We start from the raw sequence: 55,356 nt of genomic DNA on the forward strand, positions 1-55,356 counted from the left end.
CGCCACGGGTGATCACCGCCTCGGCGCCGATGTCACGCACGGCCTGTTCCTTGCCCTTGCCGGCAACCGCATAGGGAATGGCGCCGCGCGCCCGCGCCAGCTGCACGATGCCCGAGCCGACGCCGCCCGAGGCGCCGGTGACCAGCACGCGCTCGCCGGCTTTCAATGCGGCGCGTTCCAGCATCTGCTCGCCGGTGAGATAGGCGCAGCAGAAAGTGGCAAGTTCGACGTCGCTCAGATCGGTGCTGACGACATGGGCGTTCTCGGCAGGCACTGTCTGGTATTCGGCATAGCCGCCGTCGCGGCCGTGGCCCATATAGTCGATGTCGGCGAGTGAATCGTCGTCGCGATTGTAGATGGAGAAATCGACCATCACCCGCTCGCCGATGCGGGCCGGCGACACGCCGTCGCCGACGGCAACGATGTTGCCGACCGTGTCGGTGCCCTGGATGCGTGGGAAGGTCAGTGTGTTGCCTTGCCGCCGCCATGTCGAGACGGCGGCTGCATCCTCCTCAGTGCCATAGGCGCCCTGGCGCACCCAGACATCGGTGTTGTTCATGCCGCAAGCGGTGACCTTGACCAGCACCTCGCCCGGAGCGGGCAAGGGCACTTTGACGTCGGTGCGGTAGACGAGCTTTTCCGGTCCGCCGTGCCCGATCAGCTGCACGGCGGCCATGGTGGCGGGGAGGGTTTTGGTCATGGCATTCATGTCGGTTCTTCAGATGTTGGCAAACACGCTCTTCACCGCGTCGGCCGTCTTGGAGACGACGATGTCGGCCTCTTGCCGTGTCAGGCAGAGCGGCGGCGCGAAACCGAGAATGTCGCCCTGCGGCATGGCGCGGCCGATGACGCCGCTTGCCGCAAGGGTGGTCGCGACCTGCGGTCCGATCTTTTGCGAGGCGTCGAAGAACACGCGGTCGTCCCGGTCGGCGACGAACTCGATTGCCGCCAGCATGCCGTCGCCGCGCACCTCGCCGATGTTTTTGTGGCCGCCGACGGCTTTCGTCAGCTCGGCGCGGAAATAGGCGCCGGTCTCGCCGGCGTTCCGCACCAGGTCCATCTCGTCGATCAGTTCCAGGTTGGCGACGCCGGCGGCCACGCAGATCGGATGCGCCGAATAGGTCCAGCCATGGCCGAGCGAGCCGAGCTTGTCGGAGCCTTGGACGAGCACCTGCCACACCTTGTCGGAGACGATGACGCCAGAGAGCGGCGCATAGGCCGAGGTCAGGCCCTTGGCGATGGTGATCAGGTCGGGCTTGATGCCGTAATGGTCGGAGCCGAACATGGTGCCAAGCCGGCCGAAGCCGGTGACTACCTCATCGGCGATCAAAAGCACGTCGTATTTCTTCAGCACCGCCTGGATCTTTTCCCAATAGCCGGCCGGCGGCGGCACGATGCCGCCGGTGCCGAGGATCGGCTCGCCGATGAAGGCGGCGACCGTTTCCGGCCCTTCGGCGAGGATCATCTCCTCGAGCTTGTCGGCGCAGTATTGCGAAAACTGCTCTTCACTCAGCGAGCGGTCGGCGCGGCGGAAATAGTAGGGCGCCTCGGTGTGCAGGACCGGCGCACGCGGCAGGTCGAAGGCGTTGTGGAACAGGTCGAGGCCGGTCAGCGATCCGGTCATGATGCCGGAGCCGTGATAACCGCGCCAGCGCGAGATGATCTTCTTCTTCTCGGACCGGCCGAGCACGTTGTTGTAGTACCAGATCAGCTTGATGTTGGTTTCATTGGCGTCTGAACCGGAGAGCCCGAAATAGACCCTCGACATGCCTTGCGGCGCGCGGTCGATGATCATCTTGGACAGCGTGATCGACGCCTCGGTGCCGTGCCCGACATAGGCATGGTAATAAGCGAGATTCTTGGCCTGCGCGGCGATGGCGTCGGCGATCTTCTGGCGGCCATAACCGACATTGACGCAGTAGAGTCCGGCGAAGGCATCGATGCTCTTGCGCCCGTTGTTGTCCCAGATGGTGACGCCTTCGCCGCCGGCGATCACGCGGGTCGGGCTCTCGCCACGCGCGTGGGTGCCCATATGGGTCGAGGGATGGAAGAAGTGATCGCGGTCCCAGGCGGCGAGTTCGTTTGACCGGTCGAGCATTTTTTACTCCTGAAGGAAATTGTCGGGGCGGCTCACGCCACGTCGAGGCAGAGATATTTGAGATCGGTAAAGGCTTCGAGCCCATGACGCGAGCCCTCGCGGCCGATGCCGGACTGCTTGACGCCACCGAAAGGGATCGGCGCGCCCGTGATCTTGACGCGGTTGATGGCGACCATGCCATAGTCGAGCGCGCGGCCAATGCGCAATTGCCTACCGCCGTTTTCGGTGACGACATAGGCGACGAGGCCGTATTCGGTGGCATTGGCGCGGGCGACGACTTCCTCTTCGCTGTCGAAGGGCGTCACGGCGGCGACCGGACCGAAGGTCTCCTCGCGCATGATCAAAGCGTCGTCTCCCACGTCGGCAAGCAGGGTCGGCTGGTAGAACAGCGGCCCGGCGGAATGGCGCTTGCCACCGGTCAGGCAGCGCGCGCCTTTGGCGAGCGCATCGGCCACCTGCTCCTCGACCTTCTTGACAGCGCGTTCGTGCATCAAGGGCCCGATTTCGGTGTCGTCAGCCAGGCCATTGCCGGTCCGCAATGCCTCGACGCGTTTGGCGAAAGCAGCGCAGAACCGATCGTAGAGCGGACGCTGGACATAGATGCGGTTGGCGGCGAGGCAGTCCTGGCCGGAGGTCGCGAATTTGGCGTCGACCGCAATGGCGACAGCCTTGTCGAGATCGGCGTCGGCGAAGACGATCAGCGGCGCATGACCGCCGAGTTCCATCACCAGACGCTTCATCGTCGGCGCAGTCTGTGCGGCGATCAGCCTGCCGATCTCGGTCGAGCCGGTGAAGCTCATGGCGCGAACGCGCGGGTCTTCGCACATCCGCCCAACGATAGTCGAAGCCCTGCCGGTGAGGACGTTGAACACGCCGGCCGGCAGGCCAGCGCGTTCGCCAAGCTCGGCCAGCGCCAGTGCCGACAGCGGCGTTTCCGAGGAAGGATGCGCGACGATGGTGCAACCGGCGGCAAGGGCGGCAGCCGCCTTGCGGGTCAGCATGGCCGCTGGAAAATTCCACGGCGTGACGACGCCGACGACGCCGAGCGGCTCGCGCCGCACCATCATCTCGGTATCAGGCAGATGGCTGGTGACGCTTTCGGCGTTGAGACGTTTGGCCTCCTCGGCATACCATTCGACAAAAGAGGCGGCATAGTCGATCTCGCCGAGCGATTCCTTCAGCGGCTTGCCTTGTTCGAGCGTCATCAGCAGAGCCAGGTCATTCTTGGCGGCGACGATCAGATCGAACCATTTTCGCAAGATTTTCGACCTTTCCTGCGGCAGCAATGCGCGCCAAGCAGGAAAGGCGCGCGATGCCGCATCGATCGCCAATGTCGTCTGCCGGGCATCGAGCGCGGCAACAAAAGCGACGGTCGATCCGGTGGCCGGATCGGTCACCTCGAAACTCTCCGCGGTCTCGCTCGCCGTCCAGTGGCCAGCGACATAGGCGAGTTCGCGCAGCAGCCGTCGGTCGGCGAGGCGATCGAGTGCTTCATGGCGGTGCGAGCGGGCAAAATGTGCAGACATCATCGGGCTCCCGGTTCGGGTAATGCCGCAAGACTATCTCTGCCGCGCAAACAGAGAGGCTGTTTGCGTGCCTGCACGTAGAGAGATTGTCTCTATTGCCCTGCCCCGCCAGACGATCTCTCCGGCATCAGGAAGATGCCGGCAACAGATCCGCCACTGGCAGCACACTCTCCTCCTTCACCGTCTTGGTGACGATGTAGGTGAAATAGCGGTCGATGCCGATCTCGCGTTCGAGCAGGGCGTCGACCAGCCGCTGATAGGCGTCGATGTCGCGCGCCATCACCTTCAGCAGGTAATCGACGCCGCCGCCGACAGACCAGCAGGCGACGATCTCGGGGATGTCGCGGATGACGCGCTCGAAACGGTCGAAATCGGCCTGGCGGTGGCTTGCCAGCGTCACCTCCATCAGCACGGTAGCGACCGGCGAGATGGCGCGCATGGCGATCCTGGCATGGTAGCCCGAGACGATGCCGGCCTTTTCCAGCTTGCGCAGCCGCATCCAGCACGGCGTCGGCGACAGGCCGACTTTCTCGGCCAGCGCCAGCTTGGTGATGCGCCCGTCGCGCTGGATGGCGTCGAGGATTTTGAGATCGATCGGATCGAGTTTCGCTGCAGCCATGACCGCCCACTTCCAGTGCCCGACACCATGACGGCGCATTATTTCGATTGTCAATTGCACTGATTTCGATCTCTAATAAGTCATGACATTTTGGCGACCAGATCCCGCTCTTATCCGGCGGCCGGCGTATCAATCGCTCGCCGACCAGTTCGCGCGGGCCATCCATGACGGGCGTCTGGCCACTGGGGCGCGCCTACCGACGCACCGGCAACTGGCCGACGATCTGAAACTTTCCGTGCAGACGGTCAGCCGCGCCTACGAGGAGTTGATCCGCCGCGGGCTGGTTTCCGGCGAGGTCGGCCGCGGCAGCTTCGTGCAGACGCAGCGCCGCGAGCCGGAGCCGCCCTATCTGCCGGAGCGGCTGGGCGAGGTCATCGACCTCTCCATCCTGAAGCCGGTCTGCGAACCGATGCATCTGGAGCGGCTGAGGCAGGCACTGGGCTGGCTCGCCGAAAACCTGCCGTCGAGCTCGGCGCTGTCGTTCAGGCCGAACATGGTGTTCCCGCGCCACCGCGCGGTGGGCGTCGAGTGGCTGCGGCTCTGCGGCCTCGACGCGTCGCCGCAGAACATCAGCCTGACCAACGGCGCCACCGCCGGGATGACGGTAGCGCTGATGAGCGTGGCGCCGCCCGGTTCGACCGTCGCCACGGAAGCGATCGGCCATCACACGCTGATCCCGCTGGCGCGCTATCTCGGCTTCAATCTCGAGGGTCTGCCGATCGACGGCAATGGGCTGATCCCGGAAGCGCTCGACGAGGCCTGCCGGCTGTCCGACATCCGCGCCGTGTTCGTGCAGCCCTCGGTGATCAACCCGACGGCAACGCTGATGGATGCCGCCCGGCGCGAGCGGATCGCGGCGGTGGCGCGCAGGCACGACATCGCCATCATCGAGAACGATGTGCTCGGCCCGCTGGTCGAGGACCGGCCGCCGCCGGTCGCGGCGTTTGCCCCCGAGCGCACGCTCTATGTCACCTCCTTCACCAAGATCGTGGTGCCCGGCCTGCGCATCGGCTATCTCGCAGCACCCGATCGTTATGTCGCCGCGGTTGCCAACCGCCACCTGGTCTCGAACTGGATGGCGACTCCGATGGTGGCCGAGATCGCCAGCAAATGGGTGACCGACGGCACCGCGATGGAACTCGTTCGATGGCAGCGCCTGGCCTTGCGGCGGCGTCTGGACATCGCCGCCGAGGTGCTTGCCGGGGTGGATTATCGCGCTCATCGCGACGGGCTTCACGTCTGGCTGCGGCTGCCCGAGGATCGCGGCGAGGAAAGCTTTGTGTCCCAGGCGCGCCTGCAGGGCGTGGCGATTGCGCCCGGCACGTCGTTTCGCATTTCGCAAATGCCTTGGCATCCAGCTGTCCGGATTTCGCTGGGCTCGACCACGGAGGGGGAACTGCGTGCCGGTCTCGGCGTTGTCACAAAGCTTCTGCTCGGCGATCCCGAGCATCTCCTGCTTGCCATCTAGGCAACAAATGGCGGGGAATTGTGCGGAATTCGAAATATTGTCATGATATTATTTTCTTGATTGACATGATTTGCCGCGATCCGCATCGTTAAAGGCATAGCTTCTCCAGCACGGGAAATTCATTGTCGGCGCCCATCATCAAGATCGACGGCATTTCGAAAAGCTTCGGCACCTTCAAGGTGCTGGACGGCCTCTCGATGCAAGTCATGCCGGGCGAGAAGCTGGCGCTGATCGGCCCATCGGGCTCGGGCAAGACGACGATCCTGCGTATCCTGATGACGCTTGAGCGCATCGACAGCGGCCACATCCAGGTCGACGGCGAACAGCTGTACCACATGGAGCGTAACGGCCGGCTGCTAACGGCCGATGAACGGCATTTGGCAAAGATGCGCCAGAAGATCGGCATGGTCTTCCAACTGTTCAATCTGTTTCCGCACAAATGCGTCATCGACAATGTGACGCTGGCACCGATGCTGACCAAAGGCGTGCCGCGGGCCGCCGCCGAAAAGCGGGCGATGGAACTGCTCGACATGGTCGGCATGGTCGACAAGGCCAAAGCGATGCCGGCGCAGCTTTCCGGCGGACAGAAGCAGCGCGTCGCGATTGCCCGGGCGCTGGCGCTGTCGCCGAAGATTATGCTGTTCGACGAGGTCACCTCGGCGCTCGACCCGGAGCTCGTCGACGAGGTCCTCAACGTCATGCGCAAGCTCGCCGCCGAGACCGACATGACCATGCTGCTGGTCACCCACGAGATGGGTTTCGCCCATGACTTCGCCGACCGGGTGCTGTTCTTCGATCGCGGCAGAATAGTCGAGGAAGGCAAGCCCGACGAGATTTTCCGCCATCCCAAACAGGAGCGTACGCAAGGTTTCCTGAAGAAGATCATTGCGGCCGGACATCGGGTCTGACTGCCATGCGAGGCGGCGACGCCTCAAGCAAGCCAAGAAGACAGACAAACAAGGAGTTGGGAACAATGAAGAAATTTGCCATTTTGGCCGGCGTCGCCGGTATTGCGCTGGCGGCGGTGCTGGCCGCCTCGACGTCCGGCTCGGCCGATGACAGCAAGCTCGAAGAGCTCAAGGCGCAAGGCTTTGCCCGCGTCGCTATCGCCAACGAGCCGCCCTATACGGCGGTCGCTGCCGACGGCAAGGTTTCGGGTGCGGCGCCTGACGTTGCCCGTGAAATCTTCAAACGTCTTGGCGTCAACGATATCGTCGCCTCGATCTCGGAATATGGCGCCATGATCCCCGGCTTGCAGGCCGGCCGTTTCGACGTCGTCACCGCCGGCCTGTTCATGAAGCCGGAACGTTGCGCTGCGGTCGCCTATTCGGAACCGGTGCTGTGCGACGCCGAGGCGATGCTGGTGAAGAAGGGCAACCCGAAGGGCTTCAAGAGCTACGAGGACGTCGCCAAGGACACCAGCGCGACGATCGGCGCACCGGGTGGCGGCACCGAGGAAAAGCTGGCGCTCACCGCAGGTGTGCCGCGCGAGCGCGTCATCGTCGTGCCGGACGGCCAGAGCGGCCTGAAGATGCTGCAGGACGGCCGCATCGATGCTTATTCACTGCCCGTGCTGTCGATCAACGACCTGGTCAAGAAAGCCAATGATCCGAACCTCGAAGTCATCGCGCCGGTGGTCGGTGCGCCGGTCTATTGCGACGGCGCAGCCTTCAAGAAGGGCGACGAAGCGCTGCGCGACGCCTATGATGTCGAGCTGGCGAAACTGAAGAAGTCCGGCGAGTTCGCCAAGATCATCGAGCCTTACGGCTTCTCGGCGGCGGCGGCAATGTCGACGAGCCGCGACAAGCTCTGCTCGGCGAAATAGGCGGGTCTTCCTTCTCCCCGTTCACGGAGAGAAGGAGGCCCGAAGGGCCGGATGAGGGGCAGCACAAAGTTCTGCCAAGCTGGCTCTGCCCCTCATCTGCCTGCCGGCATCTTTTTCCCGTGAACGGGGAGAAGGAGGCTGAAGCCAACGTCTCGCTGGACATTCAATGCGGAAACTCTCGACCCAATGACCCAATGGTCCGGTTATTTCGGCCTGATATTGCAAGGAGCACTCGTCACCATCGAGTTGACGCTGATGGGGTCGGTGCTGGCCTTGGTCATGGCCTTTCTTGCCGGGCTGGGGCGGCTGTCGCGGTTTTTCGTGCTGCGCGCGCTGGCCACCGCCTATATCGAGTTCTTCCGCGGCACCTCGATCTTCGTGCAGCTGTTCTGGGCCTATTTCGTGCTGCCTTTCGCCGGCATTTCGCTGACGCCGCTGCAGGCCGGCGTGCTGGCGCTGGGCCTCAATGTCGGCGCTTATGCGGCGGAAGTCGTGCGCGGCGCCATCAAGTCGATCGGCCGCGAACAATATGAGGCCTGCACCGCGCTCAATCTCGGCCGCTGGCAAGCCATGCGCCATATCATCCTGCCGCAAGCGCTTTTGGTGATGCTGCCGACCTTCGGCAACAACGCCATCGAGCTGCTCAAGGCCACCGCCGTCGTTTCGCTGATCTCGCTTGCAGACCTGACCTTCCAGGCGCAGGTGGTTCGCTCGCAGACCGGCAATACACTGGTGCCGTTCAGCACCATCCTCGTCATCTATTTCGTCCTGGCGCTGCTCATCTCCTGGGGCGTGCGGTCGCTGGAACGCCGCATGGCTCGTGGCCTCGACGGGGTGCGCGTATGATTGATCGGGCCTGCTAATGGAATGGGATTGGGATTTTGTCCGGCAAATCCTGCCGACGCTGATCGAGGGGGTGAAGATCACCATCCTGGCGACGCTGCTCGGCTCGGTGCTGGCGGCCGTCGTCGGGCTGGGCATTGCGTTGGCGCGCCGTTCGCCGAACCGGGCCCTGTCGCGCACCGTCGGTTTCGTTGCCGAGTTCATCCGTGGCACGCCGCTGTTGGTGCAGCTCTATTTCATCTTCTACGTGCTGCCGGATTTCGGCGTCCTGTTGCCGCCGTTGGTGGCGGGCGTCATCGGTCTCGGACTGCATTACGGCACTTACACGGCCGAGGTCTACCGCGCCGGCATCGACAATGTGCCGCGCGGCCAATGGGAAGCGGCCAAGGCCTGCAATCTGAATGCCACGCAGACCTGGACGCACATCATCATTCCGCAGGCGATCCCGCCGATGATCCCGGCGCTTGCCAATTATTTCATCGCCATGTTCAAAGAGACGCCGCTGCTGTCGGCGATCACCGTGCTGGAACTGATGAACCAGGCCAAGAGCGTCGCCAACACCTATTATCGGTATATCGAACCGATCACCTTGGTCGGCGCCTTCTTCCTCGCCATCAGCCTGTTCTCGGTGGTGCTGCTGCGCTGGCTGGAACACCGTTATGGACGGATCGAACGATGAGCGCTGCACCCGATCTCCGCCTGCGCTCGGTCCGGCCGCCGCTCGATGCGCGTCCGCTGGAAAAGCGGGTCGGCCTGATCATCCTTGCCACCGACCATACGAGCGAACCGGATTTTCGCCGCATGGTGGCAAGCGACCGCATCGGCGTCTATGTCGCGCGCATCCCCTACGCCAACCCGACGACGCCGGACAATTTGCGCAAGATGCAGCCGTCACTGACGGCGGGGGCGGCCCTGATCCTGCCCGACGAGCCGCTCGACGCGATCTGCTATTCCTGCACCTCGGCCTCGGTCGTGATCGGCGATGCCGAAATCGAGGCGGCGGTGCAGGCCGCCAAGCCCGGCGTGCCGGTGGTCACGCCGCCGATGGCCGGGGTGCGCGGCCTGAAGGCGCTGGGCGCCAGGACGGTCAGCATCCTCACCCCTTATACGGTCGAGACCAGCCGGCCGATGGCGACCTATTTCACCGAGCATGGATTCGAAATCGCCAGCTTTACTTGCCTCGGCTTCGAGGATGATCGCGAGATGGCGCGGATTGCTCCGAAATCCTTGGTCGATCTGGTCCGCGATGGGATGGCCTCGCAGGCCGACGCGCTGTTCGTGTCCTGCACGGCGCTGCGGTCGGCGGCGGCAGTTGTCGGCATGGAAGAGGCTATCGGCCGCCCCGTCGTCACCAGCAACCAGGCGACGGCCTGGAATTGCTTGCGGCTTTGCGACGACGACGAGCCGCGCCCTGAATTCGGCCGTCTGATGACGCTGCCGTTGAACTGATTGATGAGCCATGACCACTTCCCAGATAAGCCTCCCCGAAATCCGCGCCGCGCGCGAGCGCATCGCAGACAAGATCGAGCGTACGCCGGCCGTTCCTTCCCGGAGTCTTTCCCAGCACTTGGACGCTCCTGTTTATCTCAAGCTCGAACATCGGCAGACCACCGGCGCCTTCAAGCTGCGCGGTGCCTCGAACGCTATCGCTTCGCTGACAGAAGAGGAGAAGGCGCGCGGCGTCGTCGCCGCCTCGACCGGCAATCACGGCCGGGCGCTTGCCTATGCCGCACAACTGCAAGGCATCCACGCGACGATCTGCATGTCGCGGCTGGTGCCGCAGAACAAGCTGGACGAGATCCGCCGGCTCGGCGCCGAGATCCGCATCGTCGGCAACAGCCAGGACGATGCGCAGCGGGAGGTCGAACGGCTGGTCGCGGAAGACGGGCTGATCATGCTGCCGCCCTTCGACCATCCTGCCATTGTCGCCGGGCAAGGCACGCTTGGGCTGGAGATCATCGAACAGGTTCCTGATGCCGCCCTTGTGCTGGTGCCGCTGTCTGGCGGTGGACTGGCGGCGGGCGTTGCCGCTGCCGTCAAGGGCGTCAGCCCGGCGACGAAGGTGATGGGCGTTTCAATGGCGCGCGGTGCGGCGATGAAGGCGAGCCTCGACGCCGGGCATCCGGTGCTGGTCGAGGAACTGCCGACGCTGGCGGACTCGCTCGGCGGCGGCATCGGCCTCGACAACCGGCTGACCTTCTCGATGTGTCGCGACTTGCTCGACGATGTGATCCTGCTCAGCGAGGACGAGATCGCCACCGGCATCCGCCATGCCTATGAACAGGAGCGCGAGATCGTCGAAGGCGCCGGCGCGGTCGGCATCGCAGCCGTGCTTGCCGGCAAGGTCAGGGCGAGCGGCCCGACGGTGCTCGTGCTGTCCGGCCGCAACATCGACATGGCACTGCACCGCAAGATCATCTGCGGCGAAGCAATTGCGGAGAGCGCAGCATGAGCCGGATGACGATCCTCACCGAAGCTGAATTGCGCAAGATCGTGAAGCTCGATCTTGATGCCGTCGCCTGCGTCGAGAACGCGTTCCGGGCGCTCGCTACCTTACCGGTGGCGATGCCGCCGATCCTGCGGCTGGACATTCCAGAGCATCGCGGCGAGGTCGACGTCAAGACCGCCTATGTACCGGGCATCGACGGTTTTGCGATCAAGATCAGCCCAGGTTTCTTCGACAATCCGAAGCTCGGCCTGCCCAGCGTCAACGGCATGATGGTGCTGCTGTCGTCCAAAACCGGATTGGTCGAGGCGCTGCTGCTCGACAATGGCTATCTCACCGACATCCGCACCGCCGCCGCCGGCGCGGTCGCCGCCAAACATCTGTCGCGGGCGGACTCCTCCGTTGCCGCGATCTTCGGCGCCGGTGTTCAGGCCGGACTGCAGCTCGAGGCGCTGATGCTGGTGCGGCCAATCACGGAAGCCCGCATCTGGGCAAGGGATGCCGCCAAGGCCGAAGCTGCGGCAGACGCATTGTCCGAAAGACTGGGCATCGCCGTTCACGCCGAGCCCGACGCGGCAAAGGCTGCGGCCGATGCCGACGTCATCGTCACCACGACGCCGTCGACCGAGCCGCTGATCAAGCCCGGCTTCGTCTCCGCCGGCCAGCATATCACTGCCATGGGCTCGGATGCCGAGCACAAGAACGAGATCGCGCCGGCGATCCTGCGCATGGCCGATCTCTACGTCGCTGACAGCGCCAAGCAGACGCGGCGCCTGGGCGAACTGCACCATGCCATCGCGGCGGGCGTGATGGCGGCCGATGCCGAAATCACCGAGCTTGGCCACATCATCGCCGGCGAAAGGCATGGGCGGCGCTCGGGCAGCGACATCACCATTGCCGATCTGACGGGCACAGGCGTGCAGGACACGGCAATCGCCACGCTCGCCCGCGACCGGGCGCGTGCGGCCAAGACCGGTACGATTTTCGAAAGCTGATGCTGGCCGCAAGGCCCAACAAACGAGGACCAAGAACAATGCAGCCAAATTTGAAATTCTCGCGCGGCGAATATGCGGAGCGCCTCGCCAAGACGCGGAAGGCGATGGAGGCCAAGGGCGTCGATCTGCTGATTGTCAGCGATCCGTCCAACATGGCCTGGCTGACCGGCTATGACGGCTGGTCGTTCTATGTGCACCAGGCCGTCATCGTGCCGCCGTCGGGCGAGCCGGTGTGGTACGGGCGCGGCCAGGACGCCAACGGCGCCAAGCGCACCGCCTATCTCGCGCACGACAACATCGTCGGCTATGCCGACAACTACGTGCAGTCGACCGAGCGCCATCCGATGGATTTTCTGTCCGGCGTGCTCTCCGATCGCGGCTGGGGGAAGCTCAGCATCGGTGTCGAGATGGATAATTACTGGTTCTCCGCCGCTGCCTTCGCATCGCTGCAGAAGCACTTGCCCAATGCCCGCTTCGTCGATGCCACGGCGCTGGTCAACTGGCAGCGCGCGGTGAAGAGCCCGACCGAAATCGACTACATGCGCAAAGCCGCCCGCATCGTCGAAGCGATGCACCAGCGCATCGTCGACAAGATCGAAGTCGGCATGCGCAAATGCGACCTGGTCGCCGAGATCTACGATGCCGGCACGCGCGGCGTCGACGGCGTCGGCGGCGACTATCCGGCGATCGTGCCGCTGCTGCCGTCGGGCGCCGACGCATCGGCGCCGCACCTGACCTGGGACGACCGGCCGATGAAATCGGGCGAGGGTACCTTCTTCGAGATCGCCGGCTGCTACAACCGCTATCACTGCCCGCTGTCGCGCACCGTGTTCCTCGGCAAGCCGACGCAGGAGTTCCTCGACGCCGAAAAGGCGACGCTGGAAGGCATGGAGGCGGGACTTGCCGCCGCAAAGCCCGGCAACACATGCGAGGACATCGCCAACGCCTTCTTCGCGGTGCTGAAGAGATACGGCATCGTCAAGGACAACCGCACCGGCTACCCGATCGGGCTTAGCTATCCGCCGGACTGGGGCGAACGCACGATGAGCCTGCGCCCAGGCGACCGCACCGAGTTGAAGCCCGGCATGACCTTCCATTTCATGACCGGCCTGTGGCTTGACACGATGGGCTTGGAAATCACCGAATCCATCCTGATCACCGAGACAGGCGTCGAGTGCCTGGCGAATGTGCCGCGCAAACTGGTGGTGAAGAATTGAGCCCGATGTTCAGCCTTCGCCCGTCACCGATCACGCCGACCGTCGATTTCGAGCGCGACGGCGTGCAGCACGGTTTCCTGCGCCTGCCTTACAGCCGCGACGATTCAGCCTGGGGATCGGTGATGATCCCGATCTGCGTCATCCGCAACGGCAAGGGGCCGAGCGCATTGCTCACCGGCGGCAATCATGGCGACGAGTACGAGGGGCCGCTGGCGCTCTATGACCTCGCCCGTACGCTCGACCCGAAGCAAGTCAGCGGCACGGTCATCATCGTGCCGGCGATGAATTATCCGGCGTTCCGCGCCGGCACCCGCACCTCGCCGATCGACAAGGGCAATCTCAACCGCAGCTTTCCCGGCCGGCCCGACGGCACGGTGACCGAGAAGATCGCCGATTATTTCCAGCGCGAGCTTCTGCCCCGTACGGACATCGCGCTCGATTTCCACTCCGGCGGCAAGACGCTCGACTTCGTGCCGTTCTGCGCCGCCCACATCCGGCCTGACAAGGTGCTGGAAGCGAAGGGGTTCGCTGCCGTGGCAGCGTTCTCCGCACCCTGGTCGATGAAGATGCTGGAGATCGACGCGGTCGGCATGTTCGACACTGCCGCCGAGGATATGGGCAAGCTGTTCATCACAACCGAGCTCGGTGGCGGCGGGACTTCGCGCGCAGAAACGGTGCGGATCGCCCGTCGGGGCGTGCTCAACGTGCTGCGCCATGCCGGCATCGTCGCCGGCGCGGTCGAGATGCAGCCAACCTGCTGGCTCGACATGCCGTCCGGCGATTGCTTCTCGTTCGCCGAGGACGACGGGATGATCGAAACGATGATCGATCTCGGCGAGCCAGTTGCAGAAAACCAGGTGCTGGCACGTATCCATTCCATAGGCCGCACCGGCGGCGCGCCGCAGGAGATCCGGGCCAAAATGTCCGGTCTGTTGGCGGCGCGGCATTTTCCGGGGCTGGTCAAGGCCGGCGACTGCGCTGCCGTGGTCGCCGTGCTGGTCGATTGAGGGCTAGAGCGGGATGCGTTCAACGGCCATCCCGCTCTATCTGTTTGTTTAGCCGCATTTTCTGCGACGCCAAGTGATTCCCTTGGCTGCAAAATGCTCTAGGAAGCCGATGTCGGGACCGGCTCGGCCGAGCCTTTGGGGCGATCGCCGAGGGCAAAGACGGCGCTCGCCTCGCTGACGATCGAGACATGATCCTTGGCGGCTATTCCGGCGGCCGTACCGTCGCCGCGCATGATTGCGGTGACGATGGCGTCATGCTCCTGCCACGACTGGGCCAGCCGGCCAGGCAGCATGAATTGCGCGCGCCGGAACGGCGCCAGGCGGCCGCGGGTCATGACGGTCAGTTCATAAATGTGCTTGCTGTGGGCGCCGCGATAGAGCCGGGTGTGGAATTGGGTGTTGAAAAGCTCATACTCTTCTTCGGCTCCGAGCTGCACCAAGCGCGCCGAGGCCTGGTGCTCGGCCTCCAGCGTGCGGCGCTCGCCCGCCGTCATACGCTCGGCCGAGAAGCGCGCGCAGATCGCTTCAAGCTCGGCCATGCTCTCGAACATCGAGGCGAGGTGCTCCTGCGTCACCACGGCGACGGTGGCGCCGCGGTTCGGCCGCCTTTCGACCAGTCCCATGGCGCTGAGCCGGCTGAGCGCTTCTCTGATCGGCGTGCGTGAGACGTCGAAGCGGGCGGCGAGCGAGGCCTCGTCGAGCTTTTCGCCTGGGCGCAGGAAACCGGTGACGATCCGATCGCTGATCGCCCTCACCATCTGATCGACGGTCGTGCCCGACCTGATCAAATTGCGCTTTCCCGACACGTCTCCTCCGTCCAGTCTTTTCGCTAGAGCCGTAAGCCACTCACCGGCTTCGATTCCTCCGCAGCTCTGTATGCCTATGTTTTAGCCTTCATGTCAAATTGGCGATTTTGAAGGCAAAAAGTGTATGCAATTGCTCCGGCTTTGTGCAGTCCACATCGGCACGCTCATTGATATTGCTGAATAAATCCAATTTCTGAAACTGGCACGCTGATTGCATACACTTCTTTCATTGAGGTGTTAACCGGCCCCAAAGGCCCCATAGAGGGAGCATTCAATGTCCGAGAGATTCATGCTTAGCCGTCGCGAGCTGCTCAAGACCTCCGCCGTCGGAGCGGCACTAAGTCTTGCGTCCGCGTCGTTTCCGATCAGCAGGGCCTTCGCCGCGACGGCCACGGTCGGCTTCATCTATGTCGGGCCAAAGGACGATTACGGCTACAACCAGGCGCATGCCGAAGGCGCTGCCACGCTGAAGGGAATCGCAGGCATTTCCGTGGTCGAAGAGGAGAACGTGCCGGAGACCGTCGACGTCCAGAAGACGATGGAATCGATGATCAATCTCGACGGCGCGTCGCTGATCTTCCCGACCTCGTTCGGCTATTTCGATCCGCACATGCTGGCCATGTGCGCGAAATTCCCCGACGTGCAGTTCCGCCATTGCGGTGGCATGTGGAACAAGGACAAGCATCCGATGAATGCCGGCTCCTATTTCGGCTATATCGGCATGGGCCAGTATCTGAACGGCGTCGTCGCTGGTCACACCAGCAAGACCAAGAAGCTCGGCTTCGTCGCGGCAAAGCCGATCCCGCAGGTGCTGCTCAACATCAATTCCTTCCTGCTCGGCGCGCGCTCGGTCGACCCGACCATCACCTGCCAGGTGATCTTCACCGGCGAGTGGTCGCTGGCGGTCAAGGAGGCAGAGGCCGCGAATGCGCTGGTCGACCAGGGTGCCGACGTCATCACCTGTCATGTCGACAGCCCCAAGGTGGTGGTCGAGACGGCGGCCGGGCGTGGCGCCTTCGTCTGCGGCTATCATGCCAACCAGAGCCCGCTGGCGCCGGAAAAATACCTGACCGGCGCGGAATGGAACTGGGCCAAGGTCTACAAGATGTTCGTCGACGATCTGGTGGCCGGCACGCCGCTGCCCAATTTCACGCGCGGCGGCCTGGCCGACGGCTTCGTCAAGATGAGCCCGCTCGGCCCCGCCGTCGGCGACGCCGCCCGCAAGCAGTTCGACGGCACGCTGGCCGAAATGATGAAAGGCGGATTTTCCGTCATCAAGGGTCCGCTGAAGAGCAACAAGGGCGTCGTCGTCGCGACGGAGGGCCAAGCCTTCGTCGAGACCGCGCTCGAACTCGAAAGCATGGACTACCTGGTCGAGGGCGTCGTCGGTTCGACCGCCTGAACCGGATCGGAGACGGGGCCATGGCAGACACGGTCGGCACTGCGGGCGCACCGGCGCTGTTTGGCGCCAGGAATTATCCGGCGGCGCTCGAATGGGCGGCGCGGCGGGCGGAAGCCTTCGTCATACCGCTCGCGGCGCTGATCGTCGGCATGGCGCTGTTCAGCTTGTTCATAGCGCTGGTCGGCAAATCGCCGGTGCAGCTCTACGAGACGATGTGGCGTGGCGGCTTCGGCTCGTGGTTCTCCATCCAGAACTCGCTGTCGCGGGCAGCACCGCTTTTATTGGCAGCGCTCTGCGTGGCGCTGCCGGCACGACTCGGCCTCGTCGTCATCGGCGGCGAAGGCGCGATCGCGCTGGGCGGCGTTGCCGCCGCCGCCATCGGCGTGGCAGTGAATGGCGCGCCGGCTTTTCTGGTCATCCTGCTGATGGGCGTGGCGGGCGTGGTCGCCGGCGGCATCTGGATCGGTGCCGTCGGCGCACTCCGCCACTACCGCGCCGTCAACGAAACCATCTCCAGCCTGCTGATGGCCTATATCGCCATCGCGCTGATGAACCATCTGGTCGAAGGGCCGCTGCGCGATCCGGCCTCGCTCAACAAACCCTCGACCGAGCCGCTGGCGGATGCCTACCGCATCGGCAACATTCCAGGCATGGACGTGCACTGGGGCCTTGTCCTCGGTATCGTCGCCTGCGTCCTGTCCTGGCTGCTGATCGAAAAGACGCGTTGGGGGTTTGCCGCCCGCATTGCCGGCGGCAATGTCAGGGCAGCTCAGGTGCAGGGGCTTGCCGTCGGGCCGCTGATCGTCGGCTTCACCGGGCTCGCCGGCGGCTTTGCCGGGCTGGCCGGCATGCTGGAGGTCGGCGCCGTGCAAGGCAGCGCCAACGCCTCGCTCGCCGCCGGCTACGGCTATACCGGCATCCTCGTCGCCTTCCTCGCCCGCCACAATCCGCTTGCCATCATCCCGGTCGCTTTCCTGCTTGGCGGCATCGGCGCTTCCGGCGGGCTGATCCAGCGCCGCATGGACCTCCCCGACGCCACCGTGCTTGTGCTGCAAGGCATGCTCTTCGTCGTCATCCTGTTCAGCGAAACTTTTTACGGCCGCTTCAAGGTCTTCAATCCCGATCTGTGGAAGAGGGGCTCCTGATGGACGCGGCCGAGATCGGCCTGTGGGGCGTGCCGCTCGCCATTCTCGGCGGCGCCATCCGCGTTTCGACGCCCTTTATCTTCGTCTCGCTCGGCGAAGCCATCACCGAGCGCTCCGGCCGCATCAATCTCGGCCTCGAAGGCACGCTGGTCTTCGGTGCCATGACCGCCTACGCCGTCGCGGTGACGACCGGCTCGCCATGGCTCGGCCTGCTGGCTGCCGCAGGTGCCGGTCTTTGCTTCGGGCTGTTCCACGGCTGGATCTGCAAATTCCGCGGGGTGAACGACATCGCCATCGGTATCGCGCTGATGCTGTTCGGCTCCGGTCTCGCCTTCTTCTTCGGCAAGCCGTTCATCCAGCCCTCGGCACCAGACCTGCCGGCCATCGCCTTCGGTGGCTGGTCGGATATTCCGCAGGTGCAGGCGGCGCTCAGCGTCAACATCCTGTTCCTGATTGGTGCGGCACTTGCCGTGTTCCTATGGTGGGCCTTTCGCAACACGCGCGCCGGCCTGATCGTGCGCGTCGTCGGGGACAGCTCCGATGCGGCGCGCGCCATGGGCCTCAATCCCAACACCGTGCGCCTGCTTGCGACAGGTGTCGGCGGTGCGCTCGCCGGCATCGGCGGCGCCTATCTGTCGCTCTACTATCCCGGCAGCTGGACCGAACGCATCTCGTCGGGGCAGGGGCTGATGGCGGTGGCGCTGGTCATCTTCGCGCGCTGGAATCCGCTCGGCTGCTTTGCCGCGGCACTATTGTTCGGCGGTGCGGGCGCGCTGGGCCCGGCACTGCAATCGGTCGGGGTGACGCAGGGCTACTATCTCTTCTACGCCGCGCCTTACATCCTCACGCTCATCATCATGATCGCCACCTCGTCGCCGAGCCGCTCGCTTGCCGGCGCGCCGGGCGAATTGTCGATCACCAAATAACTGGAGTTTTTCCGATGAACGCCAGAGCCGAGATCACCCAGCGCTACATCGATGCCGATCCCTATCCATGGCCCTATAATGGCGAGCTGCGGCCAGACAATACGGCGCTGATCATCATCGACATGCAGACCGATTTCTGCGGGCCGGGCGGCTATGTCGATCATATGGGCTACGATCTTTCGCTGGTGCGGGCGCCGATCGAGCCGATCAAGTCGGTGCTCGCAGCCATGCGGGCCAAGGGCTACACCATCATCCACACGCGCGAGGGCCACCGGCCCGATCTCGCCGACCTGCCGGCCAACAAGCGCTGGCGCTCGCGCCGCATCAATGCCGGCATCGGCGACCCCGGACCATGCGGGCGCATCCTGGTGCGCGGCGAACCCGGCTGGGACATCATCCCCGACCTCTATCCGGCGGTGGGCGAACCGATCATCGACAAGCCGGGCAAGGGCTCGTTCTGCGCCACCGACCTCGAACTGATCCTGCACCAGCGCGGCATCGAAAACATCGTGCTGACCGGCATCACCACCGATGTCTGCGTCCACACGACGATGCGCGAGGCCAACGATCGCGGCTTCGAATGCGTGATGCTGGAGGATTGCTGCGGCGCGACCGATTACGGCAACCATCTTGCCGCGATCAAGATGATCAAGATGCAGGGCGGCGTGTTCGGCGCGGTGTCGAACTCGGCATCCTTCGTCGCGCAGCTGCCGTGAGGACACGATCTTGAGCGGAGCCAAGAAAGCCGTCGGCGTCGAGACCATCGGCATGACCATGCGCTTCGGCGCCTTCACCGCGCTGGACGACGTCTCGATAAAGGTGCCGGCGGGATCGTTCCATGCGCTGCTCGGCGAAAACGGTGCCGGCAAGTCGACGCTGGTCAAATGCATGATGGGTTTTTATCACCCGACCGCCGGCGACATGCTGGTCGAAGGCCGCGAGGTCGCGATCGCCAGTCCCAAGGACGCTTCGGCGCTAGGGCTCGGCATGGTCTATCAGCATTTCACGCTCGTCCCGTCGCTGACCGGCGCGGAGAATCTGGTTATTTCGCGCGAGAAGGTGCCCGGGGTCATCGACTGGCGCAAAGAGCGCGCCGCACTTGCGCAATTCATGCAGCGTATGCCGTTCAAGCTGCCGCTCGACGTCAAGGTGGCCGAACTCGCGGCCGGCGAGAAGCAGAAGCTCGAAATCATCAAGCAGCTCTATCTCGGCCGCAGTTTCCTGGTGCTCGACGAGCCGACCTCGGTGCTCACTCCCGGCGAGGCGCAGGAGGTGCTTGGGCTGGTGCGCGACATGACAAGGAGCGGCGACCTTACGGTGCTGATGATCTCGCATAAATTCCACGAGGTGACGGCGTTTGCCGACGACATCACAGTGCTGCGCAAGGGCAGGCTGACCGGAACCGGGAAGGTCTCCGAACTCTCCCACAAGCAGATGGCGGCGATGATGATCGGCGACCAGCCGATTTCAGCGCTCGACAGTCGTGCTCCGGTGCCGGCCGGAGCCCGGCAGGTGCTGACGGTGAAGTCGCTGAAGGCGCCCGACCGCACCGGCTTGAAAACCATCGACATCGGCGAGCTCGATGTGAAGTCCGGCGAGATCGTCGGCATTGCCGGCATTTCCGGCAACGGCCAGAAGGAGTTTCTCGAAGTCCTTGCCGGACAGCGGGCGCGCAATGCCGGCCACGTTCTGGTGAAGGGCTCGCCCTATGGCGCCAGCCGCAGCGAGGCGCGCACGCTCAATGTCCGCTTCATTCCGGAGGAACCGTTGCGCAATGCCTGCGCACCGAAGATGACGGTCGCGGAAAATATGGCCTTCCGGACCTTCGACCTCGACGAGGCCGGCAAGCCGGTCAGCTGGATCAGGATGAGCGCGATCAGGGACTACGCGGCGCGTCTGGTTGAACAGTTCAAGGTCAAGACCGCCTCGCTCGCTTCGCCGATTTCGTCGCTGTCGGGCGGCAATTTGCAGCGCGCGGTGCTGGCGCGCGAGCTGACCGGCGAAGTCGATCTTCTGATCGTCTCCAACCCGTGCTTCGGCCTCGACTTCTCCGCCGTCGCCGAAATCCGCGCCCGTATCATGAAGGCGCGCAATGCCGGCGCCGCGGTGCTCTTGATGTCGGAAGATCTCGACGAACTGCTTGAACTTTCGGACCGCATCTTCGTCATGTCCGACGGTGCGCTGGTCTACGAGACGCCGATCGCGCAGGCGAGCGTGCAGACGATCGGCGAGCACATGGCGGGACATCATTGATGGCGGAGATCGAGGCGCTGCCGTTTCCGTTTGCCTTCAAGCCTGAGACGATGGCGCTGGTCGTCATCGACATGCAGCGCGATTTCGCCGAGCCGGGCGGCTTCGGCGCCAGCCTCGGCAACGACGTCAGCCGGGTCACGGCGATTGTGCCGACGGTGAAGAGGCTGATCGAGGGGTTCCGCACCGCCGGCCTGCCGGTGATCCACACGATGGAGTGCCACAAGGCAGACCTTTCGGATCTGTCGCCGGCCAAGCGCAACCGCGGCAACCCATCGATCCGGATCGGCGACGTCGGTCCAATGGGTCGCGTGCTGATCGTCGGCGAGCCGGGAACGGCGATCCTCGATGAACTTGCGCCACTGCCTGGCGAGATCGTCATCGAAAAACCCGGCAAGGGGGCGTTCTATGCCACCAGCTTCGGCGACGACCTAAAGCGGCTCGGCGCACAGCAATTGGTCTTTGCCGGAGTGACGACGGAGGTCTGCGTGCAGACGACGATGCGCGAGGCCAACGACCGCGGCTATGAATGCCTGCTCGCCGAGGATGCGACGGAGAGCTATTTTCCGGAGTTCAAGGCGGCAGCGCTGGCCATGATCAGGGCGCAGGGCGCCATCGTCGGCTGGACCGCAACGACCGATCAGGTGCTCGAGGGAATTTCCAATGCCTAACATTGCATACCGGGCTCTCATTCAAGGGGGCTGGCGCGACCTGCCGTTCGAGCGTTTCCGCGATGGCATTACAGTGCATTGGCTGCTCAACGGCGGACCGACGGAACCGTCGGTGGCGATCCTGAACTACCGGGCGGGCGCCGGCGTGCCGCGTCATCGCCATGCCGGGCTGGAAACGATCATCGTGCTGGAAGGCACACAGAGCGACGGGAACGGCGATTATGCCGCGGGCAGCGTGATCCTGAACCCGGTCGGAACCGAGCATTCGGTGTGGACAAAAGACGGCTGCGTCGTACTGATCCAGTGGAACCTGCCGGTAGTCATTCTGGACGAGGCCAAATGAGCGACATCCGCTTCGATATAGCGAGCTTGCACGCCGCCTATCAGGCCGGCGTCGGCATCGGCGAGGTGATCGATACGATCCATGCGCGGCTTGCGACAGCCGACGATCCGGGCATCTTCATTCATCTGGCGAGCAGGGCGGAGATGCTTGCCGAAGCAGAAAAGCTCGGCCCGTTCGACCCCGTGGCAAAGCCGCTGTGGGGCGTACCATTCGCGGTCAAGGACAACATCGATGTCGCCGGCATGCCGACGACGGCAGCATGTGCGGAATATGCCTACTTGCCGGTAAAAGACGCTAATGTCGTCGCACGCCTCAAGGCCGCCGGCGCGCTGGTCGTCGGCAAGAGCAATCTCGACCAGTTCGCCACCGGCCTCGTCGGCGTGCGCACGCCCTATCCGATCCCGAGGAACGCGATCGATGCAAAACTGGTGCCGGGCGGCTCTTCGTGCGGCTCGGCCGTGGCGACGGCGCGCGGCATCGTCTCGTTCGCGCTCGGCACCGACACCGCCGGCTCGGGGCGCATACCCGCCGGCCTCAACAACATTGTCGGGCTGAAGCCGAGCGTCGGCGCGCTGTCGGCCGCCGGCGTCGTGCCGGCCTGCCGGACACTCGACTGCGTCTCGGTGTTCGCGCTCACCGTCGACGACGCCTACAGGGTATTCGAGATCGCGGCGGCAAAGGACAACGCCGATCCCTATTCGCGCGACTTCGCCATTCAGGCCCTTGCCGCGCGCCCGCCGGTGCTGACGGTCGGCGTACCGGCCAGGGCCGACTGGACGTTCTTCGGCGACCAGGCGATGCAGGCGGGCTTCGAGGCCGCTCTTGCCGCGCTGGAAGAGCTGGGCTGCAGGCTGGTCGAAATCCCGTTCGGCGATTTCTACGCCACCGCCAATCTGCTTTACGAGGGCGCCTGGGTGGCGGAGCGTTACGCCGCGATCGAGGACTTCATGGAAGCCAACGAGGCGGCCATGCATCCGGTGACGCGGCAGATCATCGGCGGTGCGCGAAAGCTTTCGGCGGCGGACGCTTTCAACGGGCTCTATGCCTTGCAAGGCTATAAGGCCAAGCTGGCGCCGGTCATCGCCTCGGTCGACTTATTCTGTGTGCCGACCGCGCCGACGCATTACACGGTTGAAGCGGTGTTGGCTGACCCTATCGTCACCAACAGCCGGCTCGGCACCTACACCAACTTCGTCAATCTGCTCGACATGTGCGGCATTTCGGTGCCGAGCGGAACTCGTAGCGACGGTTTGCCGATGAGCGTCACCTTGCTTGCCGCGGCGGGCAAGGACCATCTGACGGCGTCGCTTGCGCGCGACGTGCATGCGGCAAGCGGCCTTTCGCTGGGCGCTACCGGCTGGCCGCTGCCGCCGCGTGGCAATGCTCGCGCGGACGTGGATGAAGGCACGATCGAGCTGGCCGTGGTCGGCGCGCATCTGTCGGGGATGGCGCTGAACGGCCAGCTGCAGCAGCTCGGCGCAATGTTCGCCCGGGCCGCGAGAACGGCGCCGCTCTACCGGCTTTACGCGCTTGCCGGCCAGTCGGTGCCGCGACCGGGGCTCGAGCGGACCTGCAATGGCAAGGGGACAGCGATCGAGGTTGAAGTCTGGCGGCTCTCGCCGCAAGCCTTCGGGCGCTTCGTCGCCGCGATCCCGCCGCCGCTCGGCATCGGGACGCTTCTGCTCGACGATGGAACGTCGCCAAAAGGCTTCCTCGTCGAAAGTGCCGGCCTCACCGATGCAAAGGAGATCTCGCATTTTGGCGGCTGGCGCAGTTTCATGGCGGATCAGCAGCTGCGGAGCTGACGCTATCACTCGACCTTTTGCCGGAACTTCGAATGGACTGCTGAGTAATCCAGAGCGGAACGTATAAAGCCGCGCTGGTTGAAAACTTCGATGCCTTCGCAGCATATGGGCGGATGACAATTCGACGTGGAATCTTTCCCTTTATCATTGGAACTGGCGTCGGTTCGCTTGGTGGACTGATTGGGCTTGGCGGGGCAGAGTTCCGCCTTCCGTTCCTGATTGGCCTGTTTCGCTTTGCCGCCCTCGAAGCTGTGATCCTGAACAAGGCGACCAGTTTGGTCGTCGTCGCCACGGCATTGCCGTTCCGAGCGGCGGCGGTGCCGCTGCCTTCCGTCGCGGCGCAATGGCCGATCATACTCAATCTGTTGGCCGGCAGCCTTCTAGGCGCTTGGTTCGGAGCAGGATGGGCAACGAAATTGAGGTCGCAAACGCTCTACAAGGTGATTGCCGGTTTGCTGGTGTTGATCGCTATCGTTCTGGTCTTTGGTCACGATCCGAGCGCGACAGGCAAACCGCTGTTCAGTGGTGCGGCACTGATCGTCGCCGGCATCATTGCCGGCTTTGCAATCGGCATCGTGGCATCTCTGCTAGGCGTGGCAGGAGGCGAGCTTCTTATCCCGACACTGGTTCTCCTGTTCGGCGCCGATATTAAGCTGGCGGGCTCTCTGTCGCTTGCGGTGAGCTTGCCAACCATGCTCGTGGGCTTCACCCGCTACAGCCGGGATCAAAGCTTTTCAGTGATCGGCAGGAACAAGACGTTCTTGCTTGTCATCGCAGCGGGTTCAATTGTCGGAACGTTCATCGGGGGCTTGCTGCTCGGCATTGTGCCGGAGCAAGTCCTCTTGCCAATCTTGGCCGCAATCCTGGTCATTTCGGCATACAAGATCTGGCGGCACAACTAGGCACAGAAATTGACCCAGGACCGATGGTCGAATCTTGCCGGCTGGCGTCCAGCCGGCCATCACTCGACCCTTTGCCGGAACTTCGAGTGACAGCTCGAGCAATCCTGCAAGATGAGGTGCAGGAGGTGTTCCGCCGGCAATTTAGTGGGATCGGCTTCCGCGAGTGATGGCCGCTTGCCAAGCAGGCTGCCACCGCCCATCGCCAGGCCGGAACCCATTCTCATGTCATCGGTGATGCGCGGCGGCGCCTGCTCGGCGTCGGAGGCCAGAGCGCGGGCCAGCGTCCCGATATGACGAGCCAGTGCTTCGAACTCCGCGCGGGCGGGGTCGATATCCGGCTTGGCGCCTGAAGGCGCACCCAACGTCGCGCTGGGGAATTCGGCAATCAAGGCAGGGCCGGTGCGGGCGCGGATGGTCTCGGCCGCCGCCTTGAAGGCTGCGGCGTCGTATGCCCGCTTGCCGTCGAACATCCCGGCGATCGTCTTTGCCGCCTCGGCCATTTCCTTCATCGAGGTCTGGCGAGCCTCGATGATCGCATCACGGTCCGAATGGGCGGCGGCGAGTACGCCAGAGACGCAGGCAAGCGACAGCACTGTTGCAGCAGCTGCGAACCTCACTGCGCCATGCCTTGTCCCGCCAGCTCGTCAATGATTGGGCAATCCGGCCGCTCGTCGCCGTGGCAGTGACTGACCAGATGGTGGAGCAAGCCGCGCAATCCGACCAGTTCGGCGATCTTCCTGTCGATCTCCACCAGCTTGGCATTCGCAATCGCCTTCACGTCGGCGCTGTCACGTTCCCTGTCCTGGTACAGCGACAGCAACTGACGGCATTCGTCGACCGAAAACCCCAGGCTTCGCGAGCGCTGCAGGAAGCGCAGCCGGTGAATATCGGCCGTCGAGTAATCGCGATAGCCATTGTCTGTCCGGGCCGGGTGCAAGAGACCGATATCCTCGTAGTAGCGGATCGTCTTGGCCGGCAGGCCGGATTTTTCGGATGCGACGCCGATGTTCATGGCGGAAATCTCCTTTGTCGGAGGAAATAGACCTTCCAGTAGATGGAAGGTCAACATGATGTGGCGATTTTGGATGCCCGACGCAACCGCCCACCGGCTCCAACCGTTTGCCTGCCAACAGCACCTACTGAACCTTCGGGAAGAAATCAGTTTTCGGAAACGTTTATCGAACAGCTCAATCCGGTGTTCGACATCGGTGTCAATAACCAAAGACCCTCCGGCGGCACACCGTGCATACGCCGAGGAGACAGAATATGCCCGTCAAAGCCTATATCAACCGGATCGCGACAGCGGTGCCGGAGCACGAGGTTCATCAATTCTACCTGCGTTTTGCGGCCTCGATGCTCGCGGTCGATCGCCGGAGGATCTTCGAACGCATGGCCGATCTTGCCGGCATCGAGCACCGCTATTCCTGCTTTGCGCCGGCGTCCGACCCCGAGGGACCGTCCGCCAACCTGGCGGGGACCTTCATCCGCGGTGCGTTTCCCGGAACGGCGATGAGAATGGCAATGTTCGACGATGCGGCACCCGTTCTGGCGCAAAAGGGCATCGACGGATTGCAGCTTGGCGACGACGCCTCCCGCATCACCCATTTGATCGTCACTACCTGCACCGGCTTTTCGGCGCCGGGCATCGATCTCGAACTGGTTGCCCGTTGCGGGCTGCCGGACAGTGTCGAACGCACGATGATCGGGTTCATGGGTTGCTACGCGGCAATCAACGGCCTCAAGCTGGCCCACCACATCGTCCGCTCCGACCCACAGGCCAAGGTCCTGCTGGTCAATATCGAGCTCTGCACGATGCATCTGCGCGAAACCACTGAACTCGAAAAACTGCTGTCGTTCTGCCTTTGGGGTGACGGCTGCGCGGCCGCGCTCGTGACCGCCGAGCCGGCCGGCATCGAGCTCGATAGCTTTCACTGTCTGGTGGCGAGGGAGCGGCGGGAGCTGATGCGCTGGAACATTCGCGACCACGGCTTCGAAATGGTTCTTTCCGGCCAGGTTCCGGCAGCCATTCATGAAGCGTTGCGGAGCAACCAGGCCGCCATCCTCGGCGGTCGACCGGCGGAAGACATCGACCTTTGGGCCGTGCACCCGGGTGGACGTTCGGTTCTCGACGCCGTCGAAAGGGCCCTGAAACTGGTCTCCACCGCGCTGGACCCATCGCGCGAGGTGTTGCGCCGGTATGGGAACATGTCGTCCGCGACCGTCATGTTCGTGATGAAGGAGATGTTGAAGGCGCCACCCGGCCTGCTCGGCTGCGGCATGTCGTTCGGACCAGGATTGACGGCGGAAACCATGCTCTTTCGAACGGTGTCATGAGCGGCCTGGAGCGTCGGCAGCTTGCGCCGGAAATCCTCGACGGACTTGCTGCCGACGATCCGCGAGCGCTTGTCGCGCGCCGCGACCTTCGTCGCATCAATATGCTGATGTTTCAGGCGCCGATCATGACGTCGTTGCTCAGGAGGTTCGTGCCAACGCCGCCACGCCGCATCCTGGAGATCGGCGCCGGTGATGGCTCCTTCATGCTGGCGGTGGCGCGGCGCATGGCCAGGCATTGGCCCGGGGTCGAACTGGTGATGCTCGACCGCGTCGACCTCGTCACCGCGCAATTGCGCGGTGATTTCGACAGCCTGGGATGGAAGGCCGAAGGCGTTACCGCCGATATCTTCGATTGGGCAGGAAAGATCGAGGGCGTGCGGTTCGACGCCATCACCGTCAATCTGTTTCTGCATCATCTCGACGATGCGCAGCTCGTGCGTCTGTTTTCGCTCATCAGGCCGAAAGCCCCGTTGCTCATCGCGACAGAGCCGCTGCGGGCGAAACTGGCGCTGGCCGCGACCCGTCTTCTCCCGGCAATCGGCGCCAACGACGTCACACGAAACGACGCGGCTCAGAGCGTGCGTGCCGGTTTTCGCGGCCGCGAGCTTTCCGGCCTCTGGCTTGCGGCCAACGGCAAACCGGTCGAGGAACGGCGCGCTGGCCTGTTTTCCCACATCTTCGTCGGCGCCAGCGCCAGTAACGAGCCATGACGCGATTGTCGACCCATGATGCGATCATCATAGGCGCCGGCCCGGCGGGCACATCTGTCGCGCTCACGCTGGCCCGGCGTGGATGGGCCGTGGCAATTGTGGAGAAGACCGCATTTCCGCGCCGTAAGGTCTGCGGCGAATACATCTCGGCAAGCAATCTTGCGCTTCTCGACCAGCTGGAGATCGGCGATGCCTGGCGTGCCAATGCCGGCCCCGAAATCCGCCGCGTCGGTTTGTTTTCCGGCGAGACCTGCGTCGAAGCGGCTATGCCACGTCCGGGAGCTGGGTCCCGTGCGAAAGACGGCTTCGGCCGGGCGCTCGGCCGGGACATTCTCGACTCTCTGCTTCTGCAAGCGGCGCGATCGGCGGGCGTCGAAATCTTCCAGCCCTGCCGCGCCGTCGCCATCGACCGGGACGGTGAGATGCAACGAGTTCAGGCCGGGGATGAAGCGGTGATGTTGCGTGCGCCGGTGATTGTCGCCGCACACGGCTCCTGGGAGCCGGGACCACTACCCAGCCAGCTCGCAAAGACCAATCGGCCGTCGGACCTGCTCGGCTTCAAGGCGCATTTCACCGGGTCGTCGCTTGCACCGGATTTGATGCCTCTGCTGGCTTTTCCCGGCGGCTATGGTGGCATGGTCTCGGCGGATCATGGACGGTTGTCGATCTCGTGCTGCATTCGCCGCGATGTGCTCGCGCGGCTGCGTAAACAACATGACCCCGAACACCGGAGCCATGTGTCAGCCGCCGATGTGGTCTCGCGCCATCTCATGAATTCATGCCGGGGCGTGCGAGACGCCCTGGAACCGGCGCACCTCGATGGTCCCTGGCTTGCCGCGGGTCCGATCCGGCCGGGAATTCGCTCCTGCTACGAACAGGACATCTTCCGGGTCGGCAATGCAGCCGGAGAGTCTCACCCAGTCATCGCCGAGGGCATCTCGATGGCGCTTCAGTCCGGCTGGCTGCTGGCTTGCGAACTCGCATCCGCGCCAAGTGGACAAGCGGGGCGCGAGGCCGCCGCCAGACGCTACGAGGCGGCCTGGAAAAGACTGTTTTCGACACGTGTCCACGCCGCCGCGGCCCTCGCCGGAATTGCCCTTCGCCCCGGCAGCGCCACCGTAATGGCGGCGATCGTCCGGAATTTCCCGCAGGCCCTGACATTGGGCGCGCAACTGAGCGGCAAGACCAAGCCGGTTCCCGGCTTTGCCTGACGAGCGACGCGCATGAGGGCACGCCCAAAACAGGATGGCCATCCTGTTTTGGCTCGCAGGCGTTTTGGTGACAGACGTGCCATGTTCGGCCTAGGCTGGCCTCAAAGCCCGGGAGATCGAGACGGTCGAAGAACGGGACGGCCAGCAACAACATTAACGGCGTCACATCGGGACAGACTATGCAGCAAGCCATTACGTCCGACGGCCTTCGCCGGGTGGTGCTCGTCGTCGCGCTGCTGAACCTCGGTTACTTCGGCATCGAATTCGCCGTGGCGCTGGCGATCGGCTCGGTGTCGCTGTTCGCCGACAGCGTCGATTTTCTGGAAGATGCCTCGGTCAATCTCCTGATACTGCTCGCCATGGGCTGGTCGCTGCGTGCCCGCTCGCGGGTCGGCATGGCGCTGGCGCTTATCCTTCTGGTGCCCGGCCTGGCGACGCTGTGGACCGCGTGGGAAAAGTTCAACATGCCGGTGCCGCCGCAGCCGGCAGCGCTGACGCTGGCGGGGTTGGGCGCCTTGGCGGTCAACCTGTCGTGCGCCTACATGCTGGCGCGCTACCGCCGTCACAGCGGCAGTCTTACCAGGGCGGCATTCCTTTCGGCCCGCAACGACGCCGTCGCCAACATCGCGATCATACTGGCCGGGTTGATAACTGCCTTCCTATGGCGCTCGGCATGGCCGGATCTGATCGTCGGCCTCGGAATTGCGGCGCTGAACGCAGACGCGGCGCGCGAGGTCTGGGAGGCAGCTCGGGAGGAGCACCGCGCCGGTTCGTGAAGCCAAACGCCCAGCGCGGTGCCGGCCTGCGAATGCGGCGATGCAGGGGCGCCACTGCAGGCCGGCAGACCGGTTTGCAGTCATCCAGAAACTTGCGTGATTTCTAATATAGCGCACACCTGCAAAGCGGGCGGAGGCAGAAACGTCCTCATAAGCACGCACCTCATCAAAAGGCCCGCGTCCGGACGAGGACACGGGCCGGTTTTCGCTGGCATGCGCTAGGCAGGTATCAAGACGGCGATGCGATGAATGCCGACCACCTTGCTGGTGTTCGTTGCCGCGTCGGTCTTACCCTTGGCGCAGGTGTACATGTCGCCTTCCCTAAGCTTGAATTGCTTGTCGGCTTTCTTGATCGTGAATTCACCGGCGGCAATGGTGCACACCATGTCGTTGTCCATCACCGTTTCAGGCGCGACTGCTCCCGGCTGAAAGACCACATCGACAATTGAGATGCTCTTGTAGGCAGGGATATCGGAATTGCCGGTGCCGACCTCAACCACCCTGACGCCGGGGGCAATCTCTTTGCCTTCCTTCGGGCCGTATTTCTTGACCTTTGCAGCTGCCGCCAGCGTGAACAAAGGCGTTACCGCGGCCGCCGTCACGCCGAGCGCGATTGCAGACCTGCGATTTATGGTTTTCATAGTATCCTCCCATTATATTGGCCACGCATCGATGCGCATGGCCGCAATATATTAGCACATATGCAGGTAATTGCAGCACGACGTTTCGGAGCTTCCGGGAGCGAGACCGCCCCTCGGTCGAATGCGACCGAATAGCAAACAATTCCATGCTATGCTGGCGAGCCATCAAACGGGCGACGGGGGATAGCAATGTTGGAAACGGACAAGGTGTTCGCTGGCTCAATTCCGGAAAACTACGACCGCTACATGGTGCCGTTGATTTTCGAGCCGTTCGCCGCAGATCTTGCACGACGAGCAGCGTCCTTGTCGCCAAGCGCCGTTCTGGAAACCGCCGCAGGCACCGGGGTTGTCACCCGCGCATTGGCGCCAAAACTGTCCGCCGATGCAAGCTATGTCGTAACCGACCTCAACCAGCCGATGCTCGACTACGCCGCTTCGCGGCAAGCTCCCGACGATCGCATCAAATGGCGTCAGGCTGATGCTCTGGCGCTACCGTTCGAAAATGCGGCCTTCGATCTCGTTTGTTGTCAGTTCGGTGCGATGTTCTTTCCCAACCGCTCATCTGCCTACCGCGAAGCCCGGCGAGTCCTGAAGCCCGGAGGCCATTTTCTATTCAGCGTATGGGATCGCATCGAAGAGAATGTATTTGCGGACGATGTGACGAATGCTCTGGCGAGGATTTTTCCGAACGATCCGCCGCGCTTTCTGGCACGCAGGCCGCATGGCTACCACGATACGGCACTGATCCGTAGCGAGCTGGAGGACGCAGGTTTTTCCGGTGTGGTGATCGAGACGAGGGCCGAACAAAGCCGTGCCTCCTCGCCGCGCCTTCCGGCCGTTGCTTATTGCCAGGGCACTCTCCTTCGCAACGAAATCGAGGCCAGAGAGGCGGGGAAGCTGGACGCTGCAACCGACTATGCCGCAGCCGCCATTGCAGACAGGCATGGCAGCGGCAAGGTTGCTGCCAAAATTCAGGCTCACATAGTGGTGGCTGTGGTCTAGGTGTTGGATATCCCGCTCAGGCACTTGGCGACATTCAGCTGCTGCGCGGCAAACATCTTGCCGCTATCCCGAATTCTCAGACGGTAATCGTTCATTCGCCCGAGTGGCAGGTCGACAAGTGCCGGGTCGATAATCACCGGTCTGATCGATCGCCGGGGCTCGATGACGGCGGCTGCCGGCCGCAAGATTCTGGTCGGCCCGGCTTCACTTTCGCAGCCATGGCCGACTCCGCCCAGCTAGGTCTAGTCATTTCGCTTTCTTGACTCGGCCGACAAAAACGGGCAGCAAAGTCATCATTGGAGGGCAGTTTTGCCAATTATGCAGGTTTTGGAGGGCGTTTTTCGGTGTGGCCGTCGCCCAATCGGCGGTCGGTAGAGGGATTGGTTAACCAACTTTGTCCATCTTTTGAATCAATCGGCAACAGACGCGAAGCGTGCTGGGGGCACCAGGCGAACTGTGAATGTCACGGCTGCGAAATCCGCTAGCCGGCATCGGCCGATTGAGAGTGGTTGAATGGCGTTTGTAAGTGCGAAAACCCGGGGTGACAGTCCTGCAACTGGATTGACTTCGATGAGGCCCGGCCTGCGCTGGGTCGCGGTTCCGGCCGTCGGCGCAGCCATTGCTTTATGGTCGGCGGCGACCTTGGCCGGCCTTTATTCGATGGGAACCTCGCTCACCGCCGCTTCCAACGGTCTCCCGCAAAGCCTGCTCGCGCCGCGCACCATCGCGCTCGCCGATCCTCGCCGCAGCCTTGCAAAGGCGCAGGCCCCCACATGGGCCGCGACAAACGCAGCGCTGTCGGCCCGGCTGCTGCAGCATGGATGCGATGCCAATTGCCTGCGGTCGGCGTCGAACTTCGTTCACCAGGGAAAATCGGCGCGTATCAAGCGAACCGCCGTGCCGCCTGTCGCCGCCGCATCGCGGCATCCAAGCTTCGACGACGTGGTGGCCAAAGCGGGGCTGTCGCCGCAGAAGCTTGCCGCCGCGTTTGCCCGTGCCGGCTCACCCGTCATGCTCGCAAGCCTGCCGGCCGACGCCCGGTTCGCCGAGCCGGTACGCATACCCGACCCGAACGGCCCGGCATCCGTGCGCTTCGGGCCGGCGGTGGCGGAGATCGAACGTTCGTCGCGCCTTGCGCTGGCGCTGGCGAATACATTGCCGGAGCAGATGATCGACGTGCTCCCGGCAGCCGTCGTGGTAAGCGAGCCGGCAGCTTCGCAAGAGCCGCAAGAGCCAGAGGTCCAACTGGCCTCGCTGCCGCCGCAGGACGACATGCCCGACAGCGTTCCGCTGCCGACCCTGCGTCCGCAGGCGGACATCGATGAGCCGGCGCCCCAGGCTCAAGCCTCGAAAGACCGGGCGCCAAAGGATCAGGCATCAAAGGCCCAGGCAGTAAAAACGGAGCCGCCCCAGAAATCCAGGGCCCAGGCATCCAGGGCGAGCAAGGTCCAGGCGGCCGACGCTCCGCCGGTCGAGACGCTACCCGGCAGCCTGTCGCCTCGCAATTCGTCACAAGCGGCAGTGCCGGCCGTGTCGGGCAAGCGGTCGAGAACGCAGGGCGGCGACATGCTGGCCTATGCCAAGCCCGACTTGCCTTCCGGCGGACTCGGCGGAGCCTTCAGGAACCTGTTCACCACGCCCAACATGGGCAGCGGCGTCGCCGTCTACGACATCTCGGCCAAGACCGTCTATATGCCCGACGGCTCACGGCTGGAGGCACATTCGGGACTGGGCGCGATGGTCGACCAGCCGCGCTACGTTCACAAGAAGAATGTCGGTCCGACGCCGCCCGACACCTACAATCTGACGCTGCGGGAATCGCGCTTCCATGGCGTCGAGGCCCTGCGTCTCACCCCTGCCAGCGGCAGCAACAAATATGGCCGCGACGGCCTGCTCGCCCACACCTACATGCTGCGCGGCGGGCGCGCCGAATCCAATGGCTGCGTCGTCTTCAAGGACTATGCCCGCTTTCTCGCCGCCTACAAGAAGGGCAAGATCAAGCGGCTCGTCGTGGTGCCGCGCCTGTCGAAGCCGCTGACACGCGTCGCCCAAGAGGGCCGCGGCGCTTAGGTTCGCGGCGGTCCTTTACGGCTTCGTTATCCCAGGGCGGAGCGGACGCGACCCTGGGATCCATGCCGTTGCATCAGCCGAAGAATGCAACGATGCAGATTTGACGCCGTTCTGTCGCAATCCCTTTCACTTCTTATCCCTCCTGCACGAGGTTCTGCACCGTCGCAGCGCATAGAAGTCACGGCATGGATCCCAGGGTCTTCGCGACGTCGCTTCGCTCCTGCTTCGCCCTGGGATGACGACGCTGGGGGACGTTTGGGCCAATCTCGAGGTTTTCATTCCCGGCCGAGGATATTATGACTGACCGGCCGGGGCGGCTCCAGCTTCAAACAATCACGAGGACATCATGACAATACGCGCTGTCGTCTGGGGCGAGAATATTCATGAGCGGACCAACGAGGTGGTCGCCGGCATCTATCCCGAGGGCATGCATGCGACGATCGCCAATGCGCTGAAACTCGACCCGGAGATTTCGGTATCGTGGGCGACGCTGGAGCAGAAGGAGCATGGGCTGCCGGCCGACCGTCTGGCCGAGACCGACGTCTTGCTGTGGTGGGGACACAAGGACCATGGCGCCGTCGCCGACGAAGTGGTCGAGCGCGTGGCGCGCCGCGTCTGGGAAGGCATGGGGCTGATCGTTCTCCATTCCGGCCATTTCTCGAAGATCTTCAAGAAGCTGATGGGCACTCCCTGCACGCTGAAATGGCGCGAGGCGGGCGAGCGCGAACGGCTCTGGGTGACCAGCGCAAGCCACCCGATCGCTGCCGGGATCGGCGAGTATTTCGAGCTCGAAAACGAGGAGATGTATGGCGAGCAGTTCGCCGTGCCGGAGCCGCTCGAGACCGTGTTCATCTCCTGGTTCCAGGGCGGCGAAGTGTTCCGGTCGGGGCTGACCTATCGCCGCGGCGCCGGCAACATCTTCTATTTCAGGCCCGGCCACGAGACGTATCCGACCTATCACGACGCCAACGTCCACAAGGTGCTGCGCAATGCGGTGAGATGGGCGCACAACCCCCAAGGCTCCAATCCGGCCATCCTCGATGCGCCGAACGTACCGGTGGAAAAGGCGCTCGAGCCGATCGTCGAGCGTGGCGGAAAACTTCATTCCGCCGGCGAAACCGGCTTCCGCTAGACGACAAATCCATTATCGAACAAGAAGATAAAGCCCTGTCCTAAGGATAAGAATCATGCGTCTGTTGATACTCGGTACGGGCTGGATGGCGGAGGAGCATGCCAGGCAGTTCGGCAAGATCGAGGGCGTCGAACTGATCGGCGCCGTCGATCTCGACCGTACGCGTGTCGACAAGTTTTCGGACATCTATGGCATCCCCAACCGCTTCGCGTCGCTGGACGAGGCGCTGGCATGGGGCAAGTTCGATGCGGTGGCGAACGTGACGCCTGATCGCATCCACCATCCGACCACCATGATGCTGATCGCGACGGGCAAGCCGGTGCTTTGCGAAAAGCCGCTGGCCGAAAACTTCGAGAAGGCCAGTGAGATGGCCGATGCCGCCGAGCGAGCCGGCATCATCAACATGGTCAACCTGACCTATCGCAATGTCGCGCCGCTGCAGAGAGCGCGCGCCATGGTGCTGGCTGGCGAGATCGGCACGGTCAGGCATGTCGAGGCGTCCTATCTGCAGAGCTGGCTGGTGTCCAAGTTCTGGGGCGACTGGCGCACCGATCCGAAATGGCTGTGGCGCCTGTCGCGCGGCCATGGCTCCAACGGCGTGCTGGGTGACGTGGGCATCCACATCCTCGATTTCGCCAGCTATGGCGCCGCACTCGACATCGACCATGTGTTCTGCCGCCTGCGGTCCTTCGACAAGGCGCCCGACAACCGGATCGGCGAGTACGAGCTCGACGCCAATGACAGTTTCACCATGGCGCTGGATTTCAGCAATGGCGCTTTCGGTGTCGTTCATGCCAGCCGCTGGGCGACGGGCCATCTCAACGAACTCCGCCTGCGCATCTACGGCGACAAGGGTGGCATCGAAGTCGTGCACAATCTGACCAGCTCGGAGCTGAAAGCCTGCATCGGCGAGGACGTCGAGAACGCCAAATGGCAGGTTCTGGACGCCGGAACGGTGGCGACCAACTACCAGCGCTTTGTCGATGCGGTGCGCAACGGCGTTCAGGCCGAGCCGTCGTTCCGCCATGCCGCCGAATTGCAGAAGGTGCTCGACCTCGCCGTTGCCTCGGATGAGAAGAGGGCTGAATTGAGCACGCACGCGGATGCGCAATAGGCTTGGGTTCCTGCGCCGCAGGGCGGGGCGGTCGACCGATGCTGTTCAACGGCACAAGCAGCGGAAGCATCTGGCTGCATCGCTTGCATATGCCTCGACGCTGCTCATAATGTGCGGACAAGGCATCGCGACTCTATCGAATCGCTAGAAAACCGATGGATAAATGAGCAAACCAGATCGCTAAATTCTTCTTTGCATAGGTACTTAGATGATCCAATCTTCCCATAAATTTAAAGAACGCACGTCCTTTGAAAGCGCAGAATCGGTTTTAGCGGCTATTCTAGTTTTATGTCTCTTCGCTGCGATTCTCGCCTTCTTCCATTACAATCCTGAGCTCCGATCAGCCATTGCCGGGGCTTTTCGGCCGTCTGACAATTTCATCGCGACCGTGGAAAGTGACCCATTTGCTGTTCTTGGCGTCGTCAGCCTTTCCCTAGTTGCCTTTGTCGCAACGCTATTTTTTCTTATTACAACATGGTCTATTGCGACGAGATCCATTCACTTGTTATCTGCACGCTTCCTCGCGTTGGCCAACCGCAGTGTTGAGTCAGATAAAGGCAATTGAGCGCACGATCGGTCTCTCCAATGGGACGTCGAATCTTTGCCGATAGATCCGCACCTCCGGATAAGTCCAACCACCCATCTGGGCCATCGGTGGCAGCCAACTGACTGAATCTAAGCCTCAATGCCGCAGGATCTTGCTCCGCCCTGGGACGAAGTCATGATTGGCTGAGGGGCAATCGCGGATGTCGGAGATCGGCGGAGCGTTTCCTGGTCCCACCCAACATAGCCGCACCTGGGAGATGAAACTATGGAGACCAGCGTAAGGAAGCTATTCGAGCGATATGAGCGCTTTTTCAACCAGTCCCTCGGCGGCGACATGGACATGGATGAAGTCGCATCGCTGTATGCTTCGGACTTCATAGCGGCCTCGCCCGCCGGGGTCATGACTGGAAAGAATGATGAGCAACTCAAGCAGGTCATGGCGCAGGGCTATGCGCACTATCGGGCGATAGGGACGAAGGAAATGCGGATACGCAACGTCCGGCTCTCGCCGATAGACGAACATCATTGCGTGGCTCATGTCGCCTGGACAGGAACCTATGCCCGCAAGGATCAATCGAAGGTGGCGATAGATTTTGACGTCCACTACCTCGTGCAGAAGTTGGACGGCGAGCCGAAGGTTTTCGGCTGGATATCGGACGACGAGCAGGCGCTGTTGAGAAAGCACGGCATCGTCTGAGGTCCGCTTTCTCCTGATGCCCCCTAATGCCGCAGGATCTTGCTCAGAAAAGCGCGGCTGCGGTCGGTCTTCGGGTTGGAGAAGAACTCATCCGGCGTGCCGCTTTCGACAATGGCGCCGGCGTCCATGAACACGACGCGCTGTGCGACCTTGCGGGCAAAGCCCATCTCATGGGTCACCACCATCATGGTCATACCTTCCTCGGCCACCGCGACCATGACGTCGAGCACTTCGGAGATCATCTCGGGATCGAGGGCCGAGGTCGGCTCGTCGAACAGCATGATCTTGGGGCGCATGCCGAGGCAGCGCGCGATCGCCACGCGCTGCTGCTGGCCGCCTGAGAGCTGCGCGGGATAGGCATCGACCTTGTCGGCGAGGCCGACCTTGGCGAGCAGCTCGCGCCCTGCCTTTTCGGCTTCGGCGCGCGGGATCTTGCGGACATGGATCGGCGCCAGCGTGACGTTCTCGAGCGCCGTCTTGTGCGGATAGAGGTTGAACGACTGGAAGACGAAGCCGATCTCGGTGCGCAGCCGCGTCATGTTGGTGGCGGCGTCGCCGAGACGCTGGCCGTCGACCGTCAGGTCGCCGTCGCGGATCGTCTCCAGCCCGTTGATGCAGCGGATCAGGGTGCTCTTGCCCGAGCCGCTCGGGCCGCAGACGACGACCACTTCGCGCGGCTCGACGCTCAGCGTGATGTCCCTGAGCACGTTGAGCTGGCCGAACCATTTGTTGACGCCGCGAAATTCGATCATGCCAGTGCCATTTTTGCTAAGGTTCGACATCACAACTGCACCTCGCCATGCGCCGCACCCATGCGTTGCTCCAGCCGGCGGGCCAGCATGATCAGGGGGTAGCAGACGATGAAGTAACCGAGCCCGACGAGGAAGAAGACCAGCAGCCCATTGGGCACACGCTGCACCACCAGCCAGCCGACGCGGGTGAGGTCGGTGAGGCCGATGGCCGAGACGACCGAGGAATCCTTGATCAGCAGCACATATTGCCCGACCAGCGGCGGCAGCACGATGCGCATCGCCTGCGGCAGCACCACCTGGCGCATGCGCTGCCAGCGCGACAGGCCGGACGCCAGCGCCGCCTCGACCTGGCCGGTCGGCACCGAACGGATGCCGGCGACGACGATCTCGCAGATGAAGCAGGCGGCCAGATTGGTCAGCGCGATGATGCCGGCGGTGAAGGCGTCGAGCTCGATGCCGAGTTCCGGCAGGATGAAGAAGATCAGGAAGATCTGCACCAGGAACGGCGTGCCGCGGATCAGGTCGACCCAGGCGCCGATCGCGCCGCTGATCAGCCGGTTGCCGCCGGTGCGCAGGATGCCGAGGCCGAAGCCGAGCAGCGTGCCCAGCACCAGGCTGATCAGCGACAGCACCACGGTCATGCCGAGGCCGCGCAAGGCGAGGGGATAGCTGCCGGCGATGCTTTGCAGCTGCTGCCAGATCATGTCCGTGCCCCCGCGAGGCCGAGCCAGCGCCCGGAGAGCGCCGCCAGCCCCTTCAGCCCGTAATAGAGCAGGAGGTAGAAGGCGGCGATGGTGATGAAACCTTCCGCCGGCATGAAGCGGTCGGACGCGAGCAATTGTCCGGCGCGCGTCAGCTCGGCAACCGAGATCAGCGACAACAGGGCGGAATCCTTGACCAGCACGATCGCCTGGCCGAGCAGCGGCGGGATCGTCACCTTGAACGCCTGCGGCAGGATGACGAGACGCATGCGCTGGACATAGGTCATGCCCGAAGCGACGCCGGCCTCGACCTGGCCGCGCGGGATCGACAGGATGCCGGCACGGATGATCTCGGCGACATAGGCGCCGCTGTTCAGCGATAAAGCGAGGATACCGACGACGAACTCGGGCAGGATAAAGCCGAGCCGCGGCAGGCCGAAATAGAGGAAATAAAGCTGCGCCAGCAAGGGCGTGGCGCGCACCGCGTCGATATAGGCCTTGGCCGGGACGCGGAACAGCCGGCCGCGCTGCAGGTTCATGGCGGCGAGCACGATGCCGACGGCGAGCGCGCCGGCAAAGGAGAGCGCAGACAGCCACACGGTCGTGACGAGACCCTGCCCGAACAGGGGCAGATATTCGACGATGGTGCGGAAGCTGAAGTTTTCGAGCATGGTGAGTGGGCAGTAGTGAGTGGGCAGTAGTGAGTAGTGAAGGTGTCCGGAATGCCATCAGCCACTCCATGCTCCCTATTTCTACTTCCTACTCCCTACTCCCTATCCGTTAGTGGTCTTTTTTCCAGGCGTCGGAATTCACCCAGTAATCGAGGTTCTTTTGCAGGCGGCCGTCGAGGCTGACCTGGTCGAGGAACAGGTTCATCCAGACCAGCAGGTCCTGCTCGTCATAGCGCGTGGCGAAGGCCAGCGGCTCCTTCGACAGCATATCCGGCATGATGGTGAAGCTGCCGGCTGGGTAAGCGGTCGACTGGCCCTTGACCGCCGAGACGTCGTTGACGCCGCAATCGGCCTGGCCGTTATTGACGGCGTCGAGCAGCAGCGGGCCGCCGCCCTTGTAGCTCTTGATGTCGGCATCGGGGAAGGCGACCTTGGCTTCTTTCTCGCCGGTGGCGCCGAGCAGCACCGCGATCTTGGTGCCTTTGGCCTTGCAGTCCTCGGTGGACTTGAAGGCGGTCCCAGCCTTGGTGAAGACGGTGCTGCCCGTGTACATGTAAGGCTTGGTAAAGGCGACCTTCATGCCGCGCGCCAGCGTCGGCGTCATGTCGGCGACCAGAAGATCGGCCTTGCCCGACAGCAGCGCCGGGATCAGGCCGTCCCAGTCGAAGTCGAGGAAGGTGATCTTGACGCCCATTTCCTTGGCCATCAGTTCAGCGAGTTCGACCGAACTGCCGGTGCGTTCGCCGGCGGCGCCCACCAGCGAAAAGGGCGGGCCTTGCGTCTGCACCGCAACGCGCAACTCACCGCGCTTGGTGATCTCGTCGAGGGTTCCGGCACTGGCGGCAGCGGTGAGGCCGGCGAGCGCAAGTCCGGCGATGAAAAGCTTGGCAATCTTCATTTGGGCATTCCTCCTTGTTGTCGTTTGTTGTTCCACTTGTTGTTTCACCCCATCGGGTGCTTTTTGAGCGGCAGCGCCGTTGCCGGCGGCAACCACCGTTCGAAAATCCTTCAGTCCCAGCTCACTATTTCGGCAACCTTGATGCCGCGCCTGGCCAGCGCGTCGAGGAAGCGGCCATCGGGCACATGCAGCAGCGGGTTGAGCAGGCCGGGCGTGGCGATCTCGCGCCGTGCCAGCATCTGCGCCACGATGCTGGCGGGATAGCCGACGCCAAGGCTCATGCCGAACAGGCCGGAGGCGAGATCGCGTTCGATGACCAGCTCCGAGGTCACCGTCTTGCGGCGGCCGCCTTCGCTCCCGACAAAGACGTTGCGCATCACGCAAAGGTCTTTTTCGTCGGCGCCATATTGCAGTTGCGGACCGAGCAGCCGGCCGAGGAATTCGCGTGGGCTGGCACCGGTGCCGGATACCTTTTCCTCGGACAGGAAGCCGAGCTGCTTCAGCGGCGCCCAGAACGCCGACCAGCCGGGCCAGCGCAGCGAATATCGGCCGGAGCGCTGCAGCCCCTTTGCGGCGGCAAGCATGCCGGCATAATGCGGCGCGTCGCCATTGGGGAAGGCTTCCAGCCTGCCCAGCCCCGCCACCTCGATCTCGTGGATGAAGCGATTGTCGTGCTGGCGGGCGGCCGGCACATCGACCCGTTCGCCATTCTCGACCAGCACACTGTCGCGGTTCTGGCTGACCAGAACCATGTCGAAATTCCAGCTCACCTTGTAGCGCAGCGGCTCGACCACCGCTTTCGGCTCGGGAATGCCGCCGCAGTAGGAGTCGATCGCGGTGATGGTGTCGAACTGGCTTGCGGCGCGCGCGTAGAGCACAAGGTCGATGCCGGGGTCGAGCCCGCATTCGGTGACGATCGAGACGCCGGCCTTTTCGGCCTCCGGCGCGAGATCGGCGATGGCCTTGCCGTAATTGGTGGTGACCAGCGGCGTGCGCGTCGCGATCGCCGCCTGCACCGCCTCGCGCATCAGCGGTTGCGGCAACAGGTCGATGACCGCGTCGACATCCTTCATCACATCGGCCAGCACCGGACCGATCGCGCCCTCCGGCACGACGAAACGCACCCGGGCAAGGTCGGTCAGACCGCCAAGCCGCGCAGCGCCGTCGATTGCGGTGTCGACACAGACCACTTGCTCGACGCCGTCGCTGGCAACGAGATCGGCGATCGCCGCCCGGCCTTGCAGGCCGAGGCCGCCGAGAACCGCGATCTTCATGCCATTTCCTTCCGCGTCTCGTCCGACCAGCAGCCTTCCGGCAGGCTGACCCATTTGTTGCAGGACGCCATGACGACGAAGGTCTCGCTGCGCACGACTTCGCCCGGCTCACCGGCGCCGGGGATCAGCTCGCTGGTGACGCGGTAGAGATCGGCGACATCACCGGCCACGGTCACGTCGACGATGATGTCGAAGCGTCCGGTGACGACGGCTGCCGAGTTCACGAAAGGCAGTTCGGAGATGCGCTGCGCCAGTTCCCGGGCGCGGCCGCGTCCCTGCGCATTGATGCCGACGATCGCTGAGATCAGCTCGGGGCGTTCGGTGAGGTTGAGCAGCCCGACGATCTTGAGCAGGTTGCGGTCGAGCAGGTTGCGCAGCCGCATGCGCACCGTCGGCACCGAGATCGCCATCTTCTCGGCGAGGCGGTTGACGCCAAGCTGCGCATCCTGCGACAGCAGCTTGACCAGTCGCCGGTCGGTCTGATCGAGATGTTCCCGCAAACGCTCAGGCTTTCATAAAGGGAAATAAACGGCCGAATTTTCTTTCGGATATGAAAATACCTTATGAGAGATTTTTAACAATGGCAAGAGCCACGTCGTCCGCGGTCCCCTATGCCTGTCGGCAGTTTCGTCGAGGACGTCACATTTTGTTCTTGCTTTGTGCCGGCAGCTATGCTACTAATCGGGGTATGGTGCTAATTGGCTCCAAAGACCCGCCTCCCCGAGGCGGGTTTTTTGTTTTCCCATACCTTTGAAGGTTCAGCGCCGCCGGCTTGAGGTTGGCGGGACAGCGCCGTTCGGGACGCGCTGTGTTCAAGGGTGAAAGAAGCAAATGGCGCAAGAGGTGCCTGGAATCTCATGTTTAGAAAGGAACGGTAAATCGACATGAAGAAGATTTTTCATCTGTTGGTGCTCACGGCAATCTGCACCATTACCGCCGCCATGGCGCCAGTTGGCGCCGCATATGCCCAGAATGCGCCCTACTGGCGAGCGGACTGGGAGGAGGGGCCTTGCACCGGCGCCTCGTGCTACACCGACTGGTCTTTCGTTCAGGCGGAGGATTCCGCGCAAGCCGATCCCAGCCTGAACGCAATTGTCAGCGGCCTTGTCTCGACCGGCGCAGGGAATGTATCCTCGCACGGCGGCAACAGCTTCGGAAAGTTCGAAACGACGCTGGCCGCCATCAATGCCGGGAAGCCCCACTCCAAAGTCTACAAGGAGTGGCTCTTTGCAGGCGGCCTGGCCAAGAACGACGCTTTCGGACGTCCACTCCAGGCGGTGCCGCCGTCAGGGATCGATGGAACCTATGTCGCGTGGTTTTTCATTCCCTCCGATTACCAATACGCGGGAAACGGCTGGGCGAATATCTTCCAGTTCAAGGTGACCGAGCAATCGCCTTTCAAGCAGGACCCAACGTGGTGGGTCAACCTGACCGACAATTCGACTGACGATGTGGTGATGCTGCATGTGGAGAATGCAGCGGCCGGAGTGCATAATCCGGCTAACGATGTTCCCGCACCGAAAGGCCGCTGGTTTCAGCTGCGCGCGGATCTCTATGAAGGGGTATGCATCGATTGGTATCTGGACGGGGTGTTTTGGCAATCATCGTCAAACGCAACCTGGCCGGTCGGGCGGGATTCCGACGGATCAGGTACACCTCAGTCATTCGTGTTTGGCGTGGGTCACTATGGTGGAGTTGGCAAACTCTACACTGACGATGCCTACATGATTGCAAAGTAGCCACTGGCAAATTGCCGAAGTGCATAAAACAATAAGCTGCTTCGGGTCCAACCGGGCAGCTTTTTTTGCACTTTGAGCGCGTCGCGTTTGAACGGACCCTGGGACGCCCTTTAAGTCTTTGTTCTGTGCATGTCGTGTCGCAAAATCGTTGCGAGGCGCAGCCGCAACTTATTGTGCCTTCACCTGATAGGCGGAGAGGCTCATCCGCGAAATGGCCAAAAGCGGCTTTTCAATAAAACTATAGCTGGCCAGGGAGACGGCAATGCAGGCGGCGACAAGAACCATGCCTGCAAGCCATGGTGATACATTGGCGCTTGCAACGACAGGAGCGGTCGCAAGCAGCACGATAGGATGCGTCAGATAGAGAGAGTAGGAAGCGTCACCCCAACCTTGCCAGCACGCGAGGAGCAAAAAGCCGGAAGTAGCTTTCCAGGCTGATGCAAGCCGCGACAAGGATCAACGCGGGGAGTCCCTGAGCAAGGCTTCGCGGCAAGTTGAAGCCGAGTACCATCACCAGCATGGACATGATGGCGAACACGATTGCCGAGGCACCCAGGAAAGCAGGCAAACGCGCCAGCCTGCCGACCAGGTGGCCGAGCGCCATGCCCGCGAGGAACTCAAACAGGATTGGCGTGGTGTAGAAAAACAGCACAGTGTCGGCGGCGGGTTTGAAGATGATGCGCGCCGCTACGGCGATTGCAAAGACAACGCCGACCGCGGCCATTTGCGTCCACCTGCCAAAACCCATGGTCGCCGCGAACAGAATATAAAACAGGATTTCCAGATTGAGCGTCCAACCCACGCCAAGCACTGGTTGGACATAGCCTGTGACCGTATCGAGATAGGGTATGAAAAGCAGGCTATTGGTGATCTGCTCAAGAGACACTGCACGACCGGCAAACAACCAAAGTGCGGCGACCATGAGGAAGGTCATAACCCAATAGAACGGAACGACGCGCGTGAACCGCTGCATCAAAAAAGCACGGTGGTCTGAGCGTCTGTTCTCCGTCGAGAGAACCATGACAAAACCACTGATGACGAAAAACAAGTCGACGCCACTGTTCAGAACGGGAATACGCAGGTCGAGCATGCCCAGTGCGCCCGGAAGATGATAGGTAACAACCATGAGGGCTGCCAGCCCCCGCAGGATCTGTATCGATGTATACTGTTGAATCCGGCGCGGCGTGGCGTGATCATTCTGCGGAATGATTTTCATAAAAATGGTCCCCGGTGCGGGAGAGCACTAACATACGGGGTCGTTGATGTGTTGATTAATTGCTGGTTTAATTAATATGCAAGGTTTTATATAAATTTTACTGACATTAGCGTGCTGCCACGCTTGAGTTCGCCGACTTAGACCTGCCTATTTGCCAAAACTTGCTATCTCCCCCCTGAAGAGGGGGATCGGCGGCCATCGACGCTTTCCCCGTGCTAACGACTGGTCTCGAAGATAGCGACGGCTGCCGCTGTCAGCGCAGCGTTACCGGGTGCTACTGTTCCATCAGGAAGCTCCTTGCCGTCTTCCAGTCCGACGCGCGTCGACCAACGGCGTTCCGCCGCCCGGTGCACGAAAGGCCAGACCGTGGCGTCGGCGCCGTGCAGCAGGATTGCCCGGCGCATTCCGGCGCCGTCGAGCACGGCGGCGATATCGTCGCTGATCTCAAGCGCAGCGTCCGGCTCCTGCTCGGAGATTTCGATCAGGATGCGCAGCACGCGGTTGCCATGGTCGAGGCTCACCAGGCGTTCGGCGTCGGCTACGGAGGCAAGCCCGGCCTCGATGCCAATGCCGCGCTGGCGCAGACGCTCCATGATAGCGGGCGCGGCGTCTTCGCCGAGATTGACCGAGGCATAGTCGGGCAGCTCGCTCCAAGCGGCGATCGCAGCCAGCGTCCGCTCGTCGTCATTCTCGATCCAGGCGCCGGTGGAGACGCCGATCAGCGTTCCCGGGCAGGCGCGACGCAGCGCCAGCACGGTCGGGTCCATCGCGTCAGGGGCAAGGCTTTCGCGGCCATCGAGCCCGCGTGCATGGACATGCAACTCGGCCGCACCTGCGGCCACGCAGGCCGCGCCGTCTCGCGCAATGGCTTCGGGATCAAGCGGCAGTCGGGGGTGGAAATCGGCGCTGCGCGCGCCATTGATGCAGGTCTGGACGATCATGGAGGTGGCGGTCCCGTTGAGTGGAACAAGTTTAGCCCATGACCACGAAATCGGAAATTGAATGACGTCCCGTCCCGCGAACCTCACCCGGCAAGAAACGGGTGGTCCGCGCGCGCCGTTTCACCCATCTCAATGACAGAGAAGCCACAGGAGGCGAAGCCATGACCATCCATTCGATAGGCGCGAAAGCGGCGGTGAAATCGGCGGAGGTGCACGTTGCCGGATATGATTGGCGGACGCTGGCCGATGAGCTGAGCGGCTATGGCTGCGCGGTGATGGAAAAGCTGCTGACGCCGCAGGAGTGCCGGCATATCGCCGGGCTCTATCCGGACGAGAGCCATTTCCGCAGCCATGTGCACATGGCGCGGCATGGTTTCGGCAAGGGCGAGTACCGCTATTTCCGCTATCCCTTGCCCGACTTGATCGGCGGCTTGCGCACAGCGCTCTATCCGCGCCTGGCCGCGGTTGCCAACGACTGGAACGCGCGCATGGGTATCGCGCAGCGCTATCCCGACGAACACGCCGCGTTCCTCGAGCAATGCCACGAGCAGGGCCAGACGCGGCCGACGCCGCTCCTGCTGCAATATGTCCCCGGCGACTTCAACTGCCTGCACCAGGATCTCTACGGCGATCTGGCGTTCCCGCTGCAGGTGGCGATCCTATTGTCGGAACCAGGCAAGGATTTCACCGGCGGCGAGTTCGTGCTGACGGAGCAGCGTCCGCGCATGCAAAGCCGCGTCGAGGTGGTGCCGCTGCGCCAGGGCGATGCAGTCGCCTTCGCGGTCCACAATCGTCCGGTCCAGGGCAGCAAGGGCAGTTACCGTGTCAACCTCAGGCACGGGGTCAGCCGGCTACGCTCCGGCATGCGCCACACTGTCGGCATCATCTTCCACGACGCCAAGTAACCGAGCCGCCGGTCGAGGCCGGCGGCGATTACCGGGAAAAATCGCTGCGCACGATGCCGTGGCGCTGGAGCTTGTCGTAGAAGGTCTTGCGCGGAATTCCCAGCGCCTCGATCGTGCGCCTGACATCGCCGTCGTTGCGGCCAAGCGTCTCGCGAATGATGTCGGCCTCGTAGCGCTCCAGCCGCTCCGGCAGCTTCATGGCGGCGTTCGATTGGGTCGGGGCAGGGGGTTGTGCTTCGGCGCCTTCCTCCAGTCCAAGCACAAACCGCTCGGCGAAATGCGCCAGTTCGCGCACATTGCCCGGCCAGTCATGGTCGCTCAGATGGCGATGCACCGTCGCCGGCACTGCCGGCACAGGGCGGTGGAAGCGGGCGGCGGCGCGCTCGGCGAAATAGAAAAACAGCAGGGCGACATCGTCGCGGCGCTCGCGCAGCGGCGGGATCGAGATCGTTACCACGTTGAGCCGGTAATAGAGATCCTCGCGGAAAGCGCCGCGCTGGCGCGGATCGCCGAGGTCGACCTTGGCGGCGGCGACGACGCGCAGATCCACCGGCCGCACCTCGTTGGTGCCGAGCGGCGTGACCTCGCGCATCTCCAGCACGCGCAGCATCTGCACCTGTGTCGAGACCGGCATGCTTTCGATCTCGTCGAGGAACAGCGTGCCGCCGCTGGCGTGCTCGATGCGGCCGATCCGTTTCTTCTGCGCGCCGGTGAAGGCGCCGGCCTCATGGCCGAACAACTCGCTCTCGATGACGGTCTCCGGCAGCGTGCCGCAATTCAGCGCGACGAAATTGCCCTTGGCGCGGCGGCTCCAGCGATGCAGAAGGCTTGCCACCACCTCCTTGCCGGAGCCGGTCTCGCCGGTGACCAGCACGTCGACCTCGGTGTCGGCGATCTGGCGTAGCGTACGGCGCAGCCTGTCCATCGCCGGTGTCTGGCCGATCAGCGGCAGGCCGTCCTGCGCCTCTCCGGCCGCCTCGCGCAAGGTCCGGTTCTCCATCACCAGGCGGCGCTTTTCCGCTGCGCGGCGCACGCTCTGCACCAGCCGGTCGGCGGCGAAGGGCTTGGTGATGAAGTCGTAGGCGCCGTCCTTGATCGCCTTGACGGCCATGGCGATGTCGCCATGCCCGGTGACGAGGATAACCGGAATGTCCGCATCCAGCCGCAGGATGCGGTTGAAAAGCTGCAAGCCGTCAACCTGCGGCATGCGGATATCCGACACCACGACGCCGGCAAAACCGGCGTCGAGCCAGGCCAGCGCCTCGGCCGCCACCGCAAAGGCCGAGACCGAGAAGCCGGCAAGCTCCAGCGTCTGCGCGGTGGCCTTGAGGAGATCGCGATCGTCATCGATCAGGACCACCGGTGCGGAATTGTCGTTCGTCATGATGGCTTACGCTGCCTTCTGGAGATGAATGGTGAAGCGGGTGCCGCTGTCGCCGCTCGAAACCTCGATGCGTCCGCCATAGTCGGCGACGATGTCCTTGGAGATGACGAGGCCGAGGCCAAGGCCTTTTTCCTTGGAGGTGTTGAACGGCGTGAACAGCGATTTGAGGATCGCCGGCGGAATGCCGGGTCCGTTGTCGGATACGCTGATCGTCACGCCGTCCGCGGTCTCTTCGACCGAGACCTGCACATGAGCGTCGTCGCGGCCGTCGAGCGCCTCCAGCGCGTTCTGGAAGAGATTGATCAGCACCTGTTCGAGCCGCACCCGATTGCCCATGACCTTGAGGCTCGGCAGCGGCAGGTCGACGACCAATGCGTCGAGCCGGCCGGCAAAGCGGCTTCTCAACAGCATGACGGCGCCCTCGATGACGCCGCGCAATTCGACGGGCTCGGCGGCGGTGCGGCCCTTGCGGGCAAATGCCTTCAACTCCTCGGTGATTGAGCCGATGCGTTCGGTAAGGGCTGCAATGGCGCCGAGGTTTTCCTCAGCCGGCCCGGTCTGCTTGCGGTCGAGGAAGGTGCGGGCGTTGTCGGCATAGGCACGGATGGTGGCGACCGGCTGGTTGATCTCGTGGGCGACGCCGGCGGCGACCTGGCCGAGGATGGCGAGGCGGTTGGCCTGGACCAGGTCCTGCTGCACCACCTGGAGCTTTGCCTCCGTGTTGCGGTGGCCGGTGATCTCGGCCTGCAACCGGTCGCGGGCTCGGCTCAGATCCTCGGTGCGTTCGACAACGCGGCGTTCGAGTTCGGTGCGCGCCGCCTGTTCGGCGGCAATCCGCATCTGCGCCGACTGCCGGCGCCACAACAGATACGCAGCCAGGCCGAGCAGCGGCACGACGACACCCAGTGCCAGAAGCCGCATTTCGCGGACGGCAGCGGCGATCGGCGCTTCAGCCGGGATCAGATAGTCGAGCCGCCAGGGGGTCGAAGGAACCGGCGTCGAAAGGCTGAGATACTGCGCGTCGCTGCCGCCGGGCATCACCGCGTGGACGATCGACACATCCGGGCTGAGCGCCTGCGCGTGCATGATCGGCAACGGCACAAGCGGCGCGTCGCCGAACTGTTGGCTGTCGCGAATTGCGGCTTGCTTGGGTGCGGCCAGCGGCGCGGTTGTCATGAAGCGCCAGGACGGCACGCTGGTGATCAGCACGACGCCATTCTCGTCGCTGACATAGGCCGGGCGGTTGGCCTCGCGCCAGTCGGCTTCGAGCTGGTCGAACTCCATCTTGACGACGACGACGCCGAGCGGTGCGGCGGCATCGCCGACGCGCCGCGAAATGTAGAGGCCGGGACGCTTGCTGACATTGCCGAGCGCAAAATATTCGGCGGTTCCGGCCTGCATCGCGCCGGAGAAATAATCGCGAAAACGGTAGTCGTTGCCGACGAAGCTGATCGGCTCGCGCCAGTTGCTGGAGGCGATCGCCAGTCCGTCGGCGCCGATCACATAGAGCACCGACGCCTTGGTGCCGGAGACCAGCCCCTCGAGCTTGCGGTTCAGCACATCTATTGCCGCGGCGTTTTTCTGCGTCAGCGCATCACGCACTTGCTGGTCTGCGGATAAAAGCAGGGGCAGGGCGCGCGGGCTTTCGAGCACGGCGCGCAGCAGCGCGACCTTCAGATTGGCATCGGTACGCCCCTGCGCCGCCAGGGTCCCGATCTCGGCGGTGCGGCCGTAAAGGCCGGCGCCGTAGAGCGCTGCCGTGACGATCAAAAGCGCGACGGCCGCAAATAGCAGCCAGGCTCGGCGCGCCCGCCTGGCGAGTTGCTCGGGCGTCGAAGACAAGGCACCGGCGGGGCGTTGCAGCATCGCCCATTTGTGCATGAACTCGCACAAAACACAATTCGACCTATGCGGAGAGTCGCACTTGACCATGCGTCCGGCTGTGCGGACGTTTGTGAATGCTCAATAAAATCAATGATGAATAACTCTTCTGCGTATCTGGCACGGCTGTTGCAAACACGAATTCAGCAGTCGCGAGGCTGCTGGTCAAAACAACTGCCCCGGGGAGTCGAGCTTTCGATCGGGGCGCCATGGAGGACGTCATGCAGACAGCAATCGCTGCCGCCGAGCGGCGCGGCAAACTTCCCTTATACCGGCATCTTTATGTGCAGGTGCTGGCGGCGATCGCCGCCGGCGTGCTGCTCGGCCATTTCTATCCCGAAACCGGCGAGGCGATGAAGCCGTTCGGCGACGCCTTCATCAAGCTGGTGAAGATGGTGATCGCGCCGGTGATCTTCCTGACCGTGGCGACCGGTATCGCCGGTGTTTCCGACCTGCAGAAGGTCGGCCGCGTCGCCGGCAAGGCGATGGTCTATTTCCTTGTGTTCTCGACGCTGGCGCTGGTCGTCGGCCTGGTCGTCTCCAACGTCGTCCAGCCAGGCGCCGGCATGCACATCAATCCGGCCACGCTCGATACCGCCAAGGTGACGGCCTATGCCGAGAAGGCCCACGACACGACCATCGTCGGCTTCCTGATGAACATCATCCCCGACACCATCACCGGCGCCTTCGCGCAAGGCGACATTTTGCAGGTGCTGTTCTTCTCGGTGCTGTTCGGTGTCGCCCTGGCGCTGGTCGGCGATCGCGGCCGTCCGGTCGTCGATTTCCTGCAGGCGCTGACCACGCCGATCTTCCGCCTCGTCGCCATCCTGATGAAGGCCGCGCCGATCGGCGCGTTTGGCGCCATGGCCTTCACCATCGGCAAATACGGCATCGGCTCGATCGCCAACCTCGCCATGCTGATCGGCACGTTCTACCTGACCGCGCTGCTGTTCGTGCTGGTGGTGCTCGGCGCCGTCGCCCGCTACAACGGCTTCTCGATCCTGGCGCTGATCCGGTACATCAAGGAGGAGCTGCTGCTGGTGCTCGGCACCTCGTCCTCGGAAGCGGCATTGCCGGGCCTTATGGCCAAGATGGAGCGCGCCGGCTGCAACCGCTCGGTGGTCGGCCTGGTCATCCCGACCGGCTATTCCTTCAATCTGGACGGCACCAACATCTACATGACGCTGGCGGCGCTGTTCATCGCGCAAGCGACCGACACGCCACTCACCTATGGCGACCAGATCCTGCTGCTCGCCGTCGCCATGCTGAGCTCCAAGGGTGCCGCCGGCATCACCGGCGCCGGCTTCATCACGCTGGCGGCAACGCTTTCGGTCGTCCCCACCGTGCCGGTCGCCGGCATGGCGCTGATCCTCGGCGTCGACCGCTTCATGTCGGAATGCCGGGCGCTGACCAACTTCATCGGCAATGCGGTAGCGACGGTCGTGGTGGCACGCTGGGAAGGAGAACTCGACCAGACGAAGTTCGCCGCCGCTATGGCCGGCGACTTGCCGGAGGAAGTCGACCTGTCGCTGCCGGGTTTGCAGGCCGCCTGACTATTTAGGCCACATGACCATAAGCTCCGGAGGCGGTTCGCCGGCTCCGGGGCAAAAGCACTGACGGTCGCGGCATGCCGCCTTGAAACGCAACCTGAAGTGGCCCTGTTTTCGACGCGGGGCTTGTTCCAGCCGCATTTGCAGGCCACTATCCGCCATGTCTTCAGGGCACCCGTCCGCTTCGCTCCCGACCTGATCGCGAGGCGAGACATTTCCGTCGGGCTTGGCTGCGACATCACCTTGGCCGAACGCCGGAGCTTTTGCTGCCGCCGACCCTGAAATGGCAGCAGCCTCGAAGGCAATGGCGGCCTCAGTACGAAGTCGCAATGCGAAACGTGACCCGTCTCCTGTTGGAAGGCGCAAGCTTTTCCCAGGGAACTCGTTGCGCGCCAAGAGCGGCGCTTGAAGAGGGGGCAGGCCCATGAGCGGGCCTTTGCCGAACCAAAGCAAGATGCGAGGTCAAACGCGATGCAGTCTGTCCAAAACCGGCTTCCGGTATCCATCATCATCCCGAACTACAACTATGCGCGGTTCCTCAACCGCAGCATCGACAGCGCCCTCGAGCAGGACTACGCGGATGTCGAGGTCATCGTCGTCGACGATGCATCGCAAGACAATTCCACCACAATCATGGAATCGTATCACGACGAGATCCTCGCATGCCCGCGAGCGCAAAATGGCGGACATGCGGCGGCATTCAATACCGGCTTCGCTGCGAGCTCGGGCAAGATCGTCCTGTTCCTCGATGCCGACGATTATCTCTATCCGACCGCCGTCTCCACCATCGTCGAGACCTGGGACGAGGCAACCGCTCAGGTCCAGTCCAGACTGCACATCGTCGACGAGGGGCAACGCATCAAGGATGTCTTTCCGCCCCCCGAACTGCCTTTCGACAGCGGCGACGTCATGCCGAAACTGCTGCACAAAGGCCGTTACCAGACCACCGTGACCAGTGGGCTGGCCTTCGACCGTGCAACCCTGGAATCGATCATGCCGATACCGGAGCCGGAGTTCCGCCAAGGCGCCGACGGCTATCTGGCAACGCTGGCGCCGATGTACGGGCACGTCCAGTCCATCGACGAATGCCTCGGCGCCTATCGGATCCACGGCGCCAATCATTCGGTGTTCGGTGAAAAGCTCGCCGAGCGGGCACGCTGGCGGGTAACCCACGATTTCCGCCGCATGCAGGCGCTGTCCGACCAAGCCTCCGGGATCGGCCTGACCATCGTGCCGTCGGATGCCGTCCGCCACGATCCGGTCCATCTGGAAGAGCGGCTGGCGTCGCTTTGCGCGGACCGAGACCGACACCCCGTGGCCGACGATTCCCGGCTGGCGCTCGGGGCGGCCGGCGCCGTCGCCAGCCTCGAAATGACCGCATCCTTGCGGCGGCGTGCGATCCTTGCCGCCTGGTTCCTGTCGGTCGGGGTGTTGCCGCGGAAAATGGCGACGGCGGTGCTGTCGTGGAAGCTTGACGCATCGTCCAGACCGGCATTTTTGAGCCGCCTGTCCAAGAGAATCCGCCACGCCATGGGTTAAGCACAAGGCGCTGGCGGACCTCTTTCAAACCGGAAAGACCGGAAAGATCGACGCCAAGATGCATAAGCGCATCCTTGTCCGGCTTGACCGTTTGGAAGTCTCGGAAAGGCCTGACGACATGGACCTGCCCGGCTTCGACTTCCACGCTTTGAAGGGCTTCAGCCCGACCCGCTACACGGTGCATGTCAACGGGCCGTGGTGCATCACATTTGAATTCGACGCCAATGATGCTGTCCGCGTCGATCTCGAACTGTACCATCGAGACAGCTTAGATTGGAGAAATCGATTATGAGCGTGTATGAGCCGATGCGTCCGATGGAGCGCTGCCCATCCCACCCCGGGGTGTTGCTCGACGACATTATCCCGGCAACCGGCAAGACCAAGGTGGAAATCGCCAATCTGCTCGGAATCTCGCGCCAGCAGCTTTACGACATCATCCGCGAAAAGAAGCCGGTGTCGCCGGCTGTTGCGGCGCGCCTTGGAAAGATGTTCGGCGACGGCGCCGCGATCTGGCTCAGGATGCAGGCCGCTTACGATGCGTGGCACGCGGAGCGCGAGGTCGACGTCAGCGCCATTCCAAGGCTGCATGCTGCCTGAGATGCGATAGATCGGCCGAACCACCGAGGCTCTCATAAATCGATCACGGTCCCGCCTGCCTGGACCGGTCCTGCGGTTCGACGGCTCGCTCGACCAGGACGTGCGCCTCCCGCGCGGCCTCGATGAACGCGTCCCTGGCGGCTTCGGTCCAGCGATCGTCGCTCATGGCGCGGCGGCATGTGCGCAGTGCCAAGCCGTGTTTGGCGCTGCCGGCGTCACGCCAGTGGGCTTCCAGCAACTCGACAGCCTGACGTGCGTTGGAAATGTTGCGGATATCTCCCACGATGCCGACCGCAACCGCAACCGGCTTGGAAAACCATCCTTGGTTCATGGCGAAGCCTTCGACGTGTTGAACTACCTATAACGAAAATCGTAGCGCAAGGTTTCATTTGCGCCAGTCACCACGGCGTGAGGCGCGTCTACTGCGCCGCGGGCAGCCTGACCACGACGCTGCGCGCCACAAGCACCAGCACGGTGATGACGATCAGGATCACCGAGAGCGCTGCGATCGCCGGGTCGATGTTGTCGCGCAGGCCCATCCACATTAGCCGCGGCAGCGTGATGGCGTTGACCGAGGTGATGAACAGGGTGACGCCGATCTCTTCCCAGGACAGCACGAAGGACAGCAGTGCTGCGGTGACGATGCCGAACTTGATGTTGGGCATGATGATGCGGGTGGCGCGCTCCCATACGGTCGCGCCGAGGCCGCGGGCGGCGAGGTCGATGCGGCGGTCGAGCTGGCTGAGCGACACCAGGATCAGCACCGTGGCGAAGGGCACCGTCATCACCGCATGCGCCATGGCGACACCCAGCCAGGTGTCATATCCGAAGAACGACGAGAACCCCGAGATCGAGGTCAGCAGGAAATAGAGCGTGATTGCCGAGACCACCGGCGGCACCACCATCGGCAGCAGCACGAAGCCGACGAGAGCGGCGGTGAAGCGCGGCTGGAACATCCAGACACCGAGGCTGAAGCACAGCGCCAGCACCGTGGAAAAGGCGCTGCTGACTATGCCGATCCTGATCGAGAGCAGGATCGAATTGATCCAGCGCGGATCCTCGATCAGCGCCCGGTAATGGCGCAGCGACAGTTCGCCCGACGGCATCGCCAGCATGCGGCTCGGCGTCAGCGACACCGGGATCACGGCGAGCAGCGGCAACAGCAGGAATAGCGCGACCAGGGCGGCGAGGATCAGCGAGACGGGACCGGGGCGGTAGGTCGGCATCGCGCTACACCAACTGCTTCGGCCTGATATAGCGGAAAAGCAGCGCCATCAGCGCGCCGACGAACAGCACCAGCACCACGCTGATCGCCGCGCCCAGGCCCCAGTCCGGGCTCTGGAAGATGCGGAGATAGATCAGCTCGGCGATCATCACGCTGCGGCCGCCGCCGAGAATCGCCGGCGTGACGAAGAAGCCGAGCGAAAAGACGAAGACGATCAGCGCCGAGCCGATGATGCCGGAGCGGGTCATCGGCACGAACACCGACCAGAAGGTGCGCATGCGGCTGGAGCCGAGGCCGCGCGCCGCCAGCAGCACACGGTCGTCGAGGCTTCGCATCGAAGAGGCCAGTGGAAACACCGCGAAGGGGATGAGGAAATGCGTCATGCCGACGATAACGCCGAACTCATTGCGCACCAGAGCCAGCGGCTCCGAGATGAAGCCGACCGCCTGCAGCCAGGTGTTGATCAGGCCGCGATTGGACAAAAGCGCCACCCAGCCGAAGGCGCGCGTCAGCACTGAGATCCAGAACGGCACCAGGATGCAGAACTCGGCCACGACGCGCTGCACCGGCGTGCCGCGCACCCAGACAACGGTAATGGCGTAGGCGGCGGCAACCGAAACGATCGTCACGATCGCGGCGATACGCAGCGTGCGGATGAAGACCGACTGCACCAACTGATCCGTGAGCAGCGCATTGTACTGCCCCAGCCCCGGCGTGGGCAGCGTAAAACTCCATTTTACCACGCCGAGGAATGGCCAGGCGTAAGCCAGCACAAGGAAGAGGAGCAGCGGCGCCATCAACAGCGCCGCGCCTATCCTGTCGGAGAGGTGTGCTCTCATCTCGCCCCCGATCATCCCGGCTTGTCAGGCGGAGATGATCTTCGTGTATTCGTCGAGTGCCGCACCGTAGTTCTTGGCGTACCAATCCATGTCGAGCGGGATCTGCTTCTTCATGTTCTCGGGATCGACGGGGTTGATGCGCTTCTTGACAGCGGGGATCAGCGCGTCGGCGGCCGGATTGGCCGGACCTTGGCCGAGCTTGTCGAACATGATGAGTTCCTTCTCCGGGTCCTGGGTGCTGGCGATGAACTTCATCGCCGCGTCCTTGCCGCCGGGATTGCCCTTGAGCACGGCGAGCGCGCCGGGCGAGATCAGGCCCTGGTCCCAGATGAACTTGATCTTGCCGCCGGAATCCTGCTCGATGAGCGAAGCCCGGGTCGACCAGACGATCGCCATCGAGGCCTCGCCATTGAGCAGCACGCTCTGGCTTTCGGCGCCGCCACCCCAATAGGCAACGACGTTCTCCTTGAAGGCCGCGATCTTGTCATGCGCGCGCTTGAGGTCGAGCGGATAGAGCGAGGCCGGAGCGATGCCGTCGGCAAGCAGTGCCGCTTCCCAGCTCGACACGCCCCATTTGTAGAGCGAGCGCTTGCCGGGGAATTTTGCCACGTCGAAGAAGTCGGCCATGCCGGTTGGTGCCTGGCTGCCGTATTTCTCGGCATCGTAGGCGATGACATAGGAGAAGAAATAGGTCGAGGCCGCGTATTCCCAGCCGAA

At 63.3% G+C, this 55,356-nt stretch carries 58 protein-coding genes (2 of these 58 running past the window's edge); 35 read left to right on the forward strand and 23 right to left on the reverse strand.

All coding sequences use genetic code 11. From position 1 onward, the window contains the following. From NKI79_RS17630 to NKI79_RS17645, 4 genes are all read right to left on the reverse strand, one after another. Positions 1-709, reverse strand: partial view of an alcohol dehydrogenase family protein gene (locus NKI79_RS17630; RefSeq protein ID WP_352803095.1) — the 5' portion only. 392 nt of this gene lie to the left of the window's left edge; 709 of the gene's 1,101 nt are visible here — the first part of the coding sequence; its start codon is at positions 707-709; the stop codon falls past the left edge of the window. A gap of 9 nt (positions 710-718) precedes the next feature. Next, entirely contained in the window at positions 719-2,098 is a 1,380-nt protein-coding gene (locus tag NKI79_RS17635) for an aspartate aminotransferase family protein (protein WP_352803098.1), read from the reverse strand. Between the two features lie 32 nt (positions 2,099-2,130). After that, positions 2,131-3,624, reverse strand: coding sequence for an NAD-dependent succinate-semialdehyde dehydrogenase (locus NKI79_RS17640; protein WP_352803099.1), 1,494 nt, complete (start codon positions 3,622-3,624; stop codon positions 2,131-2,133). A gap of 127 nt (positions 3,625-3,751) precedes the next feature. After that, positions 3,752-4,243: an Lrp/AsnC family transcriptional regulator gene (locus NKI79_RS17645; RefSeq protein WP_352475676.1), complete on the reverse strand. Its 492-nt coding sequence runs from the start codon at positions 4,241-4,243 to the stop codon at positions 3,752-3,754. A gap of 82 nt (positions 4,244-4,325) precedes the next feature. On the opposite strand from NKI79_RS17645, the gene ehuR reads away from it, so the two are divergent. From ehuR to doeB, 10 genes are all read left to right on the forward strand, one after another. After that, positions 4,326-5,711, forward strand: a complete 1,386-nt coding sequence (gene ehuR, locus NKI79_RS17650) for a MocR-like ectoine utilization transcription factor EhuR (RefSeq protein ID WP_352803102.1) — start codon at positions 4,326-4,328, stop codon at positions 5,709-5,711. 122 nt (positions 5,712-5,833) lie between these two features. Next, complete coding sequence (ehuA, locus tag NKI79_RS17655; protein ID WP_023677199.1) at positions 5,834-6,619, forward strand: ectoine/hydroxyectoine ABC transporter ATP-binding protein EhuA; 786 nt, start codon at positions 5,834-5,836, stop codon at positions 6,617-6,619. 65 nt (positions 6,620-6,684) lie between these two features. Beyond that, positions 6,685-7,536, forward strand: a complete 852-nt coding sequence (ehuB, locus tag NKI79_RS17660) for an ectoine/hydroxyectoine ABC transporter substrate-binding protein EhuB (protein ID WP_352752735.1) — start codon at positions 6,685-6,687, stop codon at positions 7,534-7,536. Positions 7,537-7,722: 186 nt separating this feature from the next. Continuing rightward, entirely contained in the window at positions 7,723-8,382 is a 660-nt protein-coding gene (gene ehuC / locus NKI79_RS17665) for an ectoine/hydroxyectoine ABC transporter permease subunit EhuC (RefSeq protein ID WP_254819481.1), read from the forward strand. Between the two features lie 16 nt (positions 8,383-8,398). Next, positions 8,399-9,058: an ectoine/hydroxyectoine ABC transporter permease subunit EhuD gene (gene ehuD / locus NKI79_RS17670; protein ID WP_254819480.1), complete on the forward strand. Its 660-nt coding sequence runs from the start codon at positions 8,399-8,401 to the stop codon at positions 9,056-9,058. Next, positions 9,055-9,828 carry an ectoine utilization protein EutA gene (gene eutA / locus NKI79_RS17675; protein ID WP_352803106.1) on the forward strand — a complete coding sequence of 258 codons (774 nt, stop codon included), beginning with the start codon at positions 9,055-9,057 and terminating at the stop codon, positions 9,826-9,828. The genes ehuD and eutA overlap by 4 nt, the downstream gene beginning before the upstream one ends. 10 nt (positions 9,829-9,838) lie before the next feature. After that, a complete protein-coding gene (gene eutB, locus NKI79_RS17680) occupies positions 9,839-10,831 on the forward strand; it encodes a hydroxyectoine utilization dehydratase EutB (RefSeq protein ID WP_352803108.1) in 993 nt (330 codons plus the stop codon). Continuing rightward, on the forward strand, positions 10,828-11,820 hold the full coding sequence (locus tag NKI79_RS17685; protein ID WP_352650393.1) for a cyclodeaminase: 993 nt from the start codon (positions 10,828-10,830) through the stop codon (positions 11,818-11,820). Before eutB ends, NKI79_RS17685 begins: the two co-directional genes overlap by 4 nt. 38 nt (positions 11,821-11,858) lie before the next feature. Further along, the gene (doeA, locus tag NKI79_RS17690) at positions 11,859-13,037 is read left to right on the forward strand and encodes an ectoine hydrolase DoeA (protein WP_352803112.1); all 1,179 of its coding nucleotides are present in this window, start codon (positions 11,859-11,861) and stop codon (positions 13,035-13,037) included. A gap of 5 nt (positions 13,038-13,042) precedes the next feature. Then, on the forward strand, positions 13,043-14,044 hold the full coding sequence (doeB, locus tag NKI79_RS17695; protein ID WP_352803115.1) for a N(2)-acetyl-L-2,4-diaminobutanoate deacetylase DoeB: 1,002 nt from the start codon (positions 13,043-13,045) through the stop codon (positions 14,042-14,044). Positions 14,045-14,142: 98 nt separating this feature from the next. On the opposite strand, the gene NKI79_RS17700 is transcribed toward doeB, so the two are convergent. Further along, on the reverse strand, positions 14,143-14,802 hold the full coding sequence (locus NKI79_RS17700) for a GntR family transcriptional regulator (RefSeq protein ID WP_352803240.1): 660 nt from the start codon (positions 14,800-14,802) through the stop codon (positions 14,143-14,145). 322 nt (positions 14,803-15,124) lie between these two features. Here NKI79_RS17700 and NKI79_RS17705 point away from each other — a divergent pair, with 322 nt between their 5' ends. From NKI79_RS17705 to NKI79_RS17745, 9 genes are all read left to right on the forward strand, one after another. Continuing rightward, a complete protein-coding gene (locus NKI79_RS17705) occupies positions 15,125-16,252 on the forward strand; it encodes a BMP family ABC transporter substrate-binding protein (RefSeq protein ID WP_254819474.1) in 1,128 nt (375 codons plus the stop codon). A gap of 20 nt (positions 16,253-16,272) precedes the next feature. Next, a complete protein-coding gene (locus tag NKI79_RS17710) occupies positions 16,273-17,397 on the forward strand; it encodes an ABC transporter permease (RefSeq protein WP_352803118.1) in 1,125 nt (374 codons plus the stop codon). Continuing rightward, complete coding sequence (locus NKI79_RS17715) at positions 17,397-18,323, forward strand: ABC transporter permease (protein WP_352803121.1); 927 nt, start codon at positions 17,397-17,399, stop codon at positions 18,321-18,323. The genes NKI79_RS17710 and NKI79_RS17715 overlap by 1 nt, the downstream gene beginning before the upstream one ends. Positions 18,324-18,337: 14 nt before the next feature. Beyond that, on the forward strand, positions 18,338-19,039 hold the full coding sequence (gene biuH / locus NKI79_RS17720) for a biuret amidohydrolase (RefSeq protein ID WP_254819471.1): 702 nt from the start codon (positions 18,338-18,340) through the stop codon (positions 19,037-19,039). A 52-nt stretch (positions 19,040-19,091) separates the two neighbouring features. Further along, positions 19,092-20,576 (forward strand): ABC transporter ATP-binding protein, encoded by a 1,485-nt coding sequence (locus NKI79_RS17725; RefSeq protein ID WP_352803242.1) that lies wholly within the window; start codon positions 19,092-19,094, stop codon positions 20,574-20,576. Further along, positions 20,576-21,244 (forward strand): cysteine hydrolase family protein, encoded by a 669-nt coding sequence (locus NKI79_RS17730; protein WP_352803128.1) that lies wholly within the window; start codon positions 20,576-20,578, stop codon positions 21,242-21,244. The genes NKI79_RS17725 and NKI79_RS17730 overlap by 1 nt, the downstream gene beginning before the upstream one ends. Then, positions 21,237-21,587 (forward strand): cupin domain-containing protein, encoded by a 351-nt coding sequence (locus NKI79_RS17735; RefSeq protein WP_352803131.1) that lies wholly within the window; start codon positions 21,237-21,239, stop codon positions 21,585-21,587. The genes NKI79_RS17730 and NKI79_RS17735 overlap by 8 nt, the downstream gene beginning before the upstream one ends. Then, entirely contained in the window at positions 21,584-23,392 is a 1,809-nt protein-coding gene (gene atzF, locus NKI79_RS17740) for an allophanate hydrolase (protein WP_352803133.1), read from the forward strand. Before NKI79_RS17735 ends, atzF begins: the two co-directional genes overlap by 4 nt. Positions 23,393-23,505: 113 nt before the next feature. Then, the gene (locus tag NKI79_RS17745; RefSeq protein WP_352803136.1) at positions 23,506-24,294 is read left to right on the forward strand and encodes a sulfite exporter TauE/SafE family protein; all 789 of its coding nucleotides are present in this window, start codon (positions 23,506-23,508) and stop codon (positions 24,292-24,294) included. A gap of 59 nt (positions 24,295-24,353) precedes the next feature. Here the strand turns inward: NKI79_RS17745 and NKI79_RS17750 are convergent, their stop codons facing one another. Both NKI79_RS17750 and cueR read right to left on the reverse strand, forming a co-directional pair. After that, the gene (locus NKI79_RS17750) at positions 24,354-24,911 is read right to left on the reverse strand and encodes a cytochrome c (protein ID WP_352803139.1); all 558 of its coding nucleotides are present in this window, start codon (positions 24,909-24,911) and stop codon (positions 24,354-24,356) included. Continuing rightward, positions 24,908-25,306, reverse strand: coding sequence for a Cu(I)-responsive transcriptional regulator (gene cueR / locus NKI79_RS17755; RefSeq protein ID WP_352803245.1), 399 nt, complete (start codon positions 25,304-25,306; stop codon positions 24,908-24,910). The genes NKI79_RS17750 and cueR overlap by 4 nt, the downstream gene beginning before the upstream one ends. Positions 25,307-25,560: 254 nt before the next feature. Between cueR and NKI79_RS17760 the strand changes: the two genes are divergently transcribed. From NKI79_RS17760 to NKI79_RS17775, 4 genes are all read left to right on the forward strand, one after another. After that, positions 25,561-26,628: a type III polyketide synthase gene (locus NKI79_RS17760; protein WP_352803141.1), complete on the forward strand. Its 1,068-nt coding sequence runs from the start codon at positions 25,561-25,563 to the stop codon at positions 26,626-26,628. Next, complete coding sequence (locus tag NKI79_RS17765) at positions 26,625-27,338, forward strand: methyltransferase domain-containing protein (RefSeq protein ID WP_352803142.1); 714 nt, start codon at positions 26,625-26,627, stop codon at positions 27,336-27,338. The genes NKI79_RS17760 and NKI79_RS17765 overlap by 4 nt, the downstream gene beginning before the upstream one ends. Continuing rightward, complete coding sequence (locus NKI79_RS17770; RefSeq protein WP_352803144.1) at positions 27,335-28,549, forward strand: NAD(P)/FAD-dependent oxidoreductase; 1,215 nt, start codon at positions 27,335-27,337, stop codon at positions 28,547-28,549. The genes NKI79_RS17765 and NKI79_RS17770 overlap by 4 nt, the downstream gene beginning before the upstream one ends. 179 nt (positions 28,550-28,728) lie before the next feature. Further along, entirely contained in the window at positions 28,729-29,325 is a 597-nt protein-coding gene (locus tag NKI79_RS17775; RefSeq protein ID WP_352507109.1) for a cation efflux transmembrane domain-containing protein, read from the forward strand. A 218-nt stretch (positions 29,326-29,543) separates the two neighbouring features. Here the strand turns inward: NKI79_RS17775 and NKI79_RS17780 are convergent, their stop codons facing one another. After that, on the reverse strand, positions 29,544-29,966 hold the full coding sequence (locus tag NKI79_RS17780; RefSeq protein WP_352803147.1) for a hypothetical protein: 423 nt from the start codon (positions 29,964-29,966) through the stop codon (positions 29,544-29,546). Positions 29,967-30,155: 189 nt separating this feature from the next. Between NKI79_RS17780 and NKI79_RS17785 the strand changes: the two genes are divergently transcribed. The 6 genes from NKI79_RS17785 (at position 30,156) to NKI79_RS17810 (ending at position 36,527) form a co-directional block, all read left to right on the forward strand. After that, complete coding sequence (locus tag NKI79_RS17785; protein ID WP_352803149.1) at positions 30,156-30,968, forward strand: class I SAM-dependent methyltransferase; 813 nt, start codon at positions 30,156-30,158, stop codon at positions 30,966-30,968. Positions 30,969-31,538: 570 nt separating this feature from the next. Beyond that, a complete protein-coding gene (locus tag NKI79_RS17790) occupies positions 31,539-33,038 on the forward strand; it encodes a tlde1 domain-containing protein (RefSeq protein ID WP_352803152.1) in 1,500 nt (499 codons plus the stop codon). 346 nt (positions 33,039-33,384) lie between these two features. Continuing rightward, the gene (locus NKI79_RS17795; RefSeq protein ID WP_352475656.1) at positions 33,385-34,170 is read left to right on the forward strand and encodes a ThuA domain-containing protein; all 786 of its coding nucleotides are present in this window, start codon (positions 33,385-33,387) and stop codon (positions 34,168-34,170) included. Positions 34,171-34,225: 55 nt separating this feature from the next. Then, positions 34,226-35,284, forward strand: a complete 1,059-nt coding sequence (locus tag NKI79_RS17800) for a Gfo/Idh/MocA family protein (protein ID WP_352803154.1) — start codon at positions 34,226-34,228, stop codon at positions 35,282-35,284. A gap of 208 nt (positions 35,285-35,492) precedes the next feature. Further along, complete coding sequence (locus tag NKI79_RS17805; protein ID WP_352803157.1) at positions 35,493-35,849, forward strand: hypothetical protein; 357 nt, start codon at positions 35,493-35,495, stop codon at positions 35,847-35,849. A 246-nt stretch (positions 35,850-36,095) separates the two neighbouring features. Then, positions 36,096-36,527 (forward strand): DUF6841 family protein, encoded by a 432-nt coding sequence (locus NKI79_RS17810; protein WP_352803159.1) that lies wholly within the window; start codon positions 36,096-36,098, stop codon positions 36,525-36,527. Between the two features lie 23 nt (positions 36,528-36,550). Here NKI79_RS17810 and NKI79_RS17815 read toward each other — a convergent pair whose 3' ends face one another. The 6 genes from NKI79_RS17815 to NKI79_RS17840 all read right to left on the reverse strand — a co-directional run bounded on the left by NKI79_RS17815 (position 36,551) and on the right by NKI79_RS17840 (position 41,323). Then, positions 36,551-37,279 carry an amino acid ABC transporter ATP-binding protein gene (locus tag NKI79_RS17815; RefSeq protein ID WP_352803161.1) on the reverse strand — a complete coding sequence of 243 codons (729 nt, stop codon included), beginning with the start codon at positions 37,277-37,279 and terminating at the stop codon, positions 36,551-36,553. Between the two features lie 29 nt (positions 37,280-37,308). After that, positions 37,309-37,983, reverse strand: a complete 675-nt coding sequence (locus NKI79_RS17820) for an amino acid ABC transporter permease (protein ID WP_023677250.1) — start codon at positions 37,981-37,983, stop codon at positions 37,309-37,311. After that, positions 37,980-38,651 carry an amino acid ABC transporter permease gene (locus tag NKI79_RS17825; protein ID WP_352803163.1) on the reverse strand — a complete coding sequence of 224 codons (672 nt, stop codon included), beginning with the start codon at positions 38,649-38,651 and terminating at the stop codon, positions 37,980-37,982. Before NKI79_RS17825 ends, NKI79_RS17820 begins: the two co-directional genes overlap by 4 nt. A gap of 109 nt (positions 38,652-38,760) precedes the next feature. Next, complete coding sequence (locus tag NKI79_RS17830) at positions 38,761-39,549, reverse strand: ABC transporter substrate-binding protein (protein ID WP_352803165.1); 789 nt, start codon at positions 39,547-39,549, stop codon at positions 38,761-38,763. A 110-nt stretch (positions 39,550-39,659) separates the two neighbouring features. Continuing rightward, the gene (locus NKI79_RS17835) at positions 39,660-40,823 is read right to left on the reverse strand and encodes a saccharopine dehydrogenase family protein (protein ID WP_352803167.1); all 1,164 of its coding nucleotides are present in this window, start codon (positions 40,821-40,823) and stop codon (positions 39,660-39,662) included. After that, complete coding sequence (locus NKI79_RS17840) at positions 40,820-41,323, reverse strand: Lrp/AsnC family transcriptional regulator (RefSeq protein WP_023677254.1); 504 nt, start codon at positions 41,321-41,323, stop codon at positions 40,820-40,822. Before NKI79_RS17840 ends, NKI79_RS17835 begins: the two co-directional genes overlap by 4 nt. Before the next feature lie 384 nt (positions 41,324-41,707). Here NKI79_RS17840 and NKI79_RS17845 point away from each other — a divergent pair, with 384 nt between their 5' ends. Beyond that, the gene (locus NKI79_RS17845) at positions 41,708-42,562 is read left to right on the forward strand and encodes a hypothetical protein (protein ID WP_352475648.1); all 855 of its coding nucleotides are present in this window, start codon (positions 41,708-41,710) and stop codon (positions 42,560-42,562) included. Between the two features lie 168 nt (positions 42,563-42,730). Here the strand turns inward: NKI79_RS17845 and NKI79_RS17850 are convergent, their stop codons facing one another. The 3 genes from NKI79_RS17850 to NKI79_RS17860 form a co-directional block, all read right to left on the reverse strand. Continuing rightward, positions 42,731-42,907, reverse strand: coding sequence for a hypothetical protein (locus NKI79_RS17850; protein WP_352475647.1), 177 nt, complete (start codon positions 42,905-42,907; stop codon positions 42,731-42,733). A 34-nt stretch (positions 42,908-42,941) separates the two neighbouring features. Then, a complete protein-coding gene (locus NKI79_RS17855) occupies positions 42,942-43,778 on the reverse strand; it encodes an acyltransferase family protein (RefSeq protein ID WP_352803169.1) in 837 nt (278 codons plus the stop codon). A gap of 215 nt (positions 43,779-43,993) precedes the next feature. Further along, complete coding sequence (locus NKI79_RS17860; RefSeq protein ID WP_352803171.1) at positions 43,994-44,719, reverse strand: 3-keto-5-aminohexanoate cleavage protein; 726 nt, start codon at positions 44,717-44,719, stop codon at positions 43,994-43,996. 161 nt (positions 44,720-44,880) lie between these two features. On the opposite strand from NKI79_RS17860, the gene NKI79_RS17865 reads away from it, so the two are divergent. Next, on the forward strand, positions 44,881-45,624 hold the full coding sequence (locus tag NKI79_RS17865; RefSeq protein WP_352803174.1) for a 2OG-Fe(II) oxygenase: 744 nt from the start codon (positions 44,881-44,883) through the stop codon (positions 45,622-45,624). A 28-nt stretch (positions 45,625-45,652) separates the two neighbouring features. Here NKI79_RS17865 and NKI79_RS17870 read toward each other — a convergent pair whose 3' ends face one another. Continuing rightward, the gene (locus NKI79_RS17870) at positions 45,653-47,008 is read right to left on the reverse strand and encodes a sigma-54-dependent transcriptional regulator (protein ID WP_352803176.1); all 1,356 of its coding nucleotides are present in this window, start codon (positions 47,006-47,008) and stop codon (positions 45,653-45,655) included. A 6-nt stretch (positions 47,009-47,014) separates the two neighbouring features. Then, a complete protein-coding gene (locus tag NKI79_RS17875; RefSeq protein WP_352803179.1) occupies positions 47,015-48,874 on the reverse strand; it encodes a sensor histidine kinase in 1,860 nt (619 codons plus the stop codon). Between the two features lie 236 nt (positions 48,875-49,110). Here NKI79_RS17875 and NKI79_RS17880 point away from each other — a divergent pair, with 236 nt between their 5' ends. The 4 genes from NKI79_RS17880 (at position 49,111) to NKI79_RS17895 (ending at position 52,575) form a co-directional block, all read left to right on the forward strand. Continuing rightward, positions 49,111-50,442 (forward strand): dicarboxylate/amino acid:cation symporter, encoded by a 1,332-nt coding sequence (locus tag NKI79_RS17880; RefSeq protein ID WP_352803182.1) that lies wholly within the window; start codon positions 49,111-49,113, stop codon positions 50,440-50,442. Between the two features lie 468 nt (positions 50,443-50,910). Beyond that, positions 50,911-51,978, forward strand: a complete 1,068-nt coding sequence (locus NKI79_RS17885) for a glycosyltransferase family 2 protein (RefSeq protein WP_352803184.1) — start codon at positions 50,911-50,913, stop codon at positions 51,976-51,978. 10 nt (positions 51,979-51,988) lie between these two features. Next, the gene (locus NKI79_RS17890; protein WP_352803247.1) at positions 51,989-52,270 is read left to right on the forward strand and encodes a type II toxin-antitoxin system RelE/ParE family toxin; all 282 of its coding nucleotides are present in this window, start codon (positions 51,989-51,991) and stop codon (positions 52,268-52,270) included. Further along, positions 52,267-52,575 carry a HigA family addiction module antitoxin gene (locus NKI79_RS17895; protein ID WP_352803186.1) on the forward strand — a complete coding sequence of 103 codons (309 nt, stop codon included), beginning with the start codon at positions 52,267-52,269 and terminating at the stop codon, positions 52,573-52,575. Before NKI79_RS17890 ends, NKI79_RS17895 begins: the two co-directional genes overlap by 4 nt. Positions 52,576-52,618: 43 nt before the next feature. On the opposite strand, the gene NKI79_RS17900 is transcribed toward NKI79_RS17895, so the two are convergent. From NKI79_RS17900 to NKI79_RS17915, 4 genes are all read right to left on the reverse strand, one after another. Next, entirely contained in the window at positions 52,619-52,906 is a 288-nt protein-coding gene (locus NKI79_RS17900) for a DUF982 domain-containing protein (protein ID WP_352475640.1), read from the reverse strand. A gap of 88 nt (positions 52,907-52,994) precedes the next feature. Next, the gene (locus NKI79_RS17905; RefSeq protein WP_352803189.1) at positions 52,995-53,801 is read right to left on the reverse strand and encodes an ABC transporter permease; all 807 of its coding nucleotides are present in this window, start codon (positions 53,799-53,801) and stop codon (positions 52,995-52,997) included. Between the two features lie 4 nt (positions 53,802-53,805). Then, a complete protein-coding gene (locus tag NKI79_RS17910; RefSeq protein WP_254819440.1) occupies positions 53,806-54,639 on the reverse strand; it encodes an ABC transporter permease in 834 nt (277 codons plus the stop codon). A 24-nt stretch (positions 54,640-54,663) separates the two neighbouring features. Beyond that, on the reverse strand, positions 54,664-55,356 hold the 3' portion of the coding sequence (locus NKI79_RS17915; RefSeq protein WP_352803192.1) for an ABC transporter substrate-binding protein. Its footprint extends 423 nt past the window's final position; 693 of the gene's 1,116 nt are visible here — the last part of the coding sequence; its start codon lies beyond the right edge, outside the window; the stop codon is at positions 54,664-54,666.

The organism is Mesorhizobium sp. M0340 (assembly GCF_040321535.1).
Classification (GTDB): Bacteria; Pseudomonadota; Alphaproteobacteria; order Rhizobiales; family Rhizobiaceae; genus Mesorhizobium.

Bases quoted from the DNA above. Each gene is read 5' to 3' on its own strand.
- NKI79_RS17635 (WP_352803098.1), bottom strand. From the start codon at position 2,098: ATGCTCGACCGGTCAAACGAACTCGCCGCCTGGGACCGCGATCACTTC.
- NKI79_RS17640 (WP_352803099.1), bottom strand. From the start codon at position 3,624: ATGTCTGCACATTTTGCCCGCTCGCACCGCCATGAAGCACTCGATCGC.
- NKI79_RS17645 (WP_352475676.1), bottom strand. From the start codon at position 4,243: ATGGCTGCAGCGAAACTCGATCCGATCGATCTCAAAATCCTCGACGCC.
- ehuR (WP_352803102.1), top strand. From the start codon at position 4,326: ATGACATTTTGGCGACCAGATCCCGCTCTTATCCGGCGGCCGGCGTAT.
- ehuB (WP_352752735.1), top strand. From the start codon at position 6,685: ATGAAGAAATTTGCCATTTTGGCCGGCGTCGCCGGTATTGCGCTGGCG.
- ehuC (WP_254819481.1), top strand. From the start codon at position 7,723: ATGACCCAATGGTCCGGTTATTTCGGCCTGATATTGCAAGGAGCACTC.
- ehuD (WP_254819480.1), top strand. From the start codon at position 8,399: ATGGAATGGGATTGGGATTTTGTCCGGCAAATCCTGCCGACGCTGATC.
- eutA (WP_352803106.1), top strand. From the start codon at position 9,055: ATGAGCGCTGCACCCGATCTCCGCCTGCGCTCGGTCCGGCCGCCGCTC.
- eutB (WP_352803108.1), top strand. From the start codon at position 9,839: ATGACCACTTCCCAGATAAGCCTCCCCGAAATCCGCGCCGCGCGCGAG.
- NKI79_RS17685 (WP_352650393.1), top strand. From the start codon at position 10,828: ATGAGCCGGATGACGATCCTCACCGAAGCTGAATTGCGCAAGATCGTG.
- doeA (WP_352803112.1), top strand. From the start codon at position 11,859: ATGCAGCCAAATTTGAAATTCTCGCGCGGCGAATATGCGGAGCGCCTC.
- doeB (WP_352803115.1), top strand. From the start codon at position 13,043: ATGTTCAGCCTTCGCCCGTCACCGATCACGCCGACCGTCGATTTCGAG.
- NKI79_RS17700 (WP_352803240.1), bottom strand. From the start codon at position 14,802: ATGGTGAGGGCGATCAGCGATCGGATCGTCACCGGTTTCCTGCGCCCA.
- NKI79_RS17705 (WP_254819474.1), top strand. From the start codon at position 15,125: ATGTCCGAGAGATTCATGCTTAGCCGTCGCGAGCTGCTCAAGACCTCC.
- NKI79_RS17710 (WP_352803118.1), top strand. From the start codon at position 16,273: ATGGCAGACACGGTCGGCACTGCGGGCGCACCGGCGCTGTTTGGCGCC.
- NKI79_RS17715 (WP_352803121.1), top strand. From the start codon at position 17,397: ATGGACGCGGCCGAGATCGGCCTGTGGGGCGTGCCGCTCGCCATTCTC.
- biuH (WP_254819471.1), top strand. From the start codon at position 18,338: ATGAACGCCAGAGCCGAGATCACCCAGCGCTACATCGATGCCGATCCC.
- NKI79_RS17725 (WP_352803242.1), top strand. From the start codon at position 19,092: ATGACCATGCGCTTCGGCGCCTTCACCGCGCTGGACGACGTCTCGATA.
- NKI79_RS17730 (WP_352803128.1), top strand. From the start codon at position 20,576: ATGGCGGAGATCGAGGCGCTGCCGTTTCCGTTTGCCTTCAAGCCTGAG.
- NKI79_RS17735 (WP_352803131.1), top strand. From the start codon at position 21,237: ATGCCTAACATTGCATACCGGGCTCTCATTCAAGGGGGCTGGCGCGAC.
- atzF (WP_352803133.1), top strand. From the start codon at position 21,584: ATGAGCGACATCCGCTTCGATATAGCGAGCTTGCACGCCGCCTATCAG.
- NKI79_RS17745 (WP_352803136.1), top strand. From the start codon at position 23,506: ATGACAATTCGACGTGGAATCTTTCCCTTTATCATTGGAACTGGCGTC.
- cueR (WP_352803245.1), bottom strand. From the start codon at position 25,306: ATGAACATCGGCGTCGCATCCGAAAAATCCGGCCTGCCGGCCAAGACG.
- NKI79_RS17760 (WP_352803141.1), top strand. From the start codon at position 25,561: ATGCCCGTCAAAGCCTATATCAACCGGATCGCGACAGCGGTGCCGGAG.
- NKI79_RS17765 (WP_352803142.1), top strand. From the start codon at position 26,625: ATGAGCGGCCTGGAGCGTCGGCAGCTTGCGCCGGAAATCCTCGACGGA.
- NKI79_RS17770 (WP_352803144.1), top strand. From the start codon at position 27,335: ATGACGCGATTGTCGACCCATGATGCGATCATCATAGGCGCCGGCCCG.
- NKI79_RS17775 (WP_352507109.1), top strand. From the start codon at position 28,729: ATGCAGCAAGCCATTACGTCCGACGGCCTTCGCCGGGTGGTGCTCGTC.
- NKI79_RS17780 (WP_352803147.1), bottom strand. From the start codon at position 29,966: ATGAAAACCATAAATCGCAGGTCTGCAATCGCGCTCGGCGTGACGGCG.
- NKI79_RS17785 (WP_352803149.1), top strand. From the start codon at position 30,156: ATGTTGGAAACGGACAAGGTGTTCGCTGGCTCAATTCCGGAAAACTAC.
- NKI79_RS17790 (WP_352803152.1), top strand. From the start codon at position 31,539: ATGAGGCCCGGCCTGCGCTGGGTCGCGGTTCCGGCCGTCGGCGCAGCC.
- NKI79_RS17795 (WP_352475656.1), top strand. From the start codon at position 33,385: ATGACAATACGCGCTGTCGTCTGGGGCGAGAATATTCATGAGCGGACC.
- NKI79_RS17800 (WP_352803154.1), top strand. From the start codon at position 34,226: ATGCGTCTGTTGATACTCGGTACGGGCTGGATGGCGGAGGAGCATGCC.
- NKI79_RS17805 (WP_352803157.1), top strand. From the start codon at position 35,493: ATGATCCAATCTTCCCATAAATTTAAAGAACGCACGTCCTTTGAAAGC.
- NKI79_RS17810 (WP_352803159.1), top strand. From the start codon at position 36,096: ATGGAGACCAGCGTAAGGAAGCTATTCGAGCGATATGAGCGCTTTTTC.
- NKI79_RS17815 (WP_352803161.1), bottom strand. From the start codon at position 37,279: ATGATCGAATTTCGCGGCGTCAACAAATGGTTCGGCCAGCTCAACGTG.
- NKI79_RS17820 (WP_023677250.1), bottom strand. From the start codon at position 37,983: ATGATCTGGCAGCAGCTGCAAAGCATCGCCGGCAGCTATCCCCTCGCC.
- NKI79_RS17825 (WP_352803163.1), bottom strand. From the start codon at position 38,651: ATGCTCGAAAACTTCAGCTTCCGCACCATCGTCGAATATCTGCCCCTG.
- NKI79_RS17830 (WP_352803165.1), bottom strand. From the start codon at position 39,549: ATGAAGATTGCCAAGCTTTTCATCGCCGGACTTGCGCTCGCCGGCCTC.
- NKI79_RS17835 (WP_352803167.1), bottom strand. From the start codon at position 40,823: ATGAAGATCGCGGTTCTCGGCGGCCTCGGCCTGCAAGGCCGGGCGGCG.
- NKI79_RS17845 (WP_352475648.1), top strand. From the start codon at position 41,708: ATGAAGAAGATTTTTCATCTGTTGGTGCTCACGGCAATCTGCACCATT.
- NKI79_RS17855 (WP_352803169.1), bottom strand. From the start codon at position 43,778: ATGAAAATCATTCCGCAGAATGATCACGCCACGCCGCGCCGGATTCAA.
- NKI79_RS17860 (WP_352803171.1), bottom strand. From the start codon at position 44,719: ATGATCGTCCAGACCTGCATCAATGGCGCGCGCAGCGCCGATTTCCAC.
- NKI79_RS17865 (WP_352803174.1), top strand. From the start codon at position 44,881: ATGACCATCCATTCGATAGGCGCGAAAGCGGCGGTGAAATCGGCGGAG.
- NKI79_RS17870 (WP_352803176.1), bottom strand. From the start codon at position 47,008: ATGACGAACGACAATTCCGCACCGGTGGTCCTGATCGATGACGATCGC.
- NKI79_RS17875 (WP_352803179.1), bottom strand. From the start codon at position 48,874: ATGCTGCAACGCCCCGCCGGTGCCTTGTCTTCGACGCCCGAGCAACTC.
- NKI79_RS17880 (WP_352803182.1), top strand. From the start codon at position 49,111: ATGCAGACAGCAATCGCTGCCGCCGAGCGGCGCGGCAAACTTCCCTTA.
- NKI79_RS17885 (WP_352803184.1), top strand. From the start codon at position 50,911: ATGCAGTCTGTCCAAAACCGGCTTCCGGTATCCATCATCATCCCGAAC.
- NKI79_RS17895 (WP_352803186.1), top strand. From the start codon at position 52,267: ATGAGCGTGTATGAGCCGATGCGTCCGATGGAGCGCTGCCCATCCCAC.
- NKI79_RS17900 (WP_352475640.1), bottom strand. From the start codon at position 52,906: ATGAACCAAGGATGGTTTTCCAAGCCGGTTGCGGTTGCGGTCGGCATC.
- NKI79_RS17905 (WP_352803189.1), bottom strand. From the start codon at position 53,801: ATGCCGACCTACCGCCCCGGTCCCGTCTCGCTGATCCTCGCCGCCCTG.
- NKI79_RS17910 (WP_254819440.1), bottom strand. From the start codon at position 54,639: ATGAGAGCACACCTCTCCGACAGGATAGGCGCGGCGCTGTTGATGGCG.